Below are 57,671 nucleotides of genomic sequence, written 5' to 3'. Positions count from 1 at the left end.
CGCAATCAGCAAGCTGGTTGCACCGTGAAGCCCCAACTGTTTGCCCGTCGCATACAATAATGCCGCGCTCGCCCCTGCAAACAGGCTACTCACAATCACTGCCGCCAGCCCGTGGGAAGCGAGTACCGGAAATAAAGGATAAAACAACAGCACTATCAGTTCCATCAAACTGGGCAGCGGATTCCATACAAACCCGATAGCACCCAAGTGTGGGTCACGACTGTACAGCACATAAAATGCATTAGCCACTCGACTGAGCGCATCGGTATGCATATAGCCAAGATGCCATGCAAAATACACACCCACGGCCAGTTCAAGAGTAGTAATACAAGCAAACAATGATAGCAATTTTCCGTGTTTTCTTAAAATCATGAAACCTCTTTCTGACGCTGTTGCGGAACGGAGAAGATCCAGTAACGGTTCCAGATATAATTATGAACAGGCACGATGATGGTAGTTAGTACTTCACCGATCAGATACGACCAACCGATCCAGTGAATGGTCACGTACATCAGAGCGGCATTTAAGAGCAAGCCACAGGTACAGACCAATAAATATTTAAGAAACTGGGTGCGGCTTCCCTCGCCGGTAGGCTCGAACGTCCAGTTTCGGTTCAGCACATACGAAACGAGCAATGTAACCACGAATCCGATTGTAGTAGCCGTTACTGCTGGTACCGTAAACAACTCCACCAGCAACACAAGCACACCAACATGGATACCTGTACCCAGCAGCCCCACAATACCGTATTTAATGATTGGATACTTTAGATATGAACGTCTGATCATGTTGATTAAACTCCCTGTCCACCCACAATCGGTCAGCATTCGCCCGTTTATCTGCTATCAGATAGCGAGGCCTAGCTTTGACTTCGTGATATATGGCGGCAATATATTCTCCTACCACACCAATTGACAGCATGAGTACACTGCCAATAATCAAGAGCAGCAAAATGACAGTGGTAAAACCGGTCACAGCATCACCCGTTAATTTGCGCATTAAGGTCTGAATCCCCAATACGACTGAAATCAGCATAAAAATGAGGCCCATCAGACTTACTACCCGCAACGGTACTGTCGAAAACGAAACGATCGCTTCTGCTGCCAGTCGAGTCAGCCCTAACGGACTCCAGCGGCTTGGCCCCTCTTCGCGTGGAGCCACCCGGAATGAAATCTGGGTTTTACGGAAACCTAGCCAGGCCGTCATCCCGCGGAAAAACGGCATCCGCTCTGGCATCGCCATCCAGGCATCCACCACTCGTCGATCCAGTAGCTTATAATCAGAGGCATCCTTGAGATTAAAGCCCGTCAAGCGGTTCAGGGTCGCGTAGAACAAAGAAGCTCCGAGCTTTTTGCCCACCGACTCTTCTCCCCGAAATTCTTTCACACATTCGACCAAATCATAACCTTCATTTTGCCATAAACGTACCATTTCACCAATCATTTCAGGAGGATGCTGCAAATCACCGTCCATGACAATGATTGCATCGCCAGAGGCATTTTCCAAACCTGCACACAACGCCAGTTCCTTACCGAAGTTCCGACTCAGTCGGAGCGCGAGCAAAGAGGGCATACGACGGGACAATCCGGACAGCTTGAGCCACGTATCGTCTTTGGAACCATCATCTACTATGATGAGCTCATAGCGTGAGGTGACAACAGACAATACCCCATCAATTACCTTAAGTGAACGCTCGAGATGCGAGCTTTCATTGTACATGGGAATGACGACGGATAAAAAAGGTGTTTTTGTCTCCATTCTTGCTCCTTCTTTCTTCATATTCAGGAGGACTGTGCCGGGGTATCATCCAAATCGTGCATATCGGTCAGACCATGTGTCGTCTTCTCCCAATAGAACGGCTTGGTAATGAGCTGCCAAGCGGCTTTCACCGCAGCTATACTCATAAGTACCCAATATAACGGCGAGAGTAGCCCATATTTGACCATCGCGTATGAAAATGTTCGTTCACCGCGCTCTTCCAGTTCCCCGATGACCCAATACATTCCGGCCACGTTACTGAATACGAACAGAAAGTTACCGATATAAAATTCCGCGCTGGCCAGGTAATACACATACCCCGGGAACAGCTTGGGAATAAAGGATAATTCCCAGCCAAACCATAAAATAAGCAAGCCCCAAAAAATCGGATTCAGCAACGGCAACATCGGAGTTGCCAAAATCATCACCTGAAAGCCGAAAAAGCCCTTCCAGCCCACTTCGCGCACCAGCTTAACCGGATTGCGCATATGAACCAGCCATGTCTGCATATACCCCTTGATCCAGCGTGACCGCTGACGAATCCAGTTGCCCACGCGGCTGTTAGCTTCCTCCCATGTGCGGGAATCGACAATAGCAGTTTTGTAGCCGCCTTTATACAGACGTATGCCCAGATCGGCATCCTCGGTTACATTGTAGGGGTCCCACGCATTAATATCTTTCAATACAGATACCCGAAAATGATTGGATGTGCCGCCTAAAGGAATTGGGGTATCTAACTGCATAATACCCGGCAGCAGTAACTCGAACCACATACTGTATTCTTGAGTGAACCAGCGGGTCAGCAAATTTTGTGTACTATTAAAGTAGTTGAGCTTCGCTTGAATACATGCATAATGCTCAGGGAGTGAATCGAACGCTGCAATGACCTTTTTAAGCTGATCAGCGTCGGGACGATCCTCAGCATCGTAAATCACGACAAACTCGCCACGTGCCCGAATAAGTCCATAATTACATGCCTTCGGCTTGGTTTTCGGCAAACCGTCTGGAACGACCAGTGTCGTGTAATAGGCCGGCAGCTTCATTTCACGAAGTAGCTCGATCGTCTCAATGTCATCCTCTTCAATCAGCAGCCGCACATCCAGCTTGGACTTTGGATAATCCAGCTGCTCCAAATTCCGCAACAACATCGGAAGCACGCCCGCCTCCTTATACATAGGTACAAGAATGGTATAGATCGGCAGTTTCTTTTCATCCATGGCGTCAACCTCTTCCTTCGTAAAACGAAGCTGCGCCCCACGCCGGGAACCGAGATAAATAATGCCAAATTTAAATAGCGTCATCGCAAAATAAAACAGCTGAATCATCATATTGATGATCAACACCGTTTTCCAACTGTTCCACAAGAGACCGAGCAGTGTAATCATACCCATAGCTGCGAACACCCAAAGTTGTCCCTTTGTAAAAGTCGTCCGCGCCGAATTGTGCGGTTCTTTTTCCAATAGACCGGTCGTGCTCTCCTGCATCATTTCTTCACCGTAGATTTTACCCCAGAGCTGCTCCATCTCTTCCTTCGTAGCAAGCACCTGCTCTACCGGCATACCCAGGATTTCCTCCAGCTTCAAGCGTCGCTCTTCTGGCAACGGATCGCTAACCGCCACAATATATCGGTTCATATACTGATGGATGACGACCACGCCATAAGCCATTGCCACTTGCTCGGGTAGTTTGTACGCCGCATCCAGCGCCAGCTCCTCACCAATGCGCCCGATTCGGTTCTGTGTAGCAATCGCGCGGTACAAATCCGCAGGTTCCAGCATTTGCAATGACAGCAAGATGTCGCCGAGCAGCCCGCCGCTCTTCGCCTGGAACTCCAGTGCGCGCTCCAGTTGTTCCGGTAATATATAGCCGGAACGAACCAGCATATCGCCTAGACGCTCCTTGGACTCGTCGCCGTCAACCTGCTCTTGGAGCTGCTCGGCTGTAATGAAGCCCATCTCTACAAGAATATCGCCCAACCTGCCACCGTAACGCTTCTGGTTACGGATGGCATCTGTCAGCTGATCGCGGGTGATCATCCCGTTCTCCACCAGTTGATCCCCTAGACGGGCCTTGCCGTTTCGTCCGCTCTGCGTTCCTGTTGCGGCCTCTTCGCCTTCCGTACCAGGGATACTGGAAGCAGCGCCCATAGCCGTTCCTGCTGCTACCTGTTCCTGCCCAGATGCATATTGGACTTGAGCCTCCTGCACCTGTCCATCCTGTAACCCTTCATCCAGCAATTGTTCCACAGTTGCTGCTGTATCATTGGCATTCTGTATCGCCTGGATACGAAGTTCTGTATCCTGAAGTCGCCGTTCCAACTCTTCAATATGAAAATCAAGCTTGTACAGCACCGGGGCCTGCTCTAACCGCTGAGCCTCTAGCTGTTGTTGCAGTTGTTCGATTCGCTGACGCTCTTCTTTTATTCTTCTCTTGGTTTGGCGAATTGAAACTCCTCCAACCTGCCACCTAAGCTTGTCACCCATGAATTCCCGCCCTTTCAATCCAGCGCCGCTCTTCCGCAAGCGCATCCGCAAGCAGCTGCTTTAACTCCGCATCCCGCTGCTTTTTCCGTTCCAGCGCCGCGTGGAAAAGTTCCCGCTCCTCACGCAGTAACTCCTCCGCTTGCACCCGTTCCTCATGCAATGAAGATATCAGTTGATCGGCTTCAGAAGCGCGATAACCGATCCAAGCGCTCTTTAACTGACGCGCCGTCCTTTTAGTTCTCATAATACCTCCCTGGATCATCCCGACTCTGCCTTCAGCTACGTCGCTACTTTAGAGCTTTTACTTGCCGTTCTCCCGAAACCAGGACATACCTATGTTCTCATTCAAGCCCTTCATTTACACATTTATGAAATTGGCCTAATCAAAAGTGCCTCTAGTAACTTGACATTTATTTATTGAATATAGTTCTTTTCCTATTGAATTGGTAATTCATTGAAAAACTTAGTGCTATTCTACCATAATCATCGTAGGCGTAGTATACAAAAATGTAAATTCTAGAAACTTTCACACTAGCGTATCACTAGGTATTTAGAACTATAAATTAAATGCTATGAAAAATACCCTTCCAGGAAATCTATGCATTTCATGATCATTGGGATCATGAATAAAACAAATACTTCAAAAAGCACAAAAGACACCGCGAACGGTGCCTTTGAAACCTAGATTGCTAATTCCTTAAAATCTGATTTTACACAGCATCCCGCTACTGTGCAAGACAATAATATCTTTCTTTACTGATTAATTTTTCGGCTTGTGCCCTTCAAACCATGTTGATGTATTCGCCAGGAGCTGTTCACTGCGCCCAATGGCTGCCTGTACCTGCCCAGTAGCGGTTCCGCCATATACATTCCGTGCATTAACTACCGCTTCTGGTTGAAGCACCTCATAAATACGATCGTCGAACAGATCCGAAAACTGCTGAAATTCGTCCAGTGTCAGATCAAGCAAATATTTTCCATGATGGATGCAATACAGCACGGTTTTGCCAATGACCTCATGCGCCTGACGGAACGGAAGCCCTTTGCCGACCAAAAAGTCCGCAATATCAGTTGCATTGGAGAAATCCTGGTTGACCGCTTGACGCATGCGATCCTTGTTCACCTTCATCGTGGCGATCATCGGTGCGAACAGTTGCAAGGCTCCTTCCAGCGTGGCAACGGTATCGAACATCCCTTCCTTGTCCTCCTGCATGTCCTTGTTGTATGCCAGCGGCAAGGATTTCAGTACAGTCAACAAGCCCATGAGGTTTCCATAGACACGTCCGGTTTTACCACGTACCAGCTCGGGCACGTCCGGGTTTTTCTTCTGCGGCATAATGCTGCTGCCTGTGCAAAAAGCATCATCCAGCTCGATAAAACCAAACTCCGTGCTGCTCCATAGCACCAATTCTTCGCTCAGACGAGACAAATGCGTCATAATCAGCGAGGCGCCAGCCAGGAACTCTACGATAAAATCCCGGTCGCTGACGGCATCGAGGCTATTTTCATATACGCCATCAAATCCCAGTTGCTCGGCTACAAAATGACGGTCGATCGGAAAAGTGGTCCCGGCCAAAGCGCCAGCACCGAGCGGCAACACGTTAATCCGCTTGTAGCTGTCTTTGAGTCGGTCAATATCACGCTCCAGCATAGACACATACGCCAGCAGATGATGTGCAAATAAAATAGGCTGCGCACGCTGCAAGTGTGTGTATCCAGGTACAATCGTGTCCAGATTATCCTTTGCCTGCCCGATTAATGCAGCTTGTACATCATGCAGCATACCCACCAGCGATACCACACGTCCGCGCAAATACAAGTGCATATCCGTTGCTACCTGATCGTTACGACTACGCCCAGTGTGCAGCTTACCCCCGACCGGACCAATGGCCTCGATTAGATTTTTTTCGATATTCATGTGAATATCCTCATCCGAAACAGAAAATTCAATTTCCCCACGGCGGATACGCTCTAGGACCGTGTGTAGTCCTTCCTTGATCGTGTCTGCATCCTCCTGCGGAATAATTCCACATTTCCCCAGCATGGCCACATGAGCCAAACTGCCTTGAATATCTTCTTCCGCCAACGCCTGATCAAACCCGATAGAAGCCGTATATTCCTCTACCAGCTTGTTCGTTTGCTTCGTAAACCGTCCGCCCCATAGCTTACTCATTGCATGATCCCCTCTCTGCAAATACAAGCCGCCCTCGTCGTTTGGACAAGAACGGCCCGCATCCCGTACATTTTTTAGGTTACATCATTATTTATGATTTTGTGTTACGCCCGCGTTGACCTTCAAACGCAGAGCATTCAAGCGGATAAAGCCTGTTGCATCGCCTTGATCGTAGGCTTGTGTCGGATCGGCTTCCATGGTCGCGATGTCCGGGTTGTACAAGCTAACCGGACTTTTAACGCCTGCACCGATAATGTTGCCTTTGTACAGCTTCACGCGCACGGTACCACTGACATTTTTCTGACTCTCATGAACCAGAGCCTGCAAAGCGACACGTTCCGGTGCGAACCAGAAACCGTTGTAAACCAAGGTAGCATAACGGGTAATCAGACTATCACGCAGATTCATAACCTCGCGATCCATCGTGATAGATTCCATTTTACGGTGAGCTGTGAACAGGATCGTACCGCCCGGCGTCTCATAGACTCCCCGACTCTTCATACCAACAAAACGGTTCTCCACCATATCCACACGTCCGATACCATGCTTGCCGCCCAGCTCATTCAGTTTTTCCATCACTTGCAGTGGATTTAGCTGTTCTCCGTTCAAAGCGACGCAATTACCTGCTTCAAATTCCAACTCCAAATATTCTGCTTCATCAGGAGCGTCCTCAGGCGCGTTGCTGAGCAAGAACATTTCTTTATTTTCAGGAGCACTTGGATCAAACCAAGGGTCCTCCAGCACGCCGCTTTCATAGCTGATATGCAGCAGATTACGGTCCATGGAGTATGGCTTGGCTGCAGAAGCAGTTACCGGAATATCGTGTTTTTCCGCATAGGCAATCATTTCTGCACGGCCCGGGAACTGATTGCGGAACTCTTCCAGCCGCCAAGGTGCGATCACCTTGATATCCGGCGTCAACGCCGCCGCGTTCAGCTCGAAGCGTACCTGATCGTTACCTTTGCCTGTTGCCCCGTGAGCAATGGCTGTTGCTCCCTCGGCAATCGCAATATCGACCATCCGCTTAGCGATCAATGGACGTGCAATACTCGTTCCGAGCAAATATTGTCCTTCATATAAAGCACCCGCCTGGAACATCGGATAAATAAAATCCTTGGCGAATTCATCACGCAGATCATCAATGTACACTTTGGAGGCCCCCGTAGCGAGTGCTTTTTCCTCCAAACCGTCCAGTTCTTCCTTTTGACCGATATCTGCGGTGAATGCGATGATTTCAGCATCATAAGTTTCTTTGAGCCATTTCAGAATGACCGACGTATCCAGACCGCCGGAATATGCGAGTACGATTTTTTCTTTTGCCATTGTTGAAGTCCTCCCCGATTGCTTACCTTTATCTTCTTTACCTATCAATACCTATCAATCTTATGCCATTAAAGCAACTAACAGTGCTTTTTGCGCATGCAGACGATTCTCCGCTTCATCAAAAATGACCGAATTCGGACCATCGATTACGCCTGCGCTCACTTCTTCCCCACGATGCGCAGGGAGACAGTGCAGGAATAAATAATCCGGCTTCGCCAGCTTGACCAGCTCCTCATTCACCTGGAAGTCGGCAAAAGCAAGCTCCCGCTCCTTCTGCTCTTCCTCAAAGCCCATGCTCGCCCACACATCTGTGTAGATCGCATCCGCATTTTGTACTGCTTCCTGCGGACTTTGGGTTATAACGATCTCACTACCTGTCTGTTTGGCAATTTCACGGGAAGCTGCGACCACACTCGGGTCAGGCTCGTATCCAGCTGGACTTGCGATGGACACATGCACTCCAAGCTTCGCTCCCCCAATCAAGAGGGAATGAGCCATATTGTTACCGTCTCCGATGTAAGCCAATTTGAGCCCTTTTAGCTTACCCTTTTGCTCATACAAGGTTTGATAATCAGCTAGCACTTGGCACGGATGAGCTAAATCACTCAATCCATTGATCACAGGAACGGACGCATAACGTGCCAACTCTACAACATTATCGTGCCCAAAGGTACGAATCATAATGCCATCTAGATAACGTGACATGACTTGAGCCATGTCGCTAATCGGTTCGCCGCGTCCCAGTTGAATGTCATTTTTGCTGAGGAAAAGAGCATGCCCACCCAATTGATACATACCGACTTCGAAAGATACCCGTGTACGTGTAGAGGATTTTTCGAAAATCAGTCCGAGCGTTTTCCCTTTTAGCGGCTGATAGGTTTCTCCGTTTTTGTGCTTACGCTTAATTTCAATGGCGAGATCAATTAAATACTGGATTTCCTCTGGAGAGTAATCGTCCAGTTCCAGGAAGTCCCGCCCCTTCAAATTCATCTGCTGCAGTGCGCCGCCCTGGCTCATGCTATCGTCTCCTTTTACACTCTAGTCTAGGATGATTTGGCCTTTACACTAAGCCACATGCTCCCGAATCAATTCAGCAATCAATGTTACAGCCTGATCTATTTCGTCTTTCGTTACATACAAGTTAGGCAACAGACGAATCACGTTCGGTCCTGCTGTAATGAACAGAATCCCCTTCTTCTGTCCTGCCAAAACAAGCTCCGCTACCGGTTCTGCACACTCAATACCGACCATCAGACCTTTTCCACGGATATCCTTTACAAAAGGACTATCTCCAAGCTGCTTTTGCAGACTATGGAAAAGGTAATCTCCCATCTCAGCTGCACGTTCTGGTAGCTTGTCATCAATAATCGTTTCAATAGTAGCTTGAACCGCTGCCATAGCAAGTGGCGTACCTCCAAAGGTAGAACCATGACTGCCCGCTGTGAACGCTTCACGCAAATATCCTTTGCCTAGCATCGCACCCACAGAGAAACCACTGCCCAGTCCTTTCGCCAATGTAAAGATATCCGGCTCTATACCATAGTGCTCAAAGGAAAACAGTTTGCCCGTCCGTCCCATACCTGTTTGTACCTCGTCAATGATCAGCAGCAAACCATGCTCGCGGCACAACTTTGTGATCACATCTACGAAAGCAGGGTCTACCGGATACATGCCGCCTTCGGCCTGCACCATTTCCAGCATAATTGCCGCCGTATGCTCACTGATGGCTGCTTCAAGCGCCGTCTGATCATGAAGCGGAACACTTTTGAACCCGGCAGGAAGCGGTAAAAAGCCCTCTTTAACTTTATCCTGACCCGTAGCGGTCAAGGTTGCCAGCGTCCGTCCGTGGAAGGATTGCGTGAACGTAATGATTTCGTAGCGACCGGTCTGCTTTACCTTCTGGTGGTAACGACGCGCCAGCTTAATTGCAGCTTCATTCGCTTCGGCCCCGCTGTTGCAGAAAAACACAGCATCCGCGCTGCTATTGGCTGTCAGCAAGGCAGCGGCTCGTTCTTGCCCCGGAATATGAAACAGATTGGATACATGCCACAGTTCATCGATCTGTTTTTTCAATCGCTCAGCTACTGCTTGAGGCGCATGGCCGAGATTGGTAACGGCAATGCCTGACATGAAATCCAGATAACGCTTGCCCTGATCATCCCACAGCCAGCTTCCTTGTCCTTTTACCAGCGTAAGCGGGTATCTTGCATAGGTTGGAAAAAGAGAGCTTTCTGTCTGCGCTTTTGCCGACACCTTTTCCGTTTGCACTCCGCTTCCATCCGTACTTGGCATTTCCTCGCTCACCAGCGTATTCGGTTCCTTACTCATTATGTTCACGCTCCTTTATCGTTTGGTTATATAGGTCAAGCTATATATTGTAATTACTGCATACGCACGATGCGTGTTCCAATCGATTCTCCGCCCAGCACACGGCTTAGTACCTGCGGTTCGCTACCGTTCACAATGACGACTTCCTTCACTTTGCCGTGGATACAGGCAATAGCCGCTCTCACTTTCGGGATCATACCACCGTATATTTCACCTGTGCTGATCATATCCTCAATCTCCTGTACAGTGATAGAGTCCAGCACTCTCTTTTCTCCGCCATACTTCTTCAATATGCCTGGTACATCTGTAACGACGATCATCCGACTGACCCCCAGATGAGAGGCTACCGCACCCGCCGCTGTATCCGCATTAATGTTGTAACGCTGACCCGATCGATCAATCCCGATGGGTGCAATAACAGGCATATAGTCCATATCCAGTACACCTGTAATAATCGAGGCTTGAACGGATGTTACCTCTCCGACCCAACCGACCTCAGCGGCATTCGACACAGGCTTGGCTTCGATTAAATAGCCATCACTGCCTGACAACCCCAACGCTCGGCCCCCATGCATCCCTATTCTACGTACAATCTGCTTGTTAATGCTGCCTGCCAGTACCATTTCCACGACATCCAACACAGGTTCGGTCGTTTTGCGTAATCCATGAATAAACTCCGTTTCGATCCCCAGCTTCGCCAAGTTGTCGGAAATCGCAGGGCCACCGCCATGTACAATGACAGGTTGAAGACCTTCCGACTGCAAACGCGCCAAATCTTCAAAAAAGGAATCAGGTAACGCAGCCAGCGTACTTCCTCCGCATTTCATCACAAAATTACGACGTGCCACTCCCGCATGATTCGCTTGATCCGCGTGTTCCACTGCCGATTGCATATCATCTCTCCTTTTCTTCTCTGCATATCCGTGCCATTTTTAAATGATGCTGGGCTTACATCCGCTCGTTGCTTCTAACAACTACTATCCTTATTCAATCCGTATTTTATTCTGGTACCTATGTCCGATAAGCAGCGTTAATCCGCACATAATCATAGGTTAGGTCACAGCCCCACGCTGTAGCGATTCCGTTCCCGTGTTGCAAATCAACAATAATTTGCACCGTATCTCCCCGCAAATAGGCTAGCGCCTCTTCTTCGTCAAAAGCGACCGGACTCGATTGGCTTAGCACAACAATATCACCCAAGCGAATATCTACCGTATCTGGATTAACAGGTTCTCCGGCACGCCCTACGGCCGCAATAATCCGTCCCCAATTCGCATCTGCTCCGAAAACGGCTGACTTGACCAGACTGGACCCCACCACTGTCTTGGCTATCGCTTGGGCGGACGCATCGCTTACCGCTCCGCTTACAGACACCTCTACCAGCTTCGTAGCACCCTCTCCATCGCGAGCAATTGCCTTCGCCAGCTCTCGGCAGATATAGGTGAACGCCTCGGCAAAAGCGTCCCAATCGGGATGCCCTACGTGCAGCTCACGGTTGCCAGCCAGTCCGCTCGCCATGGCGATTAGCATATCGTTCGTGCTCGTATCCCCATCCACCGTAATCATATTAAAGCTGGTATCCGTTGCCTGCTTTAATAGTTGATGAAGCGCCGTCTGTCCGATCACTGCATCACAGGTCATAAAAGCGAGCATCGTTGCCATATTCGGATGTATCATGCCCGATCCCTTGGCCGCCCCGGCGATGTTTACGGTCACACCGTCCACCTCAACCGCCACACATGCTTCCTTTTTAACCAAATCCGTTGTCAGAATGGCTTGGGTAAATTGCTCCGCTCCATCGTTTGCCCCGTTCATACGGTCAGGTAAGGAGGATATTCCGCCAAGCACACGATCCATTTTCAAATGCTCGCCGATCACGCCCGTCGAGGCGACGGCTACATTGCTCTCAGCAACACCCAGTTCACGAGCCGCAGCCGAACGCATAGCGTAGGCATCCTGCTCCCCTTGCTGTCCCGTACAGGCATTGGCGTTCCCGCTGTTCACCACTACTGCCTGCAATCGACCATCTGCCAAGCTCTCGCGGGTCACCTTCAGCGGTGCAGCCTGAAACACATTGGTGGTGTACACCGCAGCAGCTGTCGCCTCTACCTCGCAACGAATCGCGCCCATATCGTTGCGGTTCGTATTTTTTAGTCCGCAGTGTAATCCCCCGGCTGTAAAGCCACGCGGAGTTACGATGTTACCCCCGTTTACTACTGTAAACTCTACTTTGCCCATAATTATGTGCCCTCGTTCGCAACATATTCGATGAATGGCAGCTGCCTGTATTCGAAATTCCGCTCGCTGACGTTTCCTGCATCTTGTTGCGGTTACTTGCTACTTACGGATATACCGGTATGAAGCCCAGCCCGAGGTTCTCCTCCCATCCCATCATCAAATTTAAATTCTGAATCGCCTGTCCAGCGGCACCCTTCACAACATTATCAATGACAGAAATAATCGTAAGACGCCCGGTTCGGGCATCTGCTGCAAAACCGATGTCGCAGTAATTCGAACCCAATACTTCCTTCGTTGCTGGCCATATACCTTCGCCACGTACCCGGACAAAAGGATGCCCTTTATAATAATCCCGGTATAACCCGATAAGATCCTGATCTGTATGGTCACCCTTTAGCGTGACATAAATTGTACTCATAATTCCTCGGGTCATGGGAACAAGTTGTGTCGTAAACGTAATCGTAACGTCCTCGCCCGCAATATCACCCAGTACCTGTTCGATCTCAGGGATGTGCTGGTGCTTATTCACCTTATAAGCCTTGAAATTCTCGTTCATTTCCGCATAATGCGAAACAAGACTTGTTCCCCTACCCGAGCCGGATACACCGGATTTGGCATCCACAATCAGCGACCGATGGTCAATCCAATCCGCTTTCAGCGCAGGAATAATCCCCAGCAATGTTGCGGTCGGATAACAGCCTGGATTTGAAATAAAAGAAACGCCCGCCAGCTTTTCTGCATACACCTCACTGAGTCCGTATACCGCTTGCTTGAGATACTCGGGTGAAGCCGCAGGCTTTTTATACCATGCTTCATACGTTTCCCCGCTTCGAAGCCTGAAGTCCCCGGAAAGGTCAATGACTTTCAGTCCGGCATCAAGAAGCTGCGGCACTAACTTGGTACTAACGCCCGATGGCGTAGCAGTGAAAACCAGATCGGCCTTGGCAGCAATTTCGTGGACTTCGACTCCGTCCAAATCCTGCACCACAATGTCCGTCAGATGTGGAAACCCGTCACTGATTGGGACACCCGCGCTGGACGAAGAAATAACAGATACAATATCTACTCGCGGATGATGAACCAAAAAACGAATCAGCTCCACCCCGCCATACCCGGTGGAACCGACAATTGCCACTTTTAACTTGCCGCTCACAGACCTTCCTCCATTCCGTTCCTATGAAATATGTATTATTATACGACTCTATTCATATAAATACAACACCTCATGTCATGTTATTCCTCCAAATTTAAAATATGCGCTCTTGTCTATTCTTTTGACGGACAAGCTGTACGAGCTATAATAAAGGAAATAAAAAATAGACAGAGAGTCTCTTGAATACAGTCTGCCGTTTTGCATAAAGAAAAGGGGGGGATATTCCCTTTAAATTATCTCATATATTGGTATTCATCTCGATTGGCCGTTTGCTGCACTTTATGAACTTGTTGAACATGAAGGGAGTCACATGGGCTGCATCTAGTGAATCTGCGCAGAGGAGCCGCTGAAGCGGATAATTGGGGTCGAAAATAAACTTAAACGTTAGGGGTGCTACACATCGAAACATATACAGCAAATATCGTTATAGATGCTAAAGCAAAGTTAGGCGAGGGCCCCAGCTGGGATCAGCGGTTTCAACGTTTATTTTGGGTCGATATTGAAGGCTTCCAATTGCATATCTACGATCCTTCTACGTGCACAAATCGTATAATAGAGGTTGGTGAACACATTGGTACAGTTGTACCTTATCTCAAAAATAAAGTGATCGTAGCGCTGATTAGCGGTCTATATTGTTTGGATATTGAGACAGGGGCCAAAGTATTGATCCATGATCCTGAGGAAGGTAAACTAGGTAATCGTTTTAATGATGGAAAATGCGATCCTACAGGACGTTTTTTAGCAGGAACAATGAGCCTAAATGGCGAACACGCGCAAGGAGCATTGTATAGTCTGAGCACAAAAGGCAATGTCTCCTTACTGGTTGATAAAGCTTCCATATCTAATGGATTAGCCTGGAGCGCAGATCATCGTACAATGTATTACATTGATACTCCAACATTGGAGGTCGTCTCCTTCGATTACGATGTGGCACAAGGCACGATTAGGAATAAGCAACTGGTGGCTAGATTGGATGAAAGTGAAGGGTATCCAGATGGCATGACAATCGATGCAGAGGGCATGTTGTGGGTCGCGCGATGGGGTGGTAAACGTGTCTCCCGTATCCATCCTGCTCATGGAGAAGTGATTGCTGAGGTGTCACTCCCCGTCAATTGTGTGACTTCGTGTGCTTTTGGCGGTGAACATCTGGATGAGTTATATATTACGACTGCTCAAGATAATGATAGTGCCGATCAACCATTAGCAGGCGGTCTATTTATGGTTAAAACAGGGGTAAGAGGAACGCCAACCTCGTATTTCAATCAAGGACAAACGGCAAATTGGCTTGAACGATTAGTAAAAGGAATCTAGGAAAGCCATTCTGAAGAGAGGAGCCTAATTAGTAGGCTCTCCTGCTCTCCTACATTAATTCAGTTAAGAGCATACCTCCAGACAGGCCCTTTTGTTTTAGCTTTCCTTCTTAAACCCTTCACCCAATACCTCACGAGTATTACTAATAATCACAAAAGCTTCCGGGTCTACCAAGCGGACGAGCGTCTTGAGGCGAGTTACCTCGTTTTGTCCGACTACAACCATAAGAACAGGACGTTCTTCGTTCGTGTAACCGCCCCGCCCTGCCAGCTCTGTCAATCCTCGGTCCAAATCCTGCAAAATAGCCTGCGTGATCGTTTCTTTCTGATTGGATATGATGTAAGCTACTTTGGAGTAGCTCAGTCCCATTTCCACAGCATCAATGACCTTACCAGTTACAAACAAGCCAATCAACGCATACAGCGCACGTTCCGGCGAGAGGGCGAAACCAGCCAGTGTAATCACCGTGCCATCCATCAACATGACACAGAGAGAAAGACTAAAGCCCGTATACTTTTGAATAATCTGCGCCAAAATAGCCAGTCCACCCGTCGAGCCCCTGCCCCGAAATACAGTGCCCAAACCCAATCCTACTCCGATTCCACCATATAGCGAAGCCAGCAACGGATTTGTTGTCGGAACTGCCCAGTCCTTCGTGACATAAACGAATAGCGGCAGCATAATACTTCCCAGCAGGGAACGCAACCCGTATTTTTTCCCTAACAGCAGTACCCCTGCTATAAATAACGGAATATTCATTCCCCACTGCGTATAGGCTGGTTCCAGGCCAAACAGGTCCTCACCCAAGATAGACAAGCCCGATACACCCCCGGATGCAATCCGGTTTGGAAGCAAGAACATGTTAAAGGTCAGCGCTGTAATGAAAGAGCCGAGTATAATCAGCAAAATGTCGGTCACGTTGCGTGCGGGTCCGCTGGCGGCAATCAGAGGCTTGCGGCGTCTTCGGCGGGCAGCGGGGGGATTCAATTGAGACATCATTCGTGTTCTCCTTTAGTTAAAAATACCGTTACACAAAAATTCCTACAGTCCGCAGGCACATGGTCTGCAGACTGTAGGAAAACGTACAGGCTATTATTCTGCGTCCAGCTTAATTTGGCTGCGCAGGTAACCATCGATGAACGGATCGAGATCGCCATCCATGACAGCTCCTACGTTGCCAGTTTCCACGCTAGTACGATGATCCTTAACCATGCTGTATGGATGGAACACGTAGGAGCGAATTTGACTTCCCCATGCAATATCGGACTGTTCTCCGCGGATTTCGTCCAATTGCTGACGCTGCTCTTCGATCTTACGCTCGTAGAGCTTGGAACGGAGCATCGTCATTGCCTGCTCACGGTTCTTGATCTGGGAGCGTTCATTTTGACAAGTTACAACAATGCCGGAAGGAAGATGCGTAATTCGAACGGCTGAGTCGGTCGTATTAATATGCTGACCACCTGCACCGCTGGCCCGGTACGTATCAATTTTAAGATCCTCTGTCCGGATCTCAACGTCCACATCATCCGCAATTTCCGGTACGACATCGCAGGATACGAACGACGTATGCCGACGACCCGAGGAATCAAATGGAGAAATGCGAACGAGACGATGCACGCCTTTTTCTGCTTTGAGGTAGCCATAAGCATTATAGCCCTTGATCAGCAGCGTTACACTTTTGATCCCTGCTTCATCACCCGCAAGGTAATCCAGCGTTTCTACCTTAAAACCGCGTTTTTCTGCCCAGCGTGTATACATCCGTAGCAGCATTTGACCCCAGTCCTGCGACTCGGTTCCACCTGCCCCCGGATGCAACTCCAAAATGGCATTAAGCTTGTCATATGGCTGATTCAAAAGCAATTGGAGTTCAAACTCTTGAAGCTTGCTCAGCAAAGATCTGATACTATTTTCAATTTCTCCAGCCAGTGTTTCGTCGCCTTCCTCATCAGCTAGCTCAGCCATCATCCCCGCATCCTCATATTCCTGACGGAGCTGTTCATAGCTGTCTACAGAAGACTTAACCGCGTTCATTTCCGCGATCACGGCTTGAGCTTTATCGTTATCATCCCAAAAATCAGGCGCAGCCATCTTTTCCTCAAAGTTTGAGATCATTTCCTGTTTGAGATCTAAGTCAAAGAGACCCCCTAAGGTTTGTTAGTTTCTTGCCTATTTCTCTTAAATCATGTTTTACATTTGGATCAATCATGATGACATTCTCCTTTTAATATAGGGTTAGGGGAGTAAAAGCGTTGTGAGTTACGGCTGATGGGTAGGCGCTGCGCGAATGATTTGATCTTACGATCGCTGGCGCTTCTCCAGATTCAAATCCTCCGCTTCGCTGCCGACCGCCGTAGAGTCAAACGACTTTTAAATTATCGGCTCTGGTATGTGAGCCGAGTCAAGAACTGAATTAACTGACAAACAAGCAGAGACCAGCTTGCTTGTCATAATTGTTTAAAAAGAATTGAGATCAAGCTAGCCATTCATCAATGTTCAAACTGATCCTCCAACAGAGACCTATAAGTTGGAAACATCAGTCTCACCCCTGTATGGCACAAAATGGCCGACGGTCAGTGGTTGAACTGCCGCCTGCCATTATATGCACTGCAGGGAATAGTGTATCTCAAGATCTCTCCCTTAATTTCAATCCGTTATTTTCTACGCGGACGCGAAGGAGCGGATTTCTTTTTAGGAGCCGCAGGTTCACCACTCGTCGAGATTTTGTCTTCGTCGATGACAGCCTGACGCTCTTGATTGGATTCGATTTGTGCTTTCATGATGTATGTGGCTACTTCCTCTTGGATGCTAGCAATCATAGCATGGAACATTTCGAAGCCTTCAAATTGATATTCGCGCAGCGGATCGGTACCGCCGTAAGCACGCAAGTGAATACCTTGACGCAATTGATCCATAGCATCAATATGGTCCATCCATTTGCTATCGACTGCACGCAATACGATAACCTTCTCGAACTCGCGTACCATATCTTCGCCAATCATTTCTTCACGGCTGTGGTATCTGTTGGTAACTTTCTCGAAGATCATATCCACGATCTCCTCTTTTTCCTTGCCCCACAGGTCGTCACGCGTAAGTGTATTTTCCTCAAGCAGGTTGTTGTTCACATACTCTGCTACTTCTTCAAGCTCCCAGTTTTCAGGAATGTCATCGCCGCAATGAGCTTCCACTACGCGCTCAATGACAGGCTTGATCATATCGAACACAATTTCCTTGATGTTCTCTGATTCCAGCACCTCACGGCGTTGCTTGTAAATAATAGCACGCTGCTGGTTCATTACATCATCATACTGGAGAACAACTTTACGCTGATCAAAGTTGTTGCCTTCGACACGTTTTTGAGCTGATTCGATAGCACGTGTAATCATACGGCTCTCGATAGGCTGGTCTTCCTCGAAGCCCAAACGCTCCATCATACTCAGCACGTTGTCCGCACCAAAACGCTTCATTAACTCATCGCCCAGCGATAAGTAAAACTGTGTGGAGCCCGGATCACCCTGACGTCCTGCACGTCCGCGAAGCTGATTATCAATACGACGGGATTCATGACGTTCTGTACCGATGATGTGCAAACCACCGAGTTCTGATACGCCTTCGCCCAGTACGATGTCAGTACCGCGTCCAGCCATGTTGGTAGCGATGGTAACTGCGCCAGCTTCACCTGCACGGGAAATAATCTCAGCTTCCTCAGCATGATACTTGGCGTTAAGCACTTTGTGACGAACGCCTTTGCGTTTCAGCATTTCAGAAAGAAGCTCCGAGTTTTCAATAGAAACCGTACCTACCAATATCGGTTGGTTCTTTTTGTTGCGCTCCAGGATTTCATCCACCACTGCATGGAATTTGCCTTTTACGCTCTTGTATACAACGTCAGGCATATCTACACGCTGGTTAGGCCGATTCGTTGGAATTTGGAGTACTTCCAGACCATATATTTTTTTGAATTCTTCTTCTTCTGTTTTCGCTGTACCCGTCATCCCCGCCAATTTGCGGTACATACGGAAATAGTTTTGGAATGTAATCGTCGCTAGCGTCATGCTTTCATTTTGTACAATGATGTTTTCCTTCGCTTCAATGGCTTGATGCAGACCATCACTGTAACGGCGTCCAGCCATCAGACGACCTGTAAACTCATCGACAATCAGAACTTCACCGTCAGCTACGACATAGTCCACATCCAAACGCATAATGGCATTAGCCTTCAATGCCTGTACAATGTGGTGATTGATTGTAACACTTTCCTGATCGTACAAGTTTTCAAGACCAAAGAAATTCTCGGCCTTGGATACGCCGTTTTCGGTCAAAGCAACCGACTTCACCTTAATATCCAGAGTGTAATCTTCTTCAACACTCAGGCTCTTCACAAAACGGTCAGCCGCGAAATACAGCTCTGTCGATTTCTGGGCTTGTCCTGAAATAATCAATGGCGTACGGGCTTCATCGACGAGAATAGAATCGACTTCATCAATGATACAGAAGTACAACGGACGTTGTACCATCTGCTCTTTGTAAAGCACCATATTATCACGCAGATAATCGAACCCGAACTCGTTGTTTGTACCGTACGTGATGTCACAAGCATAGGCTGCCTGCTTGGCGGCATGATCCATATTGGCCAAATTCAGCCCTACGGACATTCCCAGGAAGTTATATATCTGTCCCATTTCTCCGCTGTCACGTTGCGCCAAATAGTCATTGACCGTAACCACGTGCACGCCTTTGCCCAACAGAGCATTCAAATAAACCGGCAGTGTTCCTACCAGTGTTTTACCTTCACCGGTTTTCATCTCGGCAATTTTACCTTCATGCAGCGCAATACCACCGAGCATCTGTACGTCATAATGACGTTTACCCAGCACCCGCTTGGACGCTTCGCGAACCGTTGCAAAAGCTTCCGGCAAAATTTCTTCAGCCGTAGTCCCTTGTTCGACCCGAGCTTTAAATTCTGCCGTTTTCGCTTGCAACTCCTCATCCGAGAGCTTTTCGAAATCCGGCTCTATCTTATTGATCAGTTCAACCGTCTTCATTAAACGCTTGACGTCACGTTCATTGGTATCTCCGAAGATTTTCTTAACAATTCCTAGCATGGTTTACCCCTTTCGCGCAAAACAATTAATAGAATCAATTTCACAATAAGAAAGGGTCCATGATGAAATTGATTCCCGATATGTTTGACAGGCCCGGCTGTACCAGCCCATCGTGCGATGTTCTTTGCATAAATTGTAACAGTTTGTAGGACATGCCGCAACACAAGCAGCCTCCAGATTTGCATCCGGTTAAAGATACCAAAACAATTGACGCACGAAATACACAACTTCGTTACGCTTATCCAAGTTAAAATTTCCTTACATTTACAAAAAAAACATATAAAAGAGCCCTATCCCGCCAGGTTCGCAAGGATAAGGCTCGTGTTGTTTTCATTTTCCTAATATCCATGAAGCATGCTTCAATCGAAATCGTTCTATTCATTTTAAAATGTGAAAAGTTCCTACTTCACAGGCTATTCTCGTTCGATCAGACCGTATTTACCATCATTGCGCTTGTAAACTACGTTAACTTCTTCGTTGTCAATATTGGAAAACACAAAGAAATTATGTCCAACCATGTTCATTTGAAGAATAGCTTCTTCCACATCCATAGGTTTCAATAAGAAACGCTTGGTGCGGACGACTTCCAGCTCATCCAGTTCTACATCCTCATCTTCAGCAACAGCCACGCCACCTGCCGGATCTTCCACAAAAAGGGTTTTCAAACTGCCTTCCTGACGGAATTTACGGTTTAGCTTGGTTTTGTGCTTGCGAATTTGCCGTTCAAGCTTGTCTACCACGGCATCAATGGATGAATACATGTCATCGCTCTCGTCTTCGGCACGGAGTACAAGCCCCGGCAAAGGAATGGTTACTTCTACAGTGTGCAAATCTCTGGTTGTGCTTAACGTTACACTTCCATCAGACGTCGGGGGTGCATCGAAATACTTTTCAAGTCTGCTGAATTTCTTATCAACGTAGTCCTTCAAAGCGTCGGTAACCTCGATCTGTTGACCTCGTACTGTTAAGTTCATAGGGCACGCCTCCTTTGCTCCTTCAGTATAGCACATATGTTAACGCCAAGTAAAAAAAGAGACCAACATTTCGAAGCTATTTTACAAAATTCTTCTTTTTTCGCTAAAACGCTTCCGATAACGTCATTCTTTGAAAACAGGTATGTTTAAAATTGACTTGCATACATATGTGAATAATGAGTGCATATATAAATATTGCCCCGCTGACGTCATGACAAACAACTATTTCGGGCTTCATGCTAAGCTATTTTATCGAAAAAGGGGGTGGCCTTTTCCCGCTGGATTAGGTACATGGGCGTGTGCGATATGCAAGGCCTGGTTATAACGCAGGCAATTTATACGAAAGGATTATTACACCCAGCCTAGCTGGCTCTTCCTATACGAAAATCCTAAGATAACGGATTTGGAAGAGATGGAAAGTAGGAAGCTAATCCATGGCTTTTATTCAGCGTTACGTAACGAACCAGACGGGGGCTGTCACCTTTATAGGGAATACACTTGGGCTGGCACGCTCTAATTCGGTAGGAGTGCCGGGAACAGCGACCAGCATTGGCGCGTTCATCACAACTAATACAGCCTCTCGCTTCGGTACGTATCCATTTGGCACGACTTCTGCCTTTACCAGTAACTCATCGACAGCATTCCTTGTGCTCCCTGCGGGCAGTACGGTGCTGTATGCTGAGCTTATTTGGGGAGGAAGTTATGCCAACGGCAGTACCAATGTATTGTCCAGCGCCAGCAACCCGGTCACATTTCAGACACCTGCTTTATCTACTACAGTCAGCCCTGAATCGGCAACATCAGTTAACGTCACCAGTCTCAGTACCTATGTGAGAACAGCGAATGTCACAAATCTGGTCATTCAAGGCGGTGCAGGGGCATACACGGTCGGAAATGTGACGGGCACCATCACAGTTCCCGATTCCACCAACACCAACCATGCCGGCTGGACGCTGGCTGTGGTGTACAATAACCCATCTCTGCCCTTCCGTAACCTGTCGCTACGTGTTGGTGGTGAAGGGGTCAGTACTGCTACAGGCTCGGTCAATGTGGTTGTGAGTGGGTTTGCCACGCCCGTACAGGGGACTTTGCGTGGTAGGGCGCTGATTAGCGCCCAAGAGGGTGACGTGGACATTACGGGTGACCGTGCGTTGTTTGGACCTACCACATCGAGTTTGACTGCGCTGTCTGGGCCTAATAATTTTTCGACTAATTTTTTCGCTTCCCAAATTAACGGAGACGACGGTACATTGGTCACGACGGGGACCTTCGGTACAACTAATGCCGTGAATGGAGCACCTGGAACGCAGGTCACGGGTGGACGGCAAGGCTGGGACATTACCAATGTCGATATTTCCTCCACGCTGCTCAACAGCCAAACTACAGGCGTCCTCCAGCTGACAACAAATGGCGACATTTACACTGTAAATGCCAATGCCATTCAAATTGATATCAATGCTCCGCTGGTGACCCTGACCAAAACTGCCAGCTCTACAGGCTTGGTTATTGGCGATACAGTGACCTATACAGTTAACATTTCGAATACGGGGCTCGTCAGTGCTTCCAACACAGTACTTACCGATACCATACCAGCTGGGGCTACCTTCGTACCCGGCAGTGTTGTTGTCGCAGGCACAGCCCAGCCAACAGCCAATCCCGCTACAGGTATCACAGTGGGCAGTGTAGCTCCTGCTTCCACGGTGACCATTACATTCCGTGCAACCGTCACTTCATTGCCAGCAAACACCCAGCTGGGCAATCAAGCATCGGCATCCTTTTCCTTCCAAACCGTGCCTGGAGGACCTGTCATTTCTGGCAACGTTCCGTCCAACACTGCCAGTACACCAATCTACCAACCTGTTATTGGAATTGTTAAAAGTGCCAATACAACGGCTGCTACAGTTGGAGATACGATTACGTACACGTTTCAGATATCCAACACGGGCAGCATTGCTGCAAATCTCAGCTTTTCGGAGAGCATTCCCGCCGGATCATCCTTCATACCGGGCAGTGTGACCATTGGTGGTTCTTCCGTGCCTGCTGCCAATCCCGCTACTGGTTTTTCAGTAGGAACGATTAATACAGGTGCTACTGTACCCGTGACCTTCCAGGCCCTCGTCAACGCGGTTCCCGCCTCTGGTAATTTGACCGATCAGGCGGCTTACACGTATACCTTCACACCGCCTGACGGACGTATATTGAACGGAAGCGGGACGTCCAACACGCTCACCATTCCCGTATCCTCACCAAATGTGACCGTGACAAAAGCCTCTTCCCTGGCGGCAGCCGCAGTCGGAGAGACTGTTCAATTTACCATAACCGCCACAAACAACGGAATCGCCAATGTGACCAATGTAGTCGTTACCGATCCGCTGCCAAGCGGAGTTGCCTTTGTACCTGGTAGCGTCACCGTGAACGGAACTGCTTCTGCGACTGCTACACCTGTGAACGGTATTCCGATCGGCACTTTAGCTCCAGGCGCATCGGTTACGGTTGTATTTCGGGCAGCCATTAATTCTCTGCCTTCTCCTGCACAGATCAACAATCGTGCAACTGTCAGCTTCACTTCCGGGGCCTTTACCGGATCATCATTGTCCAATCTTGTAACCATACCTGTCGTTATTGCAGCGCCGACGATTACCAAAAGCGCCAGCTCCAACCGTGCCAGTGTTGGCGGGACGATTACTTATTCATTTCTCATCGCTAATACCGGAACAGCCGTATTAAACACGACCTTGACGGAAACTGTACCGACAGGCTCCACCTTTATTCCCGGAAGCGTCATTGTCGGCGGGTCCTCAGTGCCAGGCGCCAATCCTAATACGGGAATTTCAGTAGGCACCGTAAACCCTGGTGCACAAATTACAGTCTCATTCCGGACGACAGTGGATTCGCTACCACCCGGGGGTGGATTAAACGATCAGGGCCTGCTCCAATATTCATATCAGTTGCAAGACGGAAGAATCCTGTCGGGCTCGCTTCTCTCCAATATTGTTTCCGTATCGATTTCGCTTCCCAACGTAGCAGTAACCAAGTCTGCGGGGTTCACATCCGTTAGTGTTGGCGAAACGCTGACCTACAGCGTGAACGCCGTTAATAACGGAATTGACCCCATCACAAACACCGTAATTACCGATCCACTCCCCGGCAGCGTGTCATTTGTACCCGGAAGCGTAACCGTCGGTGGTTCACCTGTGAGCACAGCCGACCCAAGAAGTGGCATTCCAGTCGGCACCATTGGCGCAGGCGCATCCGTGCAGGTGTCCTATGCTGTGCTGGTCAATGCCGTTCCATCCGTGCAGCCGCTGCAAAACACAGCCAGTGTCAGCTTCACCAGTGGTGCTTTTACCGGAACATCCCAGACAAATACCGTCTCTGTGCCGGTTTATCAGCCTCGTATCAGTGTGGTCAAATCTGCAAATACAACAGCAGCTACGATAGGCGACACGATTCTGTACACATTGTTAGTCACTAACAGCGGCAACTATAATGCTTCTGTAACGCTGACAGATGCTATTCCTGCCGGGTCCACATTTATGGAGAACAGCGTGGTAATCAATGGCGTTAGTCAGCCCGGAGCCAGTCCAGCAGCAGGTATTTTCATCGGAACCGTGTCGCCGCAAAGCCCTATCACACTGACATTCCAAACTGTAGTGGCTACCCTTCCAACACCATCCCAACTGACAGACCAGGCCACCGCCGCCATTTCCTTTACCTTGCCCGATGGGCGAGTGCGAACAGATAGCACACCGTCCAACGTGTTATCCATTCCCGTGTCTGCGCCGAATGTGTCCATTTTGAAGACTGCAGACCGTTTCACGGCCATTCCGGGTGATTCGGTGTTATACACCCTGACCGTACTCAACAACGGAATCCAGACCGTGGGCAATGTGGTCGTTTCCGATCCTATCCCGGCCGGCTCTCAATTCACTGCCGGTAGCGTAACGCTGAATGGCTCCACAATAGCCAGTGGAGATCCGTCTTTAGGTATCGTAATTGGGAGCATTGCCGCTGGAGGGGGAGCTACAATCACTTTCAGGGTAACGGTATCCTCCCCATTACCAAGTCCTCCGCAGCTCACCAATCAATCGCGTGCCAGTTACACCAGCGGTGCTTTTTCAGGCGTATCAGTATCTAACCCGGTGAAGGTAGCCGTCAATGCCCCAGTGCTAACTGTCAGTAAAACTGTAGATCCCATACAGGCAACGGTTGGCGATATCGTAACGTATTCTGTGGCGGTGACCAACAATGGTAACATTGCTGCTGCTGCCACATTGACAGACAATATTCCCGCAGGCTCAACACTGGTACCGAACAGTGTGGTCGTCAACGGTGTTCCTATTCCCGGTGCCAGTCCCGAAGCAGGTCTGTCTATTGGCTCCATTGTACCTGGAGCCGCGACTCAAACAACTTTTCAGGTGGTGATTACTTCCGTGCCTTTACCTCCCCAACTCACCGACCAGGCGAATATCAGCTTTTCCTTTCAACCGCCGGATGGCCGGATTGTTAACGGCAATGTTTCGTCCAATATTGTCACAATCCCTGTATCGTCACCCAATGTACAGGTAAGCAAAAGCGCCTCGGTAGCTGATGCCGTTCCTGGGGATACGATAACCTATACCATTACAGCTACCAATAGTGGCATCGAAACCGTAACAAATGTTCGCGTAACCGATACCATTCCTACAGGCTCCACTTTTGTTCCTGGCTCGGTTATTGTAAATGGAACGGCATTGCCGTCAGCCAGCCCCTTAACGGGGATTCCAATCGGTTCCATCGCTGCTGGTGCGTCAACAACCGTCACCTTTTCCGTGTCTGTCAACAGCCTGCCTGACCCACCTCAGCTGAGTGATCAGGCTACAGTTTCTTTTACCAGCGGTACACTGAATTTCACATCACTCTCCAACACAGTTGTCATCCCTGTTTACCAGCCTATTATCAGTCTTGTTAAAACCGCAAATACGAGTCAAGCAACGGTAGGCGACACCGTAGTCTATACACTCACTGCTCAAAATACAGGTAATCTAGCAGCGACCGCCACCTTCACCGATGCCATTCCATCTGGTTCCTCCTTTATACCGAATAGCGTCACCGTGAACGGTCTGCCTGTTGCTGGAGCCAATCCCCAATCAGGGGTATTGGTCGGAAACATTGCAGCGGGGGCTTCTGTCGCCCTTACCTTTCAAGTGGTCATTAACGCTGTCCCTGCTGGCCTGGGTCTATTAAATCAAGGTTCGGCCACATTCACCTTCCTGCCACCTGACGGCCGCACATTAAATGGAAGCGCACAATCGAATCCGGTGTTCATTCCCGTATCCAATCCGAATGTCACCGTAACCAAAACGGTCAATCAGACCTCTGTAGCCTTCGGCGATACGATTACGTATACCATTAACGCAGCAAATAGCGGCATTACACCCGTAACAGGGACGGTCTTTATCGACCCGATTGCGGATGGCACTACTTTTATACCTAACTCCGTACAAGTCAATGGTGTCACTATACTGGGAGCCAACATCGCCACAGGCGTATCCGTAGGTACTATCCCTGCTGCCAGCTCAGTAACGGTCACCTTCCAGGCAACGGTAACATCCTTGCCAGCGTCAGGTTTGTCAACGGATCAGGCAACGGTCTCCTTTAATTCCGGGGCTTTCGCAGGTCAATCCGCCTCGAATCAGGTCAGCCTGCCTGTATTTCAGCCAATCTTGAATGTGACCAATACCCTCAGTGCAGATCGTGCAACCGTAGGGAATACACTTGGCTTTTTCATCACTGTAACCAATACCGGCAACGCGCCCGCAGAAACGGTCGTGCTTGATCTGTTGTCCAGCTCGCTTAGTCTGAATCAAAATAGCGTACTGGTCAACGGTTCGCCCATTCCCGGAGCAGACCCGATTACAGGCATTAATATCGGTTCGGTCGCCCCAGGTGCGACGGTAACCGTCTCGTTTAGCGCCGTGGTCATATCAGTACCACCTGGCTCCATACTAACCAACCAGGCCACTGTGAACTATACGTTCCAGCTACCAGATGGACGAACGCTGACCGGAAATGGTGCAGCCCTACCTGTATCCATTCCGATCTCATCACCGAATGTTACAGCCACAAAGGCAGCTGATGTGGCTGTCGCTGTCGTGGGTGATTCTGTCCCCTATGTCATAACTGCGTTCAATAACGGACTCGATCCTGTTACTAGCGTAATCGTCACGGATACCATTCCTTTTGGAACCGCCTTTGTTCCGGGCAGCGTTACAATTAATGGTACGCCTGTTGTTACAGCCAACCCACAAAACGGTATTCCTGTCGGAACGCTTGGAGCTGGTGGCGGAGCTACCATTCGCTTTTTGCTTAACGTACAATCTCTGCCGTCGCCAGCGTCCATTACCAATGAGGCGACCGTAAGCTTTACTTCAGGTGCATTTAACGGATTTTCTGTATCCAATCCCGTTACCATCCCTGTGTATCAACCGATCGTCACTGTAACTAAAAGCGCGGGAACGGGAAGAGCTACGATTGGAGATACGGTAACCTATACATTCTCCGTTACAAACTCTGGAAACATCGGCGCTGATACCGTACTTAGTGATCCCATTCCGGCAGGGGCTGCTTTTATACCTAATAGTGTAGTGATCAATGGCACCGCCGCACCCGGTTCAGATCCAAGTGTTGGGATTCCATTAGGTATCATAGGTGCAGCTACGACCGTCACTCTGACCTTTCAGGCAGTCATTACCTCACTGCCCGCATCAGGTACATTGATCAATCAGGCGACTGCAGCTTACAGCTATCAACCTCCAGATGGTCGTGTCCTGACTGGAAGTGCAGTATCTCCGTCCGTGACCGTCTCGGTCTCTTCACCAGATGTGGACGTTATCAAAACAGCCTCCGCTACAGATGCCGTAGTCGGAGATACCATTACGTATACTGTGATTGCTACGAATAACGGAATCAGTCAAGTCGTCAATGCCGTTGTATCTGATCAACTGCCGCCCGGCACCAGCTTTGTTCCGGGTAGCGTAACCGTAAATGGAACTTCTGTACCTGCTGCGTCACCAAGCTCCGGTATCCCTGTAGGCACCATTGCAGTAGGTGGTTCGGCAGCAGTTACATTCCAGGTCTCCGTCGTTAGCCTGCCGCAACCGCCGCAAATAACCAATCAAGCGACCGTCAGCTTTACTTCAGGCGTGTTGACCTCGTCTTCGCAATCCGATCCGGTTACCTTGCCCGTTTATCAGCCGATCATCGGCCTGACCAAAACCGTCAATACCGTCAACACACAGATTGGATCAACATTGGTCTATACCCTGACGCTAACTAATACCGGAAATATTGCCGTTATACCTGTGCTGTCGGATAACATCCCCGCAGGTTCTGAACTACTGCCTAACAGCGTAGTCGTTAACGGCATCCTTGTCCCGGGAGCTTCACCAGTTACAGGCATAACGCTCGGATCACTGGCCCCTTCAGGCAGTATTACAGTGAGTTTCCAAACCATCGTCTCGTCTCTGCCAACTCCGCCTATATTGACCGACCAAGGGCAAGCGGACTTTACCTACTCACCACCTGACGGTAGAGTACTGAGCGGTTCTGTCACATCGAATACAGTCAACGTTGCTGTGTCTGCACCTAATATTCAGGTGACGAAAACATCCAGTCTGGCAGCCGCTGTAGTCGGAGATACGATCAGATATACACTGAGCATCACGAATAGCGGTGTGGATTCAGTCACAGATACTGTTGTAACCGATACAATTCCTGCAGGTACCTCCTTCGTTCCGGGCAGTGTCCTAATCGACGGAGTAGCCTTCCCTAATGCCTCTCCGGTTGCTGGAATTGCCATCGGAAACGTCGCACCTGGAAATACATTCGTCGTCAGTTTCCAGACAACTGTCCAGTCTTTGCCGCAGCCACCACTGCTCTCAGATATTGCAGCCGTCACGTTTACTAGCGGAACGTTCACTGGCACTGCCTTTTCCGATCCACTCATCGTACCTGTGTTCCAACCGTTAATTGCAATTACTAAAGCATCCAGCACTCTTAACGCCTCCGTCGGCGATACACTGACCTACACGATTACAGCCGTGAATAGCGGCAATATTGCAGCAGCGCTTACCATCAGCGATAACATCCCGGCCGGATCGACTTTCCTTGCCAACAGTGTCAGCATTGCTGGCAGTCCGCAACCTGGATTGTCCATCGAAACTGGCGTTCCAGTTGGATCCGTGTTGCCAGGCGGAACAGTATCCGTAACGTTCCAAACCATTATCAATACACTGCCTAATCCACAGGTACTGGTCGATCAGGCATCAGGCTCATTCACTTTCCAACCACCAGATGGCAGAACTGTATCCGGATCTGCGGTATCCAATTCAGTTAGTATCTCTGTATCCTCACCAGACGTTAGCATTGTCAAAGGAACGGCGGCTACCGACGCCATTATTGGCGATATCATCACCTACACACTGGCTGTCTCCAACAATGGGATCAGTACAGCCAATAATATAGTGGTTTCAGATATGATTGCGGCGGGAAGCTCCTTTGTAAATGGCAGTGTTACCATAAACGGCACTTCCTTCCCTGATGGAAATCCTGGATTTGGTATTGCCATCGGTACGCTCGCTCCAGGAGCTGTTACTACCGTTACGTTCCAGGTTCGAGTCGACTTCTTGCCCACATCGGCACAATTAACTAATCAGGCATCCGTTAGCTTTACCAGCGGGGCATTTACTGGTAGCTCAACATCTAATGTAATAATCATTCCGGTCTTCCAGCCGATCCTGACAGCAGTCAAAACAAGCAATACCAATAATGCCACCGTCGGAGACATCATCACTTACACGATTGTCGTATCCAACACGGGTAACATTGCAGCCTCAACTACTGTAAGTGACAATATTCCGGACGGCTCTGTATTCCTTCCGAACACAGTCTCGATTAACGGCATTGCAGCTCCCGGTGCAAGCCCAGTTTCCGGCATCCCGACTCCAGCCATACCACCAGGACAATCGGCAACCGTCACTTTCCAAGTGCTGGTATCTTCCATCCCTGCAACCGTATTACTGGTCGATCAGGCTGAGGTAGACTATCGCTTTAATGCACCAGATGGGCGAGAGGCAGGCGGTTTCCATTTATCCAACATTGTTGAGGTTGCCGTGTCACCGCTAGACATCACATTAAGTAAAAGCGTAAGCTCACCTTTCGCCACTACTGGCGATACCTTGACGTATGAACTCGTGATCCTCAACGAGGATACGAATACCTTGCAAGATGCCCGTTTGCTGGATACTTTGCCAGAGGACATCGAGTTTATTACAGGTTCAGTTCAGATTAATGGATCTACGGTGGCAGAAAGCGATCCCGGCACTGGCATATCTTTGCCACCGTTAGAAGCGAATACCAAGACTGTCATATCCTTTGATGTCCGTATCACAGCGACAGAACAGCCAGGACCACGTACGAACCAGGCGCGTTTGTTACTCTCAAATGGTGAAGAAGCGAGTGCCGTTTTGTCCAATGCTGTCACCATTGCCTTACTTCAGCCTGTGGTGAAACTGACGAAAATAGCCAGCACAGAGAGCGTACAGCCAGGCCAAAGCATCACCTATTCCATCGTCGCAGAAAATACGGGAAATATCGGTGCATTTGGCTTGTTAACGGACTCATTGCCATCGGAGCTTTCTTTTGTTCCCGGCTCTGTTTCGGTTAATGGAATCCCTCAATATGGGGTCAGTCCAGGGCAAGGCATTGCCCTAGGTACCATCGCACCAGGAGAAAAAACGACTTCCGTCTTCTCCGCGCTTGTCGTTCGTGCCTCCGAGTCTGGCACACTGGTGAATCAAGCTTCACTGGCTTACTCCTACCAGCTGCCGGACGGACGAAGCACGAATCTGGTAACTGCTTCACCTTCTATCTCGGTTAAAGTAGCCCCTACTGCTAAAGGAGCCTTGTCAGCCGTGCTACGCACAACAGTGTCTACTGTCGCATTAGGCGATGCTGTGCCTTATCAGCTGACTCTTGTTAACGATGGAGGCTCGGTCATTACCGATGTAGTATTAGCCGATTACGTACCGAATGGAACCATCATAAACCCGAATAGCTTGAGAGTTAACGGTTCTCCACCTGCTGCTAGCAAGCCGGGTGAACCATTATTTATCGGCAGCTTACAGGCGGGACAGACAATTGATGTATCCTACAGCGTGAACGTTCAGTCTCTGCCTCTCGGAGGACGTCTAAACAATAGCGTACGGCTTCAATATGCTGGCAGTGACGGTGCGAGCGAGGTTACCAGCAACACCGTGACTATAACTGTTTTTGATCCACAGCTTGCCGCAAGTATCTCTACGGAAAATACGGAGGCCATCGCAGGAGAAAGCCTTACTTATACGGTACTGCTCAACAACTTTGGCAACGTAACATCCGAAGTTACACTGCAAAATTTCATTCCTGCCGGAACTCTATTGATTCCTGACAGCATACAGTTGAACGGTCAATCACTGTCGGGAACCGATCCTGCTGTTGGTGTTAGTCTGGGGTCTGTGGAACCTGGACAGTCATTGACACTGACTTATCAAGTGACCGTATCGGAGACGCCTCCATCTGGCTACATCGTAAATCAAGCTGCCCTTGCCTACTCGTTTACGTTACCTGGAGGAAGAGTCGTATCAGGGACATTGACTACGAATACCGTTACCATCCCAGTTGTATTCCCACTGCTTGAATTAGTTAAAAAGGTGAATACCACGGATGCCTCTATAGGTGACACGCTCACCTTCACCATACAGATTACAAACAAAGGAGGAATCCCAGCGCAGTATCCGCTGTTCACAGACCCGTTGCCGCATGGACTCATTTATGTACCCAACAGCCTTACTATCCAAGAAGAAGCACAGCCAGGCGCTAATCCCGCTGTAGGTATCACGCTCCCGGATATTGCACCAGGGGAGACGCTCACCCTTACGCTCCAGGCGCAAATTCGTGAAGCACCAGCAGATGGAACATTCAGCAACCAAGCCACCATCGAATATACCTCACGTCGTAGTGGTGGAGAGACCATCCAGGAAACAACCCAAACCAACACCGTCGGCGTGACCGTTATTGCAGCCATCCCTAAACTTACGCTTAGCTCCAGCGCTTTGCGTGTCGGGCAAGAAGATACCCTGTCCTTCACCGTCCATGTGGAAAATATCGGAAATACCCCACTGGAAGAGCTCTTGCTCACTGCACCATTTGCAGCCGAAGATTTCCTTGTACTGAGAACCGTCACCGTGAATTCTGTGCCGCTTCCGCATCCTAACCTGCTCCAAGGTATTCCGTTAGGTCGGCTTGACCCAGACCACAAAGCCGTCATCCTCTTTTCTTTCGACATCGAATCTGCGCTCCGCGCGTATCTGATCGCCCAGGTCATCCTGCGCTATCAATTCCGCTATCCAGACGGAAGCGTAGAGAAACAATCTGCCTCCTCCAATACCATTTTTGTGGAGATGGCTGACTTTGATGGTTCTCTAGAGTAAATGTTCTATTGTGTCGAGCTCCTTACCACTGGGTAAGGGGCTTTTTTATGTAATTAGAAAACATAAAAAAGCCCTGGAATATTTTCCAGGGCAGTTGCTAGCGCGTTATCCATTGCTAACCATCTTACCAATTATGTAGGTCGGCTATGCCGGGGATGATTATAATTTGGTTACGTTAGCGGCTTGTGGTCCACGTGCGCCTTCGACAATGTCGAACTCCACGTCTTGTCCTTCTTCAAGTGTTTTGAAGCCTTCTGTTTGAATTGCGGAAAAATGTACAAATACGTCGCCGCCGTCAGAGGTTTCAATGAAACCATAACCTTTTTCTGCGTTAAACCATTTTACTTTACCTTGCATGCACTAACATTCCCTTCGTCATCAAATGAAGTGAAGCTCTCGCCCACATTTCCGACTATACCACCCAAAGTTATCCATTGTCAATTGGAATTGATAATGTTTTCATTCATTTTTTTACCACAAATTATGGTTAGGTATTAACTTAGTCAAGGTAGTTTATATAAAAATAAAGGAGCTTCTCAGCTCCTTTACCCTTTACAAATTAATTTGAATCAAAAATTAAAATAAATTTTCCCTATAAATCAACTAAAGTAAAGGTCTCACTTTGTTACATTTTCTTCAGCAACCTATCTTGTGTATCTAGTCCATACCTTACGAACCGCCTGAATTACATCCTGTACATCCTGATCTGTCATCTTAGGAAAGAGAGGGAGTGTTAACGCTGTATGATAGTACTCCTCTGCGTTCGGGCACAACCCTTCCTCGTATCCGAGGTGTTGGTAATACGGTTGCAGATAAACAGGAATATAATGCACATTTACACCAATATTCTCAGACCGTAGGGCCTCAAATATCATTTTCCGGTTTGCATTAAAATGCTCCGGTTGCCAACGAATCACGTATAAATGCCAGCTGGAGTATGCCCCAGCAAGCTGCTCAGGAAGGACAATCCCTGTCAACTCACTCAATGCTTCATTGTACAACCGAGCGATCGTGCGACGCTTCTCTACAAATGCATCCAGTTTGTCCATCTGGGAATGACCCAATGCAGCCTGGATATCTGTCATACGGTAGTTATACCCCAGTTCCTGCATTTCGTAATACCAAGGGCCGTCGTTTTTTGTCAACTCCTGTGGATCGCGTGTCATACCATGACTACGGAACAGTAACAACTTTCGATAAAATTCCTCAGAATTCGTCACAATGATGCCACCCTCGCCTGTCGTAATATGCTTGACCGGATGGAAACTGAACATAGTCATATCTGCCCATGAACCGACTTTGCTCCCTTGGTAATCTGCACCCAAAGAATGAGCCGCATCCTCAATGAATACCAGCCCATGATCTCGGCACAGCATCGATATCTTGTCGAGTTCAGCTGGCTGACCCGTAAAATCGACAGCAATGACCGCCCGAGTATGCTTGGTAATCCGCTCTGCAATCCGGTCCGCATCAATGTTGTAGGTATGCATATCAATGTCAGCAAACACCGGTGTTCCTCCTTGGTATAACACGCAGTTACTACTAGCAAGGAACGTAAGCGGCGTCGTGATGACCTCATCACCTTTTCCGATTCCTGCGGCAAAGCATGCCCCATGCAGTGCAGCAGTTCCGTTGGTGAACGCCACTGCATACTTGGCTCCTACATACTCAGCAACCTTGCTCTCAAACTGCTGAATCACAGGCCCCTGTGTAACAAACCCGCTACGGAGTACATCCACTACAGCTTGAATATCTTCATCGTCAATCCATTGCTGTCCATAGGGCAGCAGCGTATCACGCACAGGTCCAGATATTACATCATTGGACATCCTGTTAACCCCCTCTATACTTGAACCAAACTAGATCATGCCGCTCTCACGAATCCATACCGTCGTACGCCGGATACCTTCTTCCAAACTAATACGCGGTTCCCAACCAAGTAACTCCTTCGCCTTCGTCGAGTTACACAGAAGCTTTTGAATTTCACTTTGCGGATGGATATGCTCCACATGCTTGATACGCGACGAGTCCCCACTAATAAGCAACGCTAGATCATTCACAGAAATATCTTGCCCCAATCCCGCATTGACAATCTGACCGTTGACACGATCGCTAAAGCCTGTCTCTACAACGAAGCGAGCGCAATCCTCAACATACAGAAGATCACGGGTTTGTGTGCCTTCTCCATAGATATTAAGATTTTTACCTTCCAAGTGGTTTTTAATAAAAATCGCAACTACGCCCCCTTCACCGCCTGTCTTTTGAAAAGGGCCGTACGTATTAAATGGACGAATAACCACGGTCGGTAAACCATAAGCGAAATAATAGGACAGTACCATATTCTCAGCAGCTACCTTTGCTCCTGCATAAGGAGAAGCAGGTTTGGTAGGATGTAGCTCATTAATACCTTGATCGTCGCTACAGCGGTCATATACCATACATGTACTCATAAAAACTACTTTGGTGTGGTGCTTGCGGCACTGCTCCAAGATTGCGAAAGTTCCTACCGTATCATTATTAAAAGTAGTGCGTGGATCATCAATAGAATCCTGTACATTTATAGAAGCTCCCAAATGGTAGCAAATTTCAAACGAATGCTCTTCAAACAACTGTTCCAACAGCGCCTCATCCAAAATACTCCCTTTGATGAATGCCTTGAAGTTGCTATGTTCGACCAATTCCGACAAATTTTCTTCACGACCATTCGACAAATCGTCGACAATCCAAACCTGATGCCCATCCTCCAGCAGGCGCTTGGCAACCCAACGCCCAATGAATCCTGCACCACCAGTAAGTAGAATATTCATATTTTATCCTCCTTTATTTTTTGAATTCATAAGATATCCCAACTGATAGGCGTCCCTTTTAATACATTCTTACGAACTGGTTTTCCCAATAACTGATCTATATATTTAGGCGGGAGACCATAACCTGGACGTATTGCCCTCACATTTTTATCTGTGAGAATATCTCCCGCCTGCAAGTCTTCAGAGATATATAATGATCTTCGGAATTGAAGAGAAGCTTTTTCTGCATCCGTTGCTCCATACGAGATCCCCCCGAGAGATTGCCAAGCTCTTTCAGTTTCCATAACTAGTGACTTCATTTCATCTGGTTCCAACGAGAACGTTGAATCTACTCCTCCATCAGCTCTAGACAAAGTAAAATGCTTTTCTATTACAGTAGCACCTAACGCAACACTAGTAACAGCAACTCCCACTCCCATAGTGTGATCAGACAATCCTACTTGGGTATTAAATAAATCCTTTAAATGAGGAATTGTACGTATATTCGTATTTTCAGGTGATGCAGGATAAGTACTAGTGCATTTTAACAATACAATTTGATTATTTCCTGTTTCTCTCACTGCTTGAACAGCTTCTTCTAATTCTGCTATAGTAGCCATTCCAGTAGAGATAATCACAGGTTTTCCCGTAGAGGCTACTTTTCTAATTAATGGAATATCCGTATTTTCAAATGAGGCTATTTTATAAGCCGGAACATTAAGTGATTCTAAAAAATCTACCGCTGTAGCATCAAAGGGAGTACTAAACCCTATAATCCCCAGTTCATTACATCTCTTGAAAATAGGTTCATGCCATTCCCATGGAGTGTATGCTTCCTGATACAAATTATATAGGCTCTTGCCTTCCCACAGACTATCCTCATCCTTAATAAAAAATTCTCCTGAATTTATATTAAGAGTCATAGTTTCAGCAGTATAGGTTTGGATTTTTAGAGCATCTACCCCCGCAGCCGCCGCTGCTTCCACAATACGGAAGGCACGCTCCAATGATTGATTATGATTTCCTGACATTTCTGCAATGATGAAGGGACGAGTATTGGTGCTTATTTCCCTGTTCAATATGTTAAATTCAGTCAAGACATTCCCCCCTAAGCTCTTTACACATTATTATTTCTTCCTTATTTTTTGAAACGACAGCATAACCCCTCTTACTAAACAATTTAATTGAAGCAATATTGCTTGGCTTTATCAGAGCAGTCAGAATCCTTACTTTATTATTCCAAGAGGTTGTATAACTTTCAATTTTGCATAGTATTTCATTAGCATATCCTTTTTGTCTAAGACTTGGATCAATATTTATGCTAATTACCACTTCATTGTCACTCTTTAAGTCTAACCTAATTACGCCTACTAAGGCTTCATTTTCATAAGCAATGAGCATTTTCCTTGTTTTGGTGTCTAATGACTTTTCAAACCAATGTCTATGCTCTTCATAGGGAATCTCGTCCGTGACAAATGAATTTTTTCTAGTGTCTAAATCATTTCTTAGATTAAAAATGATGATCGAATCATTTAAGGTCGCGCTTCGAAGTTCCATATGATCCCCACTTATTTAAATAGTATCCTCCAAGTTTTTAATTACTTTCTCTACTCCTCTGCCGTCAACAATATTAAACGCTGTTAAGCTATTGTTCTTTAAGTCACCTTCATAATCCTTTAAATTGTTCACAATATGACCATCACTAACATCGGAGTGGAAACCCAAGAATCTGTCTATCCCTAACTTTTCTCCCATAATAGCATTATGAATCTGATTTTCAGCAACCGCTATAACCAAACCCGGAAGGCCCATACAATATCGTTCCCAAGTCAAGGTCCCCCCAGAGCAAATGGCTAAATCAGCTTTGTTCATTATAGCTGCAACAGAATTAGATTGAATATGCAGACTCAACCTTTTTTTTGAATCAACAATCTTTCTCAATTCATTGAGATGAGCATATGATTGACCGACTAGTATATCAAAATCCAGATTGCTATCCAGTAACCCTTCTTTATCTAACGCATACAGAGACTTCAGCGTCTCATTAGTAGGATCAGTCCCTCCAAAAGTGACCAATACCCGTTGAATGGCGCCGCTTCTTGTTTTAACTTTCTGACGTTCCAGATGGAATTCATCTCTTAACAAAGCATAACTTGGTCCTATCAATTGTTTTGCATTATTCGTTAATTCATTATATCTTGAATCAGAAATTTCATATAAATTTTGGTCTAAAAGGATATTGCAAATGTGCGCTCGATTAGCTAAATCATCAATTACTAAAAGTTTCTTAGCAATCCGAGACATTTCTTTTTCCCATATATCACTGATTTGATAATGATCAATAATCATCCAATCAAAACCATTCTGAAAAGCATTATTGACTTTTGAGCTTACATACACAGCATCCTCAATTGACCCTATCGGATATTTGCTGTTTAAATAGAACGGAATACAACCAATCTGTTTAATTTTCTCAACTAAGTGATCAGGCATTTGTTGAAAGACAAAAACCACTTCTCTTCCTGAGATTATCAGTGATTTTGCTAAGGCTAAACAACGCATCACATGTCCTGTACCGATTGCAACAGAGGCATCCGCTCTAATCAAAAATTTCATTCTTCCCCCTTGAGCTTCTTCTGCTCCACATGCGAGTTAATAAGGGCAATTTCTGGGCGAGTCTCCATTAGTTCTAAAACATCCTGCCAATCAAAACTGTTCCTATCCTTAATGTAGGTGTATATCTGCTGAATTAGCTCCCAATCTTCAATTGTGTCCAAAGTCCAGCGATAATTAGAGTAGTCTTTCGGATAAGTAACGCTTAGCAAAGAAAATTGATCTGGGTTTTGGTAAATATAGGGCGTCACATGTTCTCTTTGCTCCGTACTCTTCGCCTCCAGATGTGCTTTTTCTAGAGAAGCAAAAGAAAACACTTCTGCATCCAATCCTCTTGGGTAAGAACGTTCAATTGTATTGCTGACATAGTCATAAGAACCCATAATATAATTTTTGATTAGCTCATCAATAATCACAGGATCTATAACAGGACAATCTGAAGTAATGCGAATGATCACATCCGCATTATATGTGACAGCCGCTTCATAGTAGCGTTTTAGCACATCACTTTCACTACCACGATATACTTCAACCTCTGCTTTATGAGCCAGATTTACTATTGTTTCATCTGCCGTTAAATCAGTAGTTGCCACTACAATTTTATTAATTTGTTTTACTTTCTTTATTCTTTCTACAACCCGCTCAAGTACTGTTACACCCAGTAAATTCAAATCAACTTTTCCTGGAAGGCGAGTAGATCCCATTCTTGCTTGAATGATCGCTACAATATTCATAAGTCCCCATACTTTCTGTTGTATTCTTATATAAGACTTTCATCATATAACCAATCAACAACAACCGCTTTATTAATGGGATTCATCTCTAACTCAGTAATCTCTTTGTTTATAGATTGATTTTCCCCTTGAAAAGCAGGTGGAATGATAAACATATTTTCCGATTCCAACGCAACTAGCTGTTCATCGATGGTCATTAATTCCTCATAACGTTTTTCTCCAGGACGGAGACCGATATATTTAATAGCTACTTTATCATTTAGCTTGTATTTCTCCGACACCGTCTCTATAAGCGCTTCCGCTAGATCCACAATTCGCACAACTGGCATCTTCAGGACAAATACCTCACCACCCTGGGCTGCCTCATTAGCCTGCAGGATTAACTCAATCGCCTGCGAAGGAGTCATCATATATCTCAACATCTCTGGATCGGTAATGGTAATTACTCCATTTTCTAAAATTTGTTTTTTAAATAGCGGGATAACGGAACCACGAGAACCCATCACGTTTCCGAACCGAACCGAAGAAAACACAGTAGACTTGGAACCCTTTTGATATTCAGAAGCCGAAATCAGGCGCTCCGCGGTTAATTTAGTCGCGCCATAAGTGTTGGTCGGAGAAATGGCCTTATCCGTACTTGTGAAAAGAACCTTTTTCACTCCATTCTCCAGTGCAGCCTGAATGACATTTTGTGTTCCTATTACATTGGTTTGTACAGCCTCAAACGGATTATACTCACACGAAGGCACGTGCTTCATTGCGGCTAAATGGAAAACATAATCAATATCCTCCATTGCCCTCATTAATCTTTGTTGATCCCTCACATCACCAATCAGATAACGCAATTGATTAGAATGAGCCTGAAAATCGATATTCATTTCATACTGCTTATGCTCATCACGGCTGAAAATACGAATTACACTCGGCTCGTCTTTCAAAAGTCTCTGTACCAGTTGGCGCCCTATTGTCCCCGTTCCACCTGTGATTAATATCTTCGTCCCTTTGTAGGTTTCCTTCTGCATGTTGAACACGTCCCTTGTCCTTTAACTCTTTATATGGTCTATTCTACGAATCGATTCTACAAACAACTCTTCAAGCATCGGAATTTTATCCACTATCTCATTCGCTAGCTTTCCTAAATGTTCATATATCATATCAGCTTTGCGAGAGAGATTTTGCTCTATAGCGATCAGAGGTTGCTGCTGGTCAAATAAGCCAATCTCCAGCGGAAGTGCGGTTTCTATAATAGGAACAAACCAATCTCTACTTACAATGCTGGTCCAACGTTGTTCAATTTCAACAATCGCATTATGGCATTTCAGCGGCTTCATTCGGCTCCATTCTCTAATATTCCCAATCGTTTTCAACATGACTTTCAATTCTTCCCTGAATTGAGAAAAATCATTGAGCGTATGCTGTATTTTCCCTCTAACCTCTTCGATACGATTATCATTTATAGTAAATGGTTGATTACGTTGAATATTGGCTATGGCATCGCGCTCAACATGTTCATCAGCAATCATGTCATATACTTCCTCAATAGGCTTCCATATGGTCCCCTCTAGCGCTGCCCCATTACGAGTCGTATTAATGAATTCAATATTGGATAAGATTACAAACAAATTCTCTAATGCGTCTTTCATAAACAAGAAGCTTTCGTTCGTTGCATTATATCCACCGTGCACGTTCAATACCTGCTGTGGTGCCTTCTCCACGATGGATGCATTGTGGGATGCTTCAATATGTCCTACTCCATCAGCGTAGAACTTATTACCTGGAAACGATAAATCCTGCCCCATCAGTACAACACGTCGGGCCCCCAACCATACAGCCGCTTGTATAGCAGAGCCTACAACGGTTGGTGTCGCCGTTATAGCCACCTGTGCGCGATCAATTCCTAAATAATGCTGCGAAATATGATCATTACTTAATATAAAATGAATGGTATCTTTCTGCTTGCGATCCGTAATACCATAATAAGAGGTAGACCCATATAATAGTGGTGCTTCCAGCGTTCCAGGCTGAGAAAACACCTTATCATTGATAATACCACCATCCAGCGTAACCGCTAAATGTGGCTGTATTCCCTCTTTAACTAGTGCTTGAATACTAGAGCCTGCTGCTATAACAAGCGCATGAGGTTGCACTCGCTTAACCCACTCAATATCTTGCTGAAGCGATGGCCCCGATGCAATAATAAACGCCGTGCTTCCAGGAAAAGAAAATTTAAAATCATCAATAGAGTACGAGGATAGCATTCCAGCCATCTGATACATGCTGTTGCGAATCCAGTCCTGTCGAAAAAGATGAAGAGTAATTTGATTTGATTCATAGGTGTGATTGTATTCTTCCAATTTTTCTTTAACATCACGTAATACATCCATCTCAACCTCGAGATAATGACGGAGAGCTACGAAAGCTAGTTCACGCTGCATATGGACAGAAGCCATATAAAATAGTGAATTCAATTGCGACTCACCAATAGCCAGCCAGTACAAATTGGGGTGTTCTAAAAGGCTCCGCATATCATAACTGCTAATGGAGTTTAGAAACTGGTATTCATCAGGCTCATATACAAAAAGCAAGCGGTCAGGGTACATTTCAAGGATGTCAGCAATGCCAAGACCCTGTCCAAATCCATAAACAAAAACACATTCTATATTTTCTACCGATTGCTGAACCGCCTCTAGCCAAATATGATCTTTTTCTATAGGCTCATTATAAGTCTTGTGATCCTTGGTCCCAATTGGTTCAAGTGAGAGTATTGTACTAGCAACATGTGGAAAACGATTCTGTATAGCAGTCAGATTTAATGATAAAATTGTCAAGACCATACCACCATTCATAATGATTCTTCTTAATTAGTATATCGGACTGTAGCATGAAGGATTGAACCTTCAAATAAAAAAATCCCTCCCAGTAATGCCTGAGAGAGATTATAACACCATTTACTTCCTGTGATCTATAAAAAGACTATCAACGGAATAAGCACGCTGGTAAGCATTTTGTTGAACACGAATGTTCCCTTTTTTCTCCATCCAACTACCCGCTTCATCTTTCAACTTATTCATGCGCATTAATATCGGTCCATCCATATCTAAGATCAGTCCAATTTCTTGTTTGTCTTCCTCAGTGAGTAAAGCACGATATTTCTCCATTGAATGCACAATTTCCTGTCTACGATCGACAAAAGCGACCAACTCTTCCTCTTCTATGATTGAGAGCCGATTAGTTGTCTCTATTGTCATTTCTTTTAGTGCTTGAATGAGGTCTTGAATATTGTTACTGTCCATTAGCTACCTGTGACCGAGCTTGGAAGTTTGCTCACTTCGACCCAAGCCTCACGTAGATCTGTTAGATGTTCCTCTACTTCCTGGGCTTTAGACACATCTTTATGAACGTTAGATTCAATCAGACAATGCAACATATATTCATAAATTCTTAATAACTCCTGTGCAATCGGATAGTCAAAATTCAATGCAGATATTAATTCATGGATGATAGCTTGTGATTTACAAAGATTATAGTTCGCTTTCCCGAAATCTTTATCTAAAATCCCGTCTATACCTGCCCGAGTAAAACGGATTGCCCCATCATACAGCATAATCAGAAGTTTAGGCTTGGAGGCAGTCTGGGCTTGAGCCTGCTGGTACTTCTGGTAAGGGGATTGAATCAAATGTATGACCTCCTTATTTATCTAAAGCTGGACAGACTAGAAGAAGTGCTATTATATTTATTAATTGCCGTCTCCATAGCTGTGAATTTTTTGTAGTAGTTCGTTTCCATCATATTCAATCGGGCTGTCATATCGGTAATCCTTCTGTCAATACCCGTTAGTTCTTGTCCCATCGTGCTGCTGATAATGAATGAAGCACTAAGATCAGTGCTTACCTTTGAAGTTCCTGCCTTGTCAGCTAACTTTTGCAGCGCAGTATTAGAGATTTTTTTCATACGCGCAAAAATTCCGTCTTGATCTGTATATTTATTACTTTGTGCTGTAGCAGAATCCTGCTTGCTGAAAAAGTTGGTCACAATATCAGGATCTTTATCTAAAGCAGCTTTCAGCTTATCTGTATCTAAAACAAGTTTCCCTTTTGTCTGATACGTACCTGTAGTTATACCGAGCTGAGCAAGACTAATTGTTGTACCGTCATCCAGTTTAACTCCCTGAACCATTGCACTACGCATATCCGCTACTGCGCTCTGCAAAATACTGTCATTTTTAAGCATTCCACTTTTAGCTTTATCAGTCCATTGTTTAACTTCATCATCACTCATGTCCTTTTTTTGGGCAGTTGTTAAAGGTGCATATTTTTTGTATCGTTCTTCACTAACTTTATTATTCAACGTAGAGAGAACATCATTGTACGCATCAACAAACTTCTGAACCGATTCAACCAGCTTATCCGTATCTTTGGCCACCTCAATGCGTGTTGAAGTACTCCCACTGGCATTATTAAGCGTAAGTTCAACACCATTCATCGTGAAGGTATTGGAGGACCTTGTAATATCCAAACCATTTACAGTGAGTTTAGCATCTTCGCCACCTGTGATGGTACTCCCCAGCTTTAAAGCTGTGAATATATCTCCACTAAGTTCAATATCTTTGGCCCCAGTCGTTTTACTTGTTAAAGAAACCTTACCTGTAGCGGAATCATAGATGGCACTCACACCAGCTTGCTTATTTGAATTGATTTTTTCGACAAAGGAATCAATCGTTTCATTGACAGGATCAATTTCTATAGATGCTTCTGAGGCTCCTGAACCTATTTTGACTATTACTGGGACGGTTCCTGAAATTCCCGAATTTTTAATATCCTGTAGCTTAACAGTTCCCCAATCAGTCGGTGCAGAAGCATTGAGTTCAATAGCTGCAGAAGAAGTAGCGCTTGATGCTGTTGCCAACGAGGCCACTTTTACATCCAACACCCCACTGGCCGTTGAAGAAACACTTGCACTAACTGCACTCGTATTTCCGGTAACATTCGCCTTCTGAGCGCTAATCGAGCTACTCATGCCAAGCTTACTTAGTTCTTGTGAAAAGGTAACCAGTTTCACACTGGTCTCCCGATAGTTTTCACGCTTCCATTCCATGAGCTGTTTCTGTTGATTCAGCTTGTCGAGTGGAGCGCTCTCAGCTGTCATCAACTTTTTAACCATTGAATCTATATCCATACCAGATGCTAAACCAGTTATTCTCGTTACCATGAACGTTCCTCCCTATCCTTTTTTATCGACGATAATCCCGGTAATCTCCATCATTCTTGCTGCTACATCCAAAATTTTTTCTGGCGGAACTTCACGAATGAGATCACCTGTTTCCTTGTTCAAAACTTTAATCATAATGGTGTGGGTTTTTTCGTGCACAGATATTTCAAACATTTTTTGCGGACCTTGAATCGCATCAATTGCTTTTTGCAACTGCTGAATGGTTTGCTCGTGTGTCAGCTGTGTTTTTGCAGGAATTACAGACTGGACTACACCTTCTTCAGAAGTTATTGGAGGATCAGTAACTGTCTCCTCCTTTGGAGTTCCGGCAGAAAGGTGAATCGGTGTTATACCTCCTGCATTGGCCGGTATCAACGGTTCCATAACATAACCCCTCGCTCATAAAATGGTATGTCGCACACTGTATCTCTTCTACTCATATTAGATGTCCTACTTTATATATCGGTTAATGATTTAGATTATTTATGAAAAATAATACAAAAAAACAAAAAAAGGCTCTGCAAGATGCAGAGCCTTTAATAATTAGCTTGCTTTCCAAAATCTTAACGAAGCAGGGAAAGTACGCCTTGTGGTGCAGAATTCGCTTGTGACAGCATGGATTGGGAAGCTTGCAGCAAGATGTTGTTCTTGGACAAAGTAACCATTTCTTTAGCCATGTCAGTATCACGAATACGAGATTCGGAAGCTGTCAGGTTCTCAACTGTAGTACCCAAGTTATTGGAAGTATATTCCAAACGGTTTTGAACAGCACCCAGTTTAGCACGTTGTGTAGCAACTTTTTCAATAGCATCACTTACGTTTGTCAATGTGGAAGCGTCTTTCAAGCCAGTAAATCCTGCTGTAGCAACACCACTAACTGTAATCGTGAAGGCTTTATCGTCAGCTTGTACTTTTACGTTAGAAGTGATTTTGATTCCATTAAATGTTGTGTTTTTCATGATGCTGTCGATTTGCGATCCCAGTGCGTTAAGCTCCATGTTGATGTTGCTCTTATCACTAGTAGAGTATGTTCCGTTCAGCTTTTGAACGTTCAATTCTTTCATACGAGAAAGCATGGAGGATACTTCGTTCATTGCACCCTCAGCAGTTTGTGCAAAAGAAATACCGTCTTGAACGTTACGTTGGGATTGTTCCAAACCACGGATTTGTCCGCGCATTTTTTCGGAGATAGAGAGACCAGCAGCGTCATCAGCAGCACGGTTGATACGCAGACCGGAAGACAGTTTCTCCATGTTTTTGCTTGCTGCAGCATTATTCATGCCCATGTTACGGTGAGTGTTTAATGCAGGAATATTGTGGTTGATAATCATTTTAAATTTCCTCCCTGAAATGGTTTAATTCCCACGTCCTTGTGGTATGAGCGTCTTCACAGGTCGGCCGCCCTGAAGAATTACCGCTCTAAATTATATATCGACACCTGCCACTGTATTGTTTATAGCATTTGAAAATTTTTAAAAATCTATTTCGGAAAACAATAAAAATCGTATTTTTTTTAATATCGTCCAATAATTGACACTTTTTAAACTCTATCTTATATTAAGCTTGTGGTAAAAAATATACTAATTGAAGGAGTGTTTCAATTATGCTTCGAAAAACTTTTCGTTTGCTATGCGCTTTGACTCTTGCGGTCGGTTGGTTCTCAGCTTCTTTTAATCAGGCACTTGCGGGTTCTTCTCAAGCCAAACCTATTCAGTTGCCAGCGCAATTTCTAAATTCCATGGTTAAGAAAGGCACAAACACACTTCTAAGTGATCTACATACACCGCTGACCCAATCTAAATCACTTTCAATCTCCAAGGAGGAAATTTTAAAATCTCCAAAGTTAAATGCATTGCCAGAGACTTCGTCTAACAGTAAATTTTCCGTCTCCACAGTCACATATGATGTTTATAACACTACACCCGATGGGGCAATCTTTATTAAATCAGGTAATTCCGCGCAAGGTTATATTACTGCGGAGGGTGAAAGCCGCTGGTTTTTCACACGTGTCGAAACTCCCAATAAGCTGACCGTATTTCTAAATCCAGGAGCATCCACAACTAATGATTACGATCTTCATCTATACAAGCTTGATGAAAGCACAGGAACGCTAAACAAAGTTTCATATTCCACAAAGGGGGCTGGTCAATATGAACAGGTCAGCTATGTAGCAGGGACCGGCTATTATTTCATACTCGTCCAATCATATAAGGGATTTGATGTCACCCAGCCATTTACCGTTCATTCTATTCAATCCGACAGCTATGACAGCATTGAACCAGATGACAATCCCTGGTTTGCTAAAGACCGTGGTTCAGCCACCTTTAGCAGCAGCCAAACGATCGACAATATCCTGGATGAGGATTGGAGTAAAATCAAGATTCCCTCTGATAGCACCGTCCGTCTCAACCTCAACAACACCTCAGCTTACGGCGAATATCGACTGGACCTATATGATTCTAATTTAATCAGTCTCGGATATCTTGGTCAGAACACTACCGCACAGTTGAAGCTGGCCGCAGGGGAATATTATATTCGTGTTATCGCACCGTCCAAATTCGATCTTACCACTCCATATACTTTGACAGTGAGTTATCAAAATGCTGATGTTGCAAGGGTGGTAACCTCCAACATTACAACAGACGGTGGAGTATACGGTTTTATAAACTATGGTTATGGACAAAAATGGAGAATAAAAAATAATATCACCATTAGCGGCAGAGCGTTTGATGCCCAAGGCACCCCTGTTGCAAATGCTATTGTCACCACCAGAATTATTGTGACAATAAACAATAAGGTATTCACCGCAAGCGGAACAACTAATGAGCAAGGATTTTTTACGATTCCAGTAAATGGTTTGACCTCGGCTGCAGGTAAGTACTCTTTCTACAACGGCGTCAGCACTCATTATTTCGATATTATTCCAATCGATTTTTACAGTGGCGGCAAACTGCTCAACTCCGACATCAACAGCCTCTATCATTTCGCTTACCAAATTAGATAACATAATGCAGAGTGAACATTTTTAAAATCCATTTTTCGTTTCAACCATAATAAATAATATAAAAAAGCTGACCCTCGTTGGGTCAGCTTTTTTATCAAATCTAACAGCGAGCTACTCTATGCCATCACTTTCCTTTCCCATCTCCAATATGGCGGTTTGAAGCGTTTTAAGATCCATTGCTGCGCTTTGATTATTATCCTGAATTGCGTCGAAAATCTCTTTACGATAAATATCTATATCCTTGGGGGCAGATATTCCAATTTTGACGTTGTCTCCTTCAACGGAAAGCACCGTTAATACAATATTATTCTGAATAACGATAGACTCGCCTTTCTTGCGGGACAATACCAGCATCAGGCTTCACCGCCTTGCTCTTCCGACTTTAAATTGGGCCACAATGTATGTTTGGTCGTATATTCCGAACTTTGCAGAACGATCTGCTTACCTTTTAGATCTTCCGTGTTAAAAATGATAGGGGCAATTAAGTTGACTGTTATTTTTTCTCTATTACTGTGCCAGGTTACAATACAACGTATTTCAATCTGATTTCGGTCTGTTACATCAATATCTGCAAGTGCATCGTTAGATAACTCAAATTCGTAATTATGGACAAAGTCAAAAGGGTTGATTGTTATAAAGGAGATCGCAGCTTCTTCTACAGCACTGAAAATACTAAACAACTCGTTATGCGCCTGTAACTTAAATTCACGTAAATGCTCGAAACCGGGTAATCCTTTAGGGAAAATAAAAATCGATTCTGCCTTATACTGTTCTTTTTCATCTATTATATGCTTTTGGTTCATACTTCATCCTCCTAAAAATAGTAACAAAAAAGCTACGGACCTACGTCCATAGCTTCAAAATGTCAAAGAAAACAAAATATCATCTCATAAAATCCATAAGAGATGGCTGCATGATCTGAGCCGATGATTTTAAAGCAGCTTGATATATAGTCTGGGCTGAGGTAGCCTGAATCATCAGGCTTGCAATATCTGCATCCTCAGTCTTAGACTGCAAATTTGTTAAATTTAAATTACGATCATCTAGACGCGATTGCACAAGCTCCACACGATTCGTGCGAGCTCCAACTTCGGACAGGCTGGATTGCATTTTGGTAAAACGAGATTCAATATTTGTAAGTTGGCTTGATATTGTCGTTTGGTTTCCACTTGCCAAAGCTGCACTCAAGTTATCCATAACTTTAAAAATATTATCCGCATCTATTGAAGCTCCAAAAAACTCGCTTCCAGAAGTATTCACCTGAAATGTGGATTGATCTCCAATTGCATAATTCACACTACCTTGATCTGTATCAACTTGGTCATAACTGGTGATTGTACCCGTAAGCTCATAAGGAGCTTGATCATACTTTTGACCATTAAAAATATACTTACCACGGATTTGGCTATTCCCGATATTGGTCATTTGCTCCTTAAGCTGATCTACCTCTAACTTAATGGCATCCAATCCAGATTGAGGAACAGTACCACTTGAGGCTTGAACCGTTAGCTCTTTTAGCCTTTTCATCACATCTCCAGCCTGCTGCATAGTGGAGTCCGTAAAATCCAACCAACTTACGGCTGCATCAGCATTGCTGGAATACTGCTCATTGGAGGCCAGCTCAGCTCTGTAACGAAGGGCATAAGTCACACCCACAGGATCATCTGAAGGTTTATTGAGCTTGCGTCCGGTTGTGATTTGATTTTCCATTTTACTCATATTGCTATAATTACGATTCAGGTTACTGAGCGTCTGCATACTCATCATCCCCGAGGTTACTCGAATCGCCATACGCTACCTCCTACTAATTTGAATTAGAGCCCTACACGGCCTGTACTATTAATCAACTTGTCCAGCAATTGATCGAATGTCGTCATAAAACGAGAAGCCGCACTATAAGCATGCTGAAACTTGATCAGATTGGACATCTCCTCATCCAACGATACTCCACTAACAGACTGTCTGCTTAAATCCACCTGCTCCGTCAGTAGCTGTGCATTCTTCGATTGACGTTCCGCTTCCTGAGTCTGAACCCCAAGCTGTCCGGCAATAGAGCTAAAGTAGTCATCTACTGACGTTGGAGTAGACAAAGCTGCTCCGAAATCAAACTTTATATTTTTCAAGTTAGCCATAGCCATAGCTAAGGCATTATTCCCAAGCACTACCTTTTCATCTGTCGTTCCCGTACCCTCTACCCGTAAAGAAGTTGCAATTTTGTTAGGGTCATTTTGTATGTCGGGATTTAGGGTAATATTACCTGCTGTAATTGCTACTCCGTCTTTAGAGGTAAAAAAAGCGTCCCCTTTGGTAGGAGTTGTTCCACTAATTGTATAACCCAACTGGTGAAGTCCATTGATACCTTGGACAGTAACTTTCAAATCGCTTGTTAAAGTCCGGTTATTATTAGCATTAGAGTAAGTAACCGCTGTATTATTCGGCCCCGTATTCAATACTGTTCCTTCAGGAAGCACAGTTCCTTTAGGGAGGGTAACTTCAATATTTCCATTGGCCAGTGTGTTGGCCAATTGGTTCATCTGGTTTTTGTAATCCACAACATATCTGTCACGTGAGAATACCATCCCGTAAACTTCGCCGCCAGTCAAGGCACCACCTGTGAAAGCTGCCTGAAGACCATCTGCAGTTAAAGGTGTAACCACATTACCAGTTACAGCTATTTGTCCAGCTACTGTTACTTGATATCCATCATCCAGTTGAGTAACCTGCACATTAGCCAGTTTAGACAATTTATCGATCGCATAATCTCGCTGATCTCTCAAGTCATTTGGATTATCTCCCAATGACTCCAACTTGGTAATGTTCCCATTTAAATCGGCTACAGATTGTAATAGAGAATTCATCTCTGTTGTTTTTAATGTAATATTATTGGTTAAATCGGAATCTAGCGCATCAAGTTGCTTGCTTGCCTGATTCAATGCATCCGTCAATGCCAGCGTCGTTTCTTTTACGATTTTACGGTTAGTTACATCTTGGGGATCTTGACTTAAATCCGACCAAGCATTCCAAAAATTATCCATAACCTTGCGCATTCCTGTGTCAGATGGTTCGTTCATAATCGTTTCTAGTTTATCCAGAGTATCATAGCGGATACTCCATCCACCTAGAGAAGAGTTTTCATTACGATACTGATCATCCAGAAAAGTCTGACGTACCCGCTCAATTGCACTGAACTCGACCCCTGTCCCCAGTTGTCCCCTTACTACAGAACGATTCAAACCATACGCCTCCATAGATTCGGAAGCCTTCATACTAACAACTTGCCTTGAATAACCGGCTGTGTTAGCGTTAGCAATATTGTGCCCTGTCGTATTTAATGCTGCGGTTTGGGTATTTAAACTTCTTCTCGCTGTTTCTATTCCATGAAATGTCGAGGTCATATTTTCCTCCTGCAATTAGGCCCGAGTGTCGAATAACCCTGAGCGGATAGTAGAATTTTTTTCATCTGGGCGGTGATACGTTGTCTCAAATTCCTCGTAATAAGACATCGTCTCTACGGAAAAATCAATGTAAGAGAGCGCCTGTTCTATAAGCTGACGATTTAACTCATTAAGTTGCTTAAGTTCGTTCAACGTCTCCGAAAGCCGTGCTTGAATGCTTAACAACCTCTGCTTATCTTGAAGGTCGAACACAAGACGTGACAACTCTGAAATGGTTAAGTTCAACTTAGATTTAATTCCGCGTCCCTGCAAAAATTTATATGCAGAGGAAATACGTTGTTCCTCAAGTTCATCGATGAGTTTGGACATCTTCGATTCCTGGTTCATGACTAAAATGAGCTGATCTACCTTATTTGATATCAGTGCTTCTTTTTTTTGATTCCCTAATGTAATCAACTGCTCGTGAGCCTCTCTAAGCTGCTCCAGCACATCAATCAATCGATCTAAAGGCATATTCCTTCACCTAGCTTTCAGAAGACTGCTTGAAATAAGGTAACAGCTTCTCTGCAATTTTATCGGCATCAACACGATAAGTACCAGAAGCTACTTGCTGCTTAAGCTCCTGAATTTTCTTAACGCGGTCTGCATCACTGCTGCGATTCAGCATTTCCATTGCTTCCGGAGAAATCGAAACCTCGTCCTTGCGGCGGGATTTCTTTTGCTCCTCTTGACGTCCTGTTTCAATATTTCGCTGATATGGATTAATAGCTCCGATGCGGTTGGTCTCGTTAATTTTCATAACTTCCACCTTCCTTAGTTATTTGATATGGTCAGAATGTATCAGACGACATAGCGTCGAACATGGTTCGTATTATGCCTCACTTCTTTATTTTGTGCATGGTTGCTAAAAATAAAAAAACCGATAAGCTCTATAAAGATTATCGGCGGTATTTGAAACTTTTTGAATAGCTGAATGCGTTTTTAATTCCCCTGTACTACTTTCCACGAAGTTTATCAATCGCGCTGTAGGTACCTGAGCCCATATTATTACTTTGATCCTGATTACTACTTTCGCGTACAGCCTGATGCAGGTCTTTAGTCAGACGTGTTCGACAAGAATCGCACATATGCCCTTCACGAATCGGTATCCCGCATACCTCGCAAGGATACGTCATATTGGGCGCATTAGCAATGGAAATACGTCCCTCACGTATAAATGTCGTGATTTGCTTTACGGATACCTCAGTAGCCTCTGAAAGCTCATGCATATGAATGCCCTTATTTTCACGTATATGTTTGACACAGCGTTCGTATTCAAATTCAATTTCTTTAATACAGTTCTGACAGATTCCCCTGACGTTCTTAATAAACAGCTTTCCACAGCGAGGACAGTTATCCAAATTCATCCTCTGTAGCGCCCCTTTCCAATTTCCGATCTTTAATTACTTTTATCCTTACATTAACTTATAATGAAGAGCCTCGTCTAGCAAATATTTCAAAAAAAGATTTTCAGATTTTACACAATTGCACATCTTATAAGTTATCATATTAAAAGCATAAGAGAGAATGATCCATCAGTAAAAGTTTCTCTACATCTATATGCATCAATATGCGATGACATAAAAATAAGGAAAGCCATGAAAGCTAGTAGCTCAGCCTATTGCATGTGTCTATTTATCGTCAAACATTGCTCCATACTTTAGATAGAAATAAAATAAGCGCCATTCCAGTTATTTTCGGGAATAGCGCTTCATTATACAATTAAAATAGCTATATATGAATATGAGTAAATGTAGAAATTAAATATCAAGATGAGGGAAAAACCGGGCGAAACAATCCTCAGAAGAATTCATGTTCACCTGTGCCCCGAATGACATCAAGAAAGCCCTGTAAATCCGGGGGAACGGCGCCCATACGAATGCTCCGCACATGGAGTGTGGGTATTCATAAATCTCATGGACCTAACATCATCTCAACTTATAACCTATCTGAAATCAAGCTAGATGCACCAATGGAAATTTGCAGCCCAAAAAAACAAGCTATTTCACAAATAATTATTCAAAAAAGCATTGTTTTAATAGAGGCCTTCCCGTATACTATAGTCAAACGCTTGGTTTAAAAAACACACTTCATTATACATTTATAATGATAATTATTTATTTGTGTTTGTTTGCGGTACTTGCAGTTCTTGGCCTACTTTAACCAGGTTGTTGATTTTAACCAGTTCTTCAACAGTTACACCGTATTTTTCAGCAATAGAAGCCAGTGTGTCGCCCTCTTGAACATTTACTGTGATTGTATTTACAGTTGCTGGTGTTTCAGTTGTAGTCGTTGCTGGTTTTGTAGTTGTTGCTTGATTGTTGTTCTCAGTAGCTGGTTGAGCTGGTGTTGTAGTTGCTGCATTTTCAGTCGTTTCAGTTCCAAAAAGTTTTGCTTCAAGTGCTTTTTGAGCTTCTTCTTGTTGTTTAATGATCAGTTGTTCTTCAACATGATCCCTGTTGCTATCTGCGTTGGATTTCGCCATTACTTGACCTGTTGCAAGTGGACTCAACAAAGATACTGCACCTAAACTAACTGCCAACATGCTAGATACTGCTACTTTTTTCATTACGTTTTTCATGATTTGTTCTCTCCTCTTTTTAGCTTTAAATTTTAATTAACTGCTTTACTACTGAGCGAGACACTCCCAATGTCCGCTCTTTAGTCAATAGCTAATCACTTATTACCAATCATGTTAGCTATCAACAGATAGAAATTGTACTCCTCTTTTCCAAAAAAATCAACCTCTAAATTGAAATATTCTGTTTTCATCCCTCACTTCCTTACTTTTTGTTTGTCTCTATATTTTTATTATATACCTCTCTCTAGCTCGTTGTCAAATCCTGCTGATTGTACGGCTTAAAAGACTTTTGTTCTATCAATTAATCCTTCTTTCAAGAGATTTATAACCTCTTTTTCATAGTTTCAAGCAAAATTTAATGGAAAATACTAGAGATTTAGACTTATGATCTTGCTAAGGTCAGGCAAAAAATAGCCAAATGTATTCCTTGCTCTAATGCCTTTTCTCTCAAAACACGTGCACACGCCTGTAATGTGCTCCCCGTTGTATAAATATCATCTACAAGCAAAACGGTAACGGAAAGCTTGTTCTCCGTAACACATTGAGATTCAGCTTTTAAAATAAAAGAATTCAGCAAATTTGTCATATTGGGATGGACAGAAAACGCATTATTCATGGTGTTTATGCGTTCCTTTTTGGATTTAAAGCTTTGTTTGCCTGTATCTTGTGGACGAGCAAGTAAAGATAGGAAGGGGAGCTTATTCCGCCTAGCAATCTCTTCTGCCAAGATCTGAGCCTGATTGAAGCCTCGCTCTGTAAGCCTCTTCTCACTTACCGGGACACAGGTCACTACATCTACACTCCACAAAGATCGCTTGAAACGAGAATGTTTATGACTTGCAAACTCATACCTCATCGCCTGATAGGCTCGATTCATGATCTCACCTAGCAGGGAACCATACTTTTCATTCCCGCGATATTTGAACTGTCCAATCCATTCTCTCATCATCGGTGTATAGCTGGTTGCACTCCGATTGCACACATAGTAACGTACTAATCGGTCAAGCCTTACGCAATCCGGGCAAGACGTCGGACGTCCACAATGAACACAACGAATATCGTAAACCCAAGGAATTTGAAGCGAACAAGAAGTACAAATCCCAGAGAATTCAGAAAAATGTCCTGTGAAAGTGCCGCAAGCGATACATGTTTGGGACTGACGTTGGAATAACCAATTCAAAAATAGACGGGTTCTTGGAATCATCCCCATACCAGAATGCACCTTTCTTGGTAGTTTACGTACTGACATTGTTTCAGGTTTCACATTTCCAAAAAAACTTTTTTTTATTTAATACATTTAGTGCTTCAACTCCTTCAGGTATCCTTTTTTCCGAGCCAGTGCATTCATTCGTTTAATTTGTCTAATCGCTCTCTTTTGGCCTCGAGTCCATTGGGGCGATGTAAAAATAACACCTCCACATGGATCATCCTTGGACCTTCCCGCGCGACCAGCCATTTGGACAAGAGAGGCTTCATCAAAAAGACTGCTGTCCGCGTCTAACACATACACATCACTCCGTGGAACAGTCACCCCTCGCTCCAAAATAGTCGTTGTGACCAGAACTCGTATTTCAGTAGCTCGAAATAAGCGCACTTTAGCGGTTCTTTCTTCATCCTGTGAGGAGGTTCCAGCAATAGGTACATCAGGCAATTGTTTAATCAGCAGCTCCACAAGTCCCTGAATATGTGAGATTCGTGTCACAAACAGGAAAACCTGTGCTCCACGTTGTATGGATACGCGTAGGCGTTGAATAAAGGATGCGGGAAGCCGACCTTTTTGCAGCCAATGTTGCACTGAAGCAGTCCCCAGGCGAAATGGGACAGGTAGGGGATGACGATGAAAACGAACGGGAACCTTGGCGTGTGGCAGTAGACCGCGTGCAGCCTCTTTCTGCAAAGCATGGGGTGGTGTAGCAGACAAATAGATAAACTTTCCCTTCGGCTTACATACTGCTCGTGCAGCAAAGGCAAGCATAGGATCATTGTGATAAGGGAACGCGTCAATCTCGTCAATCACAACCAATTCAAAGGCTTGACGATAACGCAATAGCTGATGTGTCGTTGCCAGTGTCAGCTGTCCCCTTTGCCAGCGTTCTGCGCTCCCCCCATAGAGCGTCACCATGCTCACATCGGGAAAAGCAATGGCCAAACGAGGGGCTAACTCGAGTACCACATCGCGGCGCGGTGTTGCCACAAGCGCCGCTCCTCCGTGATCCAGCACATATTTCAAGAGCGGAAACATCATTTCCGTCTTGCCTGCGCCCGTTACGGCCCAGAGCAGAAAACGTTCTACCGTAGTACTGGGCACCTGCCGATCAGCGCTATATCTTGCACCTTCGCCAGGTTTTGGCGAAGAATGCCTGCTACGGGCAAAGTTGCTGCCCTGCGAAGAGGCAGCATCTGATTTCCCGCACGCAATCCTATCGCGCCGGAACAACGCCCGGAGCCCACGGCCTTCCGGGCGAAAACGTCCCCGCACTTCGCCGTGCGGTGCGGCCAAAAAGCGCAGCGCCGCTTCCGCGGCGGCACGCTGTGCAGGGCTCAGCCCCCAGCGGTCGAGTTCCGTCACCGGGGCTGTGCCTGCTGTGTGCGGCAGGGCGGGTTTCGCTGCACCGCGCAGCAGCAGCGAGCATTCACGGCTGCGCCCGAGTGCGAGACATGTCTCGCAGTAAGCGCACGCCTTACGTCCGCACGACGCACAGCTCGTGCGGTGCACTATCCCGCTGCCACAACGGTTGCAGCGGAGTTCATTCGTACGCGCGGCAGACCATCGCGTACGTGGTGCTGGAGCGAGGCCAGCAGCAAAGCTGAGTCGGCCTTGCAGATATGCAAGCTGTGCAGCGGATCGCCAAGTACGCTCCAAACCTGACGCTGCCTCTGCCAGTAGCGCTTCGGCTTCCGGAACGAGTAACTGGCGTCCTGACAACAAATTAACCAGCTCATTCGCTTGTCGTGTTAAACACTCCCTATCCAATCCATCAATTCCCGTGACGAGGCTCCTTTTTTGAATAGAACGTAAACCTCCGTTTGTTTCTCGTCCCTCATTCCTACTTTCTGTGCGAGAAGTCCACCCTTGTCCACCATCCCAAATGCATATATTTTCTACTCCTCCAGATAAAATCCGTTCTCCGTTGAAAGGCTCAGGAGCCAGTTCACTTTTTAGCTGTGCGAGAATATAAGCCCACCACTGCCATTTTCCCCATCGCTCCATATTTGCTAATTCCTTAAATGTTTCGCACAGCTTTGTCCCCCAGGACAAGGGAAGCTCATCTCCTAATAACACCCATTTTTCGACAACATTCTCTTGTCCCTCATCTTGATTCATCCACCATGTCATATCTACTCGAATATCCACAGATAATCGGAGAGTCCAATTCCCTTTATACTTCACTGCATATACTGCAATTTTCACCTTCCCCTTCTCCTCCCATTCATGATTTTTGCGGTTCTTGTCACCCCAGAGAACAGCAAAAAAGCACACTCCTATGGCTAATAGCCTGAAGTGTGCTTCACATCAAGTAGATCTCAATGAGATCCCTGTCGTCTTGCCTATGCAACTGTTTATAAACATTTATATCCGATTTTGACCACGATGTCCACAATCCCCTGTCGCTAAGGAACAAGTGGGGCGTCCGCCAACGACTTGACCGTTCTAAGATCAATAACAACCTGCTTTTCACCGCCTGACTTCGGTAAGACCGGGTTCCCCGGTGAAAAACGACTTGAAATGACTGAAACATCCATATGACTATAGCGCACTAACCGTGTCAGAATCGGTAGCGTATCGTCCATAGATTCATCATCCAGTACTGTCACATGTAGCGGCCTCCGGTGTAGCCAGGCAAGTATGTTCAGCGAACGCATCACCCATTCCACACGATCTCCGTCATTGGACGTAATCACAATATAGCGAGTCGCACGATGACCCGGAGATATTGCGCGTGAATCTTCACCATTGTGATAAGCCTGAACCGCCTGTCGTATATACATAAGATGAACGACTGCGGCTCCCACACCGTATATAAGCAATATCCAAACCAAGTGAGCCGTCACGAGGGTTCCACCTCCTCCTATAGCGACAATATATGCCGTATAACAGGAAGAGGTGTCACGGTTATGTACTGGGTTTCCGTATGAGCGGACATATCGCTCCAAAAGAAAGGCGGTACAGCATTCATATCTATTAGCAGCTGCATCGTCTAATGCATGGAAAACTACACTTTACAGCGTAACCCATCCATATTTGATTGAGTTAATAACTGCTTGTGTACGGTCATCAACCTCCATTTTTTGCAGAATGCTGCTGACATGGTTTTTGACCGTTTTCTCACTAATGAATAAATATTCACCGATCATCTTGTTGCTCTTACCTTCAGCCATCAGACGCAGCACTTCAGCTTCACGGCGGGTCAATGGATTATTTTCACCTGCGACAAACTTCACGCCGGCTTCCTTCGTATGACCTTCAGCCATAGCCCCTGTTTCATTCAGGTAGGTCATCCGGCGAAGCTGCTGAATGAGCTTACCCGTTACCTTCGGATGGATAAACGCATATCCTTCATGAACCGAACGAATTGCATTAATGAGGGACTCGGCCTCCATATCTTTTAACAGATAACCATTGGCTCCCTTGCGCAACGTCTCAAATACATAGCTTTCATCATCATGAATGGATAAAATGATAACTTTGACATCCGGGAACATCTCACGCAGTTTTTCGGTTGCCTCTACACCATTTTCAATTGGCATATTAATGTCCATCAGAACAATATCTGGTTTCTCTACGTTACAGAATTCCAACACTTGAATACCATCGCCACATTCTCCGATGACCTCAATGTCGTCCTCCATATTCAAAATACGTTTAAGTCCTTCACGGAACAACTGATGATCGTCCGCTAAGAGAACTTTAATGGGTGCATTGCTAATTTCCTGATTTTCCATGTTGTTACTCCTTT

Annotated in this window: 46 protein-coding genes (2 of these 46 cut by a window edge); 3 read left to right on the top strand and 43 right to left on the bottom strand. The window is 45.7% G+C overall.

Annotation, left to right across the window (positions count from 1 at the left end; translation table 11 throughout):
- The 12 genes from GRP75_RS02280 to argC all read right to left on the bottom strand — a co-directional run.
- A protein-coding gene (locus GRP75_RS02280; protein WP_160788513.1) for an ArnT family glycosyltransferase crosses the window boundary here: on the bottom strand, window positions 1–372 show its 5' end (the start). The gene continues 1,230 nt to the left of window position 1, outside the view; 372 of the gene's 1,602 nt are visible here — the first part of the coding sequence; its start codon is at window positions 370–372; the stop codon falls past the left edge of the window.
- Window positions 369–788, bottom strand: coding sequence for a GtrA family protein (locus GRP75_RS02275; protein WP_023990626.1), 420 nt, complete (start codon window positions 786–788; stop codon window positions 369–371). Before GRP75_RS02275 ends, GRP75_RS02280 begins: the two co-directional genes overlap by 4 nt.
- Window positions 751–1,758, bottom strand: coding sequence for a glycosyltransferase family 2 protein (locus GRP75_RS02270; RefSeq protein ID WP_160788512.1), 1,008 nt, complete (start codon window positions 1,756–1,758; stop codon window positions 751–753). The genes GRP75_RS02275 and GRP75_RS02270 overlap by 38 nt, the downstream gene beginning before the upstream one ends.
- A gap of 23 nt (window positions 1,759–1,781) precedes the next feature.
- Window positions 1,782–4,241 carry a cyclic di-GMP-binding domain-containing protein, MshE-related gene (locus tag GRP75_RS02265; RefSeq protein WP_160788511.1) on the bottom strand — a complete coding sequence of 820 codons (2,460 nt, stop codon included), beginning with the start codon at window positions 4,239–4,241 and terminating at the stop codon, window positions 1,782–1,784.
- Complete coding sequence (locus GRP75_RS02260; protein WP_069292030.1) at window positions 4,234–4,485, bottom strand: hypothetical protein; 252 nt, start codon at window positions 4,483–4,485, stop codon at window positions 4,234–4,236. The genes GRP75_RS02265 and GRP75_RS02260 overlap by 8 nt, the downstream gene beginning before the upstream one ends.
- Window positions 4,486–5,001: 516 nt before the next feature.
- Window positions 5,002–6,414 (bottom strand): argininosuccinate lyase, encoded by a 1,413-nt coding sequence (argH, locus tag GRP75_RS02255; RefSeq protein ID WP_160788510.1) that lies wholly within the window; start codon window positions 6,412–6,414, stop codon window positions 5,002–5,004.
- 87 nt (window positions 6,415–6,501) lie between these two features.
- Window positions 6,502–7,737 (bottom strand): argininosuccinate synthase, encoded by a 1,236-nt coding sequence (locus GRP75_RS02250; RefSeq protein WP_013312249.1) that lies wholly within the window; start codon window positions 7,735–7,737, stop codon window positions 6,502–6,504.
- Window positions 7,738–7,797: 60 nt separating this feature from the next.
- Window positions 7,798–8,754: an ornithine carbamoyltransferase gene (argF, locus tag GRP75_RS02245; RefSeq protein ID WP_071558148.1), complete on the bottom strand. Its 957-nt coding sequence runs from the start codon at window positions 8,752–8,754 to the stop codon at window positions 7,798–7,800.
- 48 nt (window positions 8,755–8,802) lie between these two features.
- On the bottom strand, window positions 8,803–10,065 hold the full coding sequence (locus GRP75_RS02240; RefSeq protein ID WP_023990633.1) for an acetylornithine transaminase: 1,263 nt from the start codon (window positions 10,063–10,065) through the stop codon (window positions 8,803–8,805).
- Between the two features lie 53 nt (window positions 10,066–10,118).
- Window positions 10,119–10,958, bottom strand: a complete 840-nt coding sequence (gene argB, locus GRP75_RS02235) for an acetylglutamate kinase (protein WP_025723996.1) — start codon at window positions 10,956–10,958, stop codon at window positions 10,119–10,121.
- A gap of 118 nt (window positions 10,959–11,076) precedes the next feature.
- Entirely contained in the window at window positions 11,077–12,303 is a 1,227-nt protein-coding gene (gene argJ / locus GRP75_RS02230; RefSeq protein WP_160788509.1) for a bifunctional glutamate N-acetyltransferase/amino-acid acetyltransferase ArgJ, read from the bottom strand.
- Window positions 12,304–12,406: 103 nt separating this feature from the next.
- Window positions 12,407–13,456: an N-acetyl-gamma-glutamyl-phosphate reductase gene (gene argC, locus GRP75_RS02225; RefSeq protein ID WP_160788508.1), complete on the bottom strand. Its 1,050-nt coding sequence runs from the start codon at window positions 13,454–13,456 to the stop codon at window positions 12,407–12,409.
- Between the two features lie 390 nt (window positions 13,457–13,846).
- On the opposite strand from argC, the gene GRP75_RS02220 reads away from it, so the two are divergent.
- Window positions 13,847–14,767: an SMP-30/gluconolactonase/LRE family protein gene (locus GRP75_RS02220; RefSeq protein ID WP_160788507.1), complete on the top strand. Its 921-nt coding sequence runs from the start codon at window positions 13,847–13,849 to the stop codon at window positions 14,765–14,767.
- Window positions 14,768–14,863: 96 nt separating this feature from the next.
- On the opposite strand, the gene GRP75_RS02215 is transcribed toward GRP75_RS02220, so the two are convergent.
- From GRP75_RS02215 to hpf, 4 genes are all read right to left on the bottom strand, one after another.
- Window positions 14,864–15,763: a YitT family protein gene (locus GRP75_RS02215; protein ID WP_023990638.1), complete on the bottom strand. Its 900-nt coding sequence runs from the start codon at window positions 15,761–15,763 to the stop codon at window positions 14,864–14,866.
- A 96-nt stretch (window positions 15,764–15,859) separates the two neighbouring features.
- Window positions 15,860–16,973, bottom strand: a protein-coding gene (gene prfB / locus GRP75_RS02210; protein ID WP_103744773.1) for a peptide chain release factor 2 whose coding sequence is annotated in 2 segments (ribosomal slippage) — window positions 15,860–16,900 and window positions 16,902–16,973 — 1,113 coding nt in all. Because the reading frame shifts where the segments join, the coding sequence is not laid out codon by codon here.
- Window positions 16,974–17,418: 445 nt separating this feature from the next.
- Window positions 17,419–19,869 (bottom strand): preprotein translocase subunit SecA, encoded by a 2,451-nt coding sequence (gene secA, locus GRP75_RS02205; protein ID WP_023990640.1) that lies wholly within the window; start codon window positions 19,867–19,869, stop codon window positions 17,419–17,421.
- Window positions 19,870–20,282: 413 nt separating this feature from the next.
- On the bottom strand, window positions 20,283–20,843 hold the full coding sequence (gene hpf, locus GRP75_RS02200; protein WP_023990642.1) for a ribosome hibernation-promoting factor, HPF/YfiA family: 561 nt from the start codon (window positions 20,841–20,843) through the stop codon (window positions 20,283–20,285).
- A gap of 434 nt (window positions 20,844–21,277) precedes the next feature.
- Here hpf and GRP75_RS02195 point away from each other — a divergent pair, with 434 nt between their 5' ends.
- On the top strand, window positions 21,278–32,353 hold the full coding sequence (locus GRP75_RS02195) for a DUF7507 domain-containing protein (protein WP_160788506.1): 11,076 nt from the start codon (window positions 21,278–21,280) through the stop codon (window positions 32,351–32,353).
- Window positions 32,354–32,512: 159 nt separating this feature from the next.
- On the opposite strand, the gene GRP75_RS02190 is transcribed toward GRP75_RS02195, so the two are convergent.
- From GRP75_RS02190 to GRP75_RS02125, 14 genes are all read right to left on the bottom strand, one after another.
- Window positions 32,513–32,710: a cold shock domain-containing protein gene (locus GRP75_RS02190; protein ID WP_013312263.1), complete on the bottom strand. Its 198-nt coding sequence runs from the start codon at window positions 32,708–32,710 to the stop codon at window positions 32,513–32,515.
- 287 nt (window positions 32,711–32,997) lie between these two features.
- A complete protein-coding gene (pseC, locus tag GRP75_RS02185) occupies window positions 32,998–34,182 on the bottom strand; it encodes a UDP-4-amino-4,6-dideoxy-N-acetyl-beta-L-altrosamine transaminase (RefSeq protein ID WP_160788505.1) in 1,185 nt (394 codons plus the stop codon).
- Between the two features lie 30 nt (window positions 34,183–34,212).
- On the bottom strand, window positions 34,213–35,160 hold the full coding sequence (locus GRP75_RS02180; RefSeq protein WP_160788504.1) for a dTDP-glucose 4,6-dehydratase: 948 nt from the start codon (window positions 35,158–35,160) through the stop codon (window positions 34,213–34,215).
- Window positions 35,161–35,186: 26 nt separating this feature from the next.
- Entirely contained in the window at window positions 35,187–36,236 is a 1,050-nt protein-coding gene (pseI, locus tag GRP75_RS02175) for a pseudaminic acid synthase (protein ID WP_160788503.1), read from the bottom strand.
- On the bottom strand, window positions 36,229–36,696 hold the full coding sequence (locus GRP75_RS02170; RefSeq protein WP_160788502.1) for a GNAT family N-acetyltransferase: 468 nt from the start codon (window positions 36,694–36,696) through the stop codon (window positions 36,229–36,231). Before GRP75_RS02170 ends, pseI begins: the two co-directional genes overlap by 8 nt.
- 15 nt (window positions 36,697–36,711) lie before the next feature.
- Window positions 36,712–37,755, bottom strand: a complete 1,044-nt coding sequence (gene pseG / locus GRP75_RS02165) for a UDP-2,4-diacetamido-2,4,6-trideoxy-beta-L-altropyranose hydrolase (protein WP_160788501.1) — start codon at window positions 37,753–37,755, stop codon at window positions 36,712–36,714.
- Window positions 37,752–38,486, bottom strand: coding sequence for a cytidylyltransferase domain-containing protein (locus GRP75_RS02160; RefSeq protein WP_160788500.1), 735 nt, complete (start codon window positions 38,484–38,486; stop codon window positions 37,752–37,754). The genes pseG and GRP75_RS02160 overlap by 4 nt, the downstream gene beginning before the upstream one ends.
- Window positions 38,487–38,512: 26 nt before the next feature.
- Window positions 38,513–39,508 carry a UDP-N-acetylglucosamine 4,6-dehydratase family protein gene (locus tag GRP75_RS02155; RefSeq protein WP_160788499.1) on the bottom strand — a complete coding sequence of 332 codons (996 nt, stop codon included), beginning with the start codon at window positions 39,506–39,508 and terminating at the stop codon, window positions 38,513–38,515.
- Window positions 39,509–39,529: 21 nt separating this feature from the next.
- Window positions 39,530–41,332 carry a motility associated factor glycosyltransferase family protein gene (locus GRP75_RS02150; protein ID WP_160788498.1) on the bottom strand — a complete coding sequence of 601 codons (1,803 nt, stop codon included), beginning with the start codon at window positions 41,330–41,332 and terminating at the stop codon, window positions 39,530–39,532.
- Window positions 41,333–41,434: 102 nt separating this feature from the next.
- Window positions 41,435–41,779 carry a hypothetical protein gene (locus GRP75_RS02145; RefSeq protein WP_160788497.1) on the bottom strand — a complete coding sequence of 115 codons (345 nt, stop codon included), beginning with the start codon at window positions 41,777–41,779 and terminating at the stop codon, window positions 41,435–41,437.
- Window positions 41,779–42,162: a flagellar export chaperone FliS gene (gene fliS, locus GRP75_RS02140; protein WP_160788496.1), complete on the bottom strand. Its 384-nt coding sequence runs from the start codon at window positions 42,160–42,162 to the stop codon at window positions 41,779–41,781. Before fliS ends, GRP75_RS02145 begins: the two co-directional genes overlap by 1 nt.
- Window positions 42,163–42,179: 17 nt before the next feature.
- Window positions 42,180–43,694, bottom strand: coding sequence for a flagellar filament capping protein FliD (fliD, locus tag GRP75_RS02135; protein ID WP_160788495.1), 1,515 nt, complete (start codon window positions 43,692–43,694; stop codon window positions 42,180–42,182).
- Between the two features lie 12 nt (window positions 43,695–43,706).
- On the bottom strand, window positions 43,707–44,078 hold the full coding sequence (locus GRP75_RS02130) for a flagellar protein FlaG (RefSeq protein ID WP_160788494.1): 372 nt from the start codon (window positions 44,076–44,078) through the stop codon (window positions 43,707–43,709).
- Between the two features lie 179 nt (window positions 44,079–44,257).
- Window positions 44,258–45,025 carry a flagellin N-terminal helical domain-containing protein gene (locus GRP75_RS02125; RefSeq protein WP_160788493.1) on the bottom strand — a complete coding sequence of 256 codons (768 nt, stop codon included), beginning with the start codon at window positions 45,023–45,025 and terminating at the stop codon, window positions 44,258–44,260.
- Between the two features lie 272 nt (window positions 45,026–45,297).
- On the opposite strand from GRP75_RS02125, the gene GRP75_RS02120 reads away from it, so the two are divergent.
- Window positions 45,298–46,698 carry a carboxypeptidase-like regulatory domain-containing protein gene (locus GRP75_RS02120; RefSeq protein WP_160788492.1) on the top strand — a complete coding sequence of 467 codons (1,401 nt, stop codon included), beginning with the start codon at window positions 45,298–45,300 and terminating at the stop codon, window positions 46,696–46,698.
- A gap of 111 nt (window positions 46,699–46,809) precedes the next feature.
- On the opposite strand, the gene csrA is transcribed toward GRP75_RS02120, so the two are convergent.
- From csrA to GRP75_RS02055, 13 genes are all read right to left on the bottom strand, one after another.
- The gene (csrA, locus tag GRP75_RS02115; protein WP_160788491.1) at window positions 46,810–47,052 is read right to left on the bottom strand and encodes a carbon storage regulator CsrA; all 243 of its coding nucleotides are present in this window, start codon (window positions 47,050–47,052) and stop codon (window positions 46,810–46,812) included.
- A complete protein-coding gene (fliW, locus tag GRP75_RS02110) occupies window positions 47,052–47,501 on the bottom strand; it encodes a flagellar assembly protein FliW (RefSeq protein WP_160788490.1) in 450 nt (149 codons plus the stop codon). The genes csrA and fliW overlap by 1 nt, the downstream gene beginning before the upstream one ends.
- A gap of 79 nt (window positions 47,502–47,580) precedes the next feature.
- Window positions 47,581–48,489 (bottom strand): flagellar hook-associated protein FlgL, encoded by a 909-nt coding sequence (gene flgL / locus GRP75_RS02105; protein WP_160788489.1) that lies wholly within the window; start codon window positions 48,487–48,489, stop codon window positions 47,581–47,583.
- A 23-nt stretch (window positions 48,490–48,512) separates the two neighbouring features.
- Window positions 48,513–50,093, bottom strand: coding sequence for a flagellar hook-associated protein FlgK (flgK, locus tag GRP75_RS02100; RefSeq protein WP_160788488.1), 1,581 nt, complete (start codon window positions 50,091–50,093; stop codon window positions 48,513–48,515).
- 15 nt (window positions 50,094–50,108) lie between these two features.
- Window positions 50,109–50,606, bottom strand: a complete 498-nt coding sequence (locus GRP75_RS02095) for a flagellar protein FlgN (protein ID WP_160788487.1) — start codon at window positions 50,604–50,606, stop codon at window positions 50,109–50,111.
- Window positions 50,607–50,616: 10 nt separating this feature from the next.
- Window positions 50,617–50,892: a flagellar biosynthesis anti-sigma factor FlgM gene (flgM, locus tag GRP75_RS02090; RefSeq protein WP_013312286.1), complete on the bottom strand. Its 276-nt coding sequence runs from the start codon at window positions 50,890–50,892 to the stop codon at window positions 50,617–50,619.
- Between the two features lie 196 nt (window positions 50,893–51,088).
- Complete coding sequence (locus GRP75_RS02085) at window positions 51,089–51,499, bottom strand: TIGR03826 family flagellar region protein (RefSeq protein ID WP_023990675.1); 411 nt, start codon at window positions 51,497–51,499, stop codon at window positions 51,089–51,091.
- Window positions 51,500–52,245: 746 nt separating this feature from the next.
- Window positions 52,246–52,713: a LysM peptidoglycan-binding domain-containing protein gene (locus tag GRP75_RS02080; protein ID WP_160788486.1), complete on the bottom strand. Its 468-nt coding sequence runs from the start codon at window positions 52,711–52,713 to the stop codon at window positions 52,246–52,248.
- A gap of 382 nt (window positions 52,714–53,095) precedes the next feature.
- Complete coding sequence (locus GRP75_RS02075; RefSeq protein WP_160788517.1) at window positions 53,096–53,662, bottom strand: phosphoribosyltransferase family protein; 567 nt, start codon at window positions 53,660–53,662, stop codon at window positions 53,096–53,098.
- A gap of 348 nt (window positions 53,663–54,010) precedes the next feature.
- Complete coding sequence (locus GRP75_RS02070) at window positions 54,011–56,125, bottom strand: helicase-related protein (protein WP_160788485.1); 2,115 nt, start codon at window positions 56,123–56,125, stop codon at window positions 54,011–54,013.
- A 200-nt stretch (window positions 56,126–56,325) separates the two neighbouring features.
- On the bottom strand, window positions 56,326–56,766 hold the full coding sequence (locus GRP75_RS02065) for a hypothetical protein (RefSeq protein WP_025719114.1): 441 nt from the start codon (window positions 56,764–56,766) through the stop codon (window positions 56,326–56,328).
- Window positions 56,767–56,934: 168 nt separating this feature from the next.
- A complete protein-coding gene (locus GRP75_RS02060; RefSeq protein ID WP_007432713.1) occupies window positions 56,935–57,657 on the bottom strand; it encodes a response regulator in 723 nt (240 codons plus the stop codon).
- A gap of 4 nt (window positions 57,658–57,661) precedes the next feature.
- A protein-coding gene (locus GRP75_RS02055) for a sensor histidine kinase (RefSeq protein ID WP_013312293.1) crosses the window boundary here: on the bottom strand, window positions 57,662–57,671 show its 3' end. It continues 1,151 nt past the right edge of the window; only the last 10 of its 1,161 coding nucleotides appear in the window; its start codon lies beyond the right edge, outside the window; its stop codon occupies window positions 57,662–57,664.

It is taken from the genome of Paenibacillus sp. OT2-17 (assembly GCF_009827695.1).
Classification (GTDB): domain Bacteria; phylum Bacillota; class Bacilli; order Paenibacillales; family Paenibacillaceae; genus Paenibacillus; species Paenibacillus polymyxa_B.
Note: the sequence above shows the minus strand (reverse complement) of the source record. Positions and strands in the feature narration are given on the sequence as shown.

Bases quoted from the DNA above. Each gene is read 5' to 3' on its own strand.
- GRP75_RS02150 (WP_160788498.1), bottom strand. From the start codon at position 41,332: ATGAATGGTGGTATGGTCTTGACAATTTTATCATTAAATCTGACTGCT.
- fliW (WP_160788490.1), bottom strand. From the start codon at position 47,501: ATGAACCAAAAGCATATAATAGATGAAAAAGAACAGTATAAGGCAGAA.
- GRP75_RS02275 (WP_023990626.1), bottom strand. From the start codon at position 788: ATGATCAGACGTTCATATCTAAAGTATCCAATCATTAAATACGGTATT.
- GRP75_RS02095 (WP_160788487.1), bottom strand. From the start codon at position 50,606: ATGCCTTTAGATCGATTGATTGATGTGCTGGAGCAGCTTAGAGAGGCT.
- GRP75_RS02270 (WP_160788512.1), bottom strand. From the start codon at position 1,758: ATGGAGACAAAAACACCTTTTTTATCCGTCGTCATTCCCATGTACAAT.
- secA (WP_023990640.1), bottom strand. From the start codon at position 19,869: ATGCTAGGAATTGTTAAGAAAATCTTCGGAGATACCAATGAACGTGAC.
- GRP75_RS02160 (WP_160788500.1), bottom strand. From the start codon at position 38,486: ATGAATATTGTAGCGATCATTCAAGCAAGAATGGGATCTACTCGCCTT.
- GRP75_RS02195 (WP_160788506.1), top strand. From the start codon at position 21,278: ATGGCTTTTATTCAGCGTTACGTAACGAACCAGACGGGGGCTGTCACC.
- GRP75_RS02240 (WP_023990633.1), bottom strand. From the start codon at position 10,065: ATGAGTAAGGAACCGAATACGCTGGTGAGCGAGGAAATGCCAAGTACG.
- GRP75_RS02130 (WP_160788494.1), bottom strand. From the start codon at position 44,078: ATGGAACCGTTGATACCGGCCAATGCAGGAGGTATAACACCGATTCAC.
- csrA (WP_160788491.1), bottom strand. From the start codon at position 47,052: ATGCTGGTATTGTCCCGCAAGAAAGGCGAGTCTATCGTTATTCAGAAT.
- GRP75_RS02060 (WP_007432713.1), bottom strand. From the start codon at position 57,657: ATGGAAAATCAGGAAATTAGCAATGCACCCATTAAAGTTCTCTTAGCG.
- GRP75_RS02180 (WP_160788504.1), bottom strand. From the start codon at position 35,160: ATGAATATTCTACTTACTGGTGGTGCAGGATTCATTGGGCGTTGGGTT.
- GRP75_RS02260 (WP_069292030.1), bottom strand. From the start codon at position 4,485: ATGAGAACTAAAAGGACGGCGCGTCAGTTAAAGAGCGCTTGGATCGGT.
- argB (WP_025723996.1), bottom strand. From the start codon at position 10,958: ATGCAATCGGCAGTGGAACACGCGGATCAAGCGAATCATGCGGGAGTG.
- GRP75_RS02125 (WP_160788493.1), bottom strand. From the start codon at position 45,025: ATGATTATCAACCACAATATTCCTGCATTAAACACTCACCGTAACATG.
- GRP75_RS02265 (WP_160788511.1), bottom strand. From the start codon at position 4,241: ATGGGTGACAAGCTTAGGTGGCAGGTTGGAGGAGTTTCAATTCGCCAA.
- pseG (WP_160788501.1), bottom strand. From the start codon at position 37,755: ATGAAATTTTTGATTAGAGCGGATGCCTCTGTTGCAATCGGTACAGGA.
- GRP75_RS02120 (WP_160788492.1), top strand. From the start codon at position 45,298: ATGCTTCGAAAAACTTTTCGTTTGCTATGCGCTTTGACTCTTGCGGTC.
- argH (WP_160788510.1), bottom strand. From the start codon at position 6,414: ATGAGTAAGCTATGGGGCGGACGGTTTACGAAGCAAACGAACAAGCTG.
- pseC (WP_160788505.1), bottom strand. From the start codon at position 34,182: ATGTCCAATGATGTAATATCTGGACCTGTGCGTGATACGCTGCTGCCC.
- GRP75_RS02190 (WP_013312263.1), bottom strand. From the start codon at position 32,710: ATGCAAGGTAAAGTAAAATGGTTTAACGCAGAAAAAGGTTATGGTTTC.
- flgK (WP_160788488.1), bottom strand. From the start codon at position 50,093: ATGACCTCGACATTTCATGGAATAGAAACAGCGAGAAGAAGTTTAAAT.
- GRP75_RS02215 (WP_023990638.1), bottom strand. From the start codon at position 15,763: ATGTCTCAATTGAATCCCCCCGCTGCCCGCCGAAGACGCCGCAAGCCT.
- flgL (WP_160788489.1), bottom strand. From the start codon at position 48,489: ATGGCGATTCGAGTAACCTCGGGGATGATGAGTATGCAGACGCTCAGT.
- fliD (WP_160788495.1), bottom strand. From the start codon at position 43,694: ATGGTAACGAGAATAACTGGTTTAGCATCTGGTATGGATATAGATTCA.
- GRP75_RS02075 (WP_160788517.1), bottom strand. From the start codon at position 53,662: ATGATGAGAGAATGGATTGGACAGTTCAAATATCGCGGGAATGAAAAG.
- GRP75_RS02080 (WP_160788486.1), bottom strand. From the start codon at position 52,713: ATGAAAAACGTAATGAAAAAAGTAGCAGTATCTAGCATGTTGGCAGTT.
- hpf (WP_023990642.1), bottom strand. From the start codon at position 20,843: ATGAACTTAACAGTACGAGGTCAACAGATCGAGGTTACCGACGCTTTG.
- argF (WP_071558148.1), bottom strand. From the start codon at position 8,754: ATGAGCCAGGGCGGCGCACTGCAGCAGATGAATTTGAAGGGGCGGGAC.
- GRP75_RS02155 (WP_160788499.1), bottom strand. From the start codon at position 39,508: ATGCAGAAGGAAACCTACAAAGGGACGAAGATATTAATCACAGGTGGA.
- GRP75_RS02250 (WP_013312249.1), bottom strand. From the start codon at position 7,737: ATGGCAAAAGAAAAAATCGTACTCGCATATTCCGGCGGTCTGGATACG.
- GRP75_RS02170 (WP_160788502.1), bottom strand. From the start codon at position 36,696: ATGGAACTTCGAAGCGCGACCTTAAATGATTCGATCATCATTTTTAAT.
- GRP75_RS02145 (WP_160788497.1), bottom strand. From the start codon at position 41,779: ATGGACAGTAACAATATTCAAGACCTCATTCAAGCACTAAAAGAAATG.
- GRP75_RS02085 (WP_023990675.1), bottom strand. From the start codon at position 51,499: ATGAATTTGGATAACTGTCCTCGCTGTGGAAAGCTGTTTATTAAGAAC.
- flgM (WP_013312286.1), bottom strand. From the start codon at position 50,892: ATGAAAATTAACGAGACCAACCGCATCGGAGCTATTAATCCATATCAG.
- argJ (WP_160788509.1), bottom strand. From the start codon at position 12,303: ATGGGCAAAGTAGAGTTTACAGTAGTAAACGGGGGTAACATCGTAACT.